The organism is Salinispora sp. CH2A1_6 (genome assembly GCF_056820975.1).
Genome location: NZ_JBXEDG010000012.1, coordinates 456,786 through 513,058 on the forward strand (window position 1 = coordinate 456,786; position 56,273 = coordinate 513,058).

The following is a 56,273-nucleotide window of genomic DNA, read 5'->3' on the forward strand; positions in this document are numbered from 1 at the left end:
TTCAGCTCGTGCCAGATGGCGCGGACACGGCGTCCGGCACGCTGCGCCTGACCGTCAGCAACCAGGGTCCGCAGCGGGCTACCGACCCCTTTCTGACGGTGGATCTGCCGAGCGAGGTCACGATCACCTCGCCACCCGCGAAGTGCGAGACGTCGAAGACCCCGAGCGGTACGCGCTATCGATGCTGGCTGCCGGCACTGGCGGTGAACGCCGACTCCGTTGTCGACCTCTCGCTGTCCGCGCCTAGATCCATGTTCGATGGTGCGCAGCCCGCTTCGTGGAACGCCACAGTCGTCTGGGGCTTCACCGGAACAGAGACCGGAGACGGCGAAGGCTGGCCCTACCCCGAGCCCGACGGCGCCGAGGACGACAACTCAGCGAACGGGAACCTCCTGCTAGCCCCCTGACCAACACCCGAAAGCCGCCCAGCGACCGCCACATCAGTCGCTGGGCGGCTTCGCCGTTTCCGGTCGCCGCCATGCCGGAAGTAGCCGGGTGGCCGCGCTGCCGGTCAGCGTTGGCGAGTAGCGGCGATGAACGTGCGCCAGGACTCGGGACCGAACGTCAACGCGGGGCCGAGCCGGTCCTTGCTGTCCCGCACCAACACCACCCCGGCAAGATTGTCCGCCACCTCGACGCAGTTGCCGCCGGTGTCCCCAGAGCGGGTTGACGTGCGCCAGTGCGGTTGCACAGCAGTCATGACGTCACCTTCAGCTTTCGAATCATGTCCAGCGAGGCGCTCGTGGACAACGCCTCGCCCAGCACGCTATCCCACTTGCGACTGATGAAACGGACCGTCTCAGGTTCATTGACCACGTGCCCCCGGGCAGCATTTTCCAGATAGAGCGCTTGCTCGCCGTCGGCCAGCTCGACCAACACAAATCCCCCGGATAGGCCGACGTGCTCGCCAACGCTGATTGGCACAACATGCAGCCGGAGTTGTGGCAGCTCGGCCACCTCCAGCAGCCGGTCAAGCTGTACGTCACGCACAGCCCGGCCACCGACCGGTCGGTGAATCGCCATCTCGTCCATCAGGAATACCACCTGCGCCAACGGGGGATCCCGGTACAGCAGTCGCTGGCGCTCCATGCGGATAGCGACCAGCTCGTCTACTGCGGCAGCTTGCTGTAACCCACCAGCGGAGATCACCGCGCGGGCGTACTCCTCTGTCTGGAGCAAGCCCGGCACCAGACACGGTTCAAAGGCGCGCAACCGGGTCGACTGCTGCTCGTAGCCCCGCCACGCCACGAACCAGGAAGGGCCCCGCTCCTGGTCGGCCTCCTTGAGTAGCTCGGCGAGTAGACCACCGGTGTCCAGCACATCATCTGCGGCAACCGCCAACTCCATGGTTGGCCGACGTCGACCAGTCTCGATGGCGGCAATCAAGGACGGGCTCCACCGGATCATCGCCGCCAGCCCTTCTTGAGAAACGTTGGCAGCGGCACGGGCGGCCTTCAGCGCTCGGATCCACATCTCGAACTTCATCGCTCACCTACCAGGTAAGTACGTGACCGCGTTCTGTAGTAAGCACTGGCATCCTCCCCTGCCCCGGCCACCGAGTCCAGGGTGGAAGCTGCGCGGCCCGGCTGGTGGAGGCGATGACCCGGTGGCCGGTCCTGCGTCGGGTCGCCCCGGTCACTCCGGTCGGGGCGGCCCGCTAGCTGGAGGAGGCAGCGATGCTCAGACTGTTCCGACGAAACAGCGCGTTGCGGTGGTACCGCCGCAGGGGCCGGCCGGCGGCATCCAGCCCACGGGGCACGACGGCGTTGGGGCGGGTGCCGGCCCCGCCGCAACAGCCACCAGCGTGGGCCAGCTGGCCCACGCTGGAGTCACCCCGACCGGGCCGAGCTGGCTGGCTGACCCCGGCGCAGACCTGGCGGGCCAACGGTGGCCGCTGGTGAGCAAAGCGCGACCACCAGCGGGCCGCCCAACGACGAGCCGAGCGGCGCCGCACCTGCCGATGCGCCCGCTCTGGCGGTGTCGGGCGTGTGGCGCCCCCTGGCCCTGCCAGCCAACGCGGCTCGCGTTGTTGGTGGAGTACCGGCACGATCGACCGGCGCTCCTCATCTACCTGGGAACGTTGCTGGCGGAGGCAGCATCGCAGCTGGCGCCGCTGCACCGCAATGAGCTGTCGGACGGACTGCGGGAACGCTTCGTCGACTGGGCGCGGGTCGGGGACGGCAGAATGTTCCACGTGAATCATGAGCCGGGCGCCGACATCCACCACACCGACCCGTTCGCCGTTCCCACCGGCCAGCGGTCCCCGGTACGCCGGTTGCGCGGTCGGCTGGCGACGCCGGTGACGCTCTGGACGGCGCCCGGACCGGCCGGGTTGACGGTGTCCTCGACGCTGGTGGCGGAGGGTGAGCCGGACCGGCTACTCGGGTTGGTTGACCCGGAGTCGGAGCTGTGGGCGGCGGCCGAGGTGGCTGGTCGCTTCGCGGTGGCGCCACTCGGCCCGGCACACCGGCAGCTCGCCGACCGGTTCGCCGGGCTCTTCCCGTCGCCGGGCGGCCTCTTCGCCACCGGCGCCTGGACCGACACCGAGTACGGCCCGGTGCCGTCGGACGCCGGTGGCTGGACCGGGTGTCGCCTCGATACCGCTCGGGAGTACGGGTGGGCGCTGCTGGTGGAGGCCACGATCGTCGCCGTCGAGTTGGTCGAGGAGGCGGAGCCGCTGCTGCACTACCGGGGCCGGTACCGCGAGATCACCGGAGGTGGTCGCCGGTCATCGGAGTGAGCCAGGTCGCTCGGCGCAGCCACGGTGCCGTTCGGCGCAGCTGACGACCGGCGCCGATCGCCGCCTTCCGGGTCGGTAGCGAATCCCCTACCGTGCGCGAAACCCCCCGGATATCTGAAGGTGGTGAAGCACGGATGTCCACGGACACACCCGCGTCCGCCCCGGCCGAGTCGGCGGCGGAACGCTATCTGGCCGTACAACGGTCGGCCGAGTTCGCCGGGTTGCGGCGTGCGTTGCGCGGCTTCGTCTTCCCGATGACCGTCGCGTTCTTCCTCTGGTACGCGCTCTACGTGATCCTCTCCGCGTACGCGCGGGACCTCATGGGCACGAAGATCATCGGCAACATCAACGTTGCGCTGGTCTTCGGCCTGCTCCAGTTCGCCTCCACCTTCCTGATCGCCTGGCTCTACTCCCGGTACGCCGCCCGCCGGATCGATCCGGTGGCGGACCGGATCCGCGCGGAGATCGGGGAGGTGACCCATGACCACGGTCCTCGCGGCTGAGGCGGGTGACAGCACCGCCCGAAACCTGACCCTCACGCTCTTTCTCGTCTTCGTGGCGGTGACGCTGGCGATCACGGTGTGGGCCAGCCGGCAGACCAAGACCGCCACCGACTTCTACGCGGGTGGCCGCTCCTTCTCCGGCTTCCAGAACGGCATGGCGATCGGCGGCGACTACATGTCGGCGGCGTCGTTCCTCGGCATCGCCGGCCTGATCGCCCTCTACGGCTACGACGGCTTCCTCTACTCGATCGGCTTCTTGGTCGCCTGGCTGGTGGCGCTGCTGCTCGTCGCCGAGTTGTTGCGCAACTCCGGCCGCTACACGATGGCCGACGTGCTCGCCTTCCGGATGCGGCAGCGTCCGGTGCGGACGGCCGCCGCGGCCTCCACCATCACAGTCTCGATCTTCTATCTGCTTGCCCAGATGGTCGGCGCGGGAGCGCTGGTCGCACTGCTGCTCGGCATCAAGCCGGGTACGACCTTCCTCGGCCTGGACGCGGAGGCCGCCAAGATCGCCACGATCATCATGGTCGGTGCACTGATGGTCACCTACGTGACGGTGGGAGGCATGAAGGGCACCACCTATGTGCAGATCGTCAAGGCGTTCCTCCTGATGGGCGGCGCCGTCGTGATGACGCTGCTGGTGTTGGCGAAGTACAAGTTCAACCTCTCCGACCTGCTCGGGGACGCGGCGGACGCCTCCGGCAAGGGCGCCGCGTTCCTCGAACCGGGGCTGCGGTACGGCGTCGAGACCCCCGGCGACGCCCTGAAAACGTTCTACAGCAAGCTGGATCTACTCTCCCTCGGCGTCGCGCTGGTGCTCGGCACGGCCGGCCTGCCGCACATCCTCATCCGCTTCTACACCGTGCCGACGGCGAAGGCCGCCCGGAAGAGCGTGCTCTGGGCGATCGGCATCATCGGCACCTTCTACCTGCTCACGCTCGCCCTCGGCTTCGGCGCCGCGGCGCTGGTGGGAAGCGAGGCGATCACCGCGCAGGACCGGGCCGGGAACACCGCCGCACCGCAGCTCGCCGAGGCGTTGGGGGTCGACTTCCTCGGCGGAGAACTGGGCGGGGCGACCCTGCTGGCGGTCATCGCGGCGGTCGCCTTCGCGACGATCCTGGCGGTCGTCGCCGGTTTGACCCTGGCCTCCTCGTCCAGCCTGGCGCACGACTTCTACGCCAACGTGGTCAAGAACGGCACCGCATCCGAGCGGCAGGAGGTGGCCGTCGCGCGGATCTCCGCCCTGGTGATCGGCGCGATCTCGATCGTCCTCTCCATCTTCGCGCAGAACCTGAACGTCGCCTTCCTGGTCGCCCTCGCCTTCGCGGTGGCCGCGTCGGGCAACCTGCCGGCGATCCTTTACAGCCTCTTCTGGCGACGGTTCAACACCAACGGCGCGGTCTGGGCCATCTATGGTGGCCTCTTCGCCGCGGTCTTCCTGGTCTTCTTCTCCCCGGTCGTCTCCGGTTCACCGACCGCGATGTTCCCCGACCAGGACTGGCAGTGGTTCCCCCTGTCAAACCCGGGCCTGCTCTCGATCCCGTTCGGCTTCCTCTGCGGCTGGTTCGCAACGGTGATCTCCAAGGAGCGCGACGACCAGCGCTACGCCGAGTTGGAGGTTCGCTCCCTCACCGGTGCGGGGGCACACTGACCGCTCCCGGGTGCGCCGAGCCGGCGATATCTCGGGCGGGCCGGGGGCGGGGCGGCTACGCCCCCGGCCCGCCCCTTCCGCACCGGGCCCGAACCGGACCGCTCGGTAGGGTGGCCGCCATGAAGGTTGTGCAACGCTTCGGCCCCGGTCATCGCATCCTCGTCACCGGTGGGGCGGGTTTCGTCCCCTCTCACCTGGTTGACGCCCTCCTCGCCCGTGGCTGCACGGTCGTGGCGGTGGACAACTTCGTGACCGGCTCCAAAGAGAACGTCGCCCACCTGGCGGAGACGTCGACCTTCACGCTCATCGATGCGGATATCTCTGACGGGCTTCCCGAGCACCACCCCGCCCTCGCCGAACGGTTCGATGCCATCCTGCACATGGCGTCGCCGGCCAGCCCCACCGACTTCGAGAAGCTGCCGGTGGAGATCCTCCGGGTCGGCTCGGTCGCCACCCTGCACCTGCTGGACCGGGCGGTCGCCGACGGCGCCCGTTTCCTGCTGGCCTCCACCTCCGAGGCGTACGGGGACCCGTTGGAGCACCCCCAGCGGGAGACGTACTGGGGCAACGTCAACCCGATCGGGATTCGGAGTGTCTACGACGAGTCGAAGCGGTTCGGCGAGGCGGCGACGATGGCGTACCACCGGAGCCGGGGGGCGGACGTCGCCATTGTGCGAATCTTCAACACCTACGGCCCACGGATGCGGCCAGACGACGGCCGGGCGATCCCGACGTTCATCGCCCAGTCTCTGCGCGGCGAGCCAATCACCGTGCACGGCACCGGGGATCAGACGCGCTCCATCTGCTACGTCGATGATCTGGTGCGGGGCATCCTGTTGCTGCTGGATTCGACCGAAACCGGGCCGGTCAACTGCGGGACCGAGCACGAGCTGAGCATGCGTCGACTGGCAGAGTCGATCGTGTCGCTCTGCGAGAGCAGCTCCGAGGTGACCTACGTCACCCGGGCTGCGGATGATCCGAAGATGCGCCGACCGGATCTCACCCGCGCCCGGGAACTCCTCGATTTCGAGCCCGAGGTTACACCCGAGGAGGGCCTGCGCCGCACTATTGCGTACTTCCGCGACCGGCTCGGGTAGCCGCCCACGGCGGCCCGTCGCCGAAATCGGGTGCCGCCGGCTTACAGCATCCCGACGTACCCTGACTCGCATGTCAGCGACCACCGCCGCCGCTTACCCGCTCCCGCACCTGAGTCGCAGCACCGGGCGGGCACGGGTGGGCGGCCCCACCACCGGACATGCCCGCCCCACGCCGACAGGCTGGAACCCCGCGCCGGTCGGACCGACCGGCGGTGGGCCAGGCGGACCCGGTGGGCCAGGCGGTCCGGGTGGGCCAGGCGGTCCGGGTGGGCCGGGTGGCCGCTCCGGCCCGGGCCGACCAGGGCGGCGTGGCCCACGCCCTCGCTGGGGCCGGATCGCGCTGGTGGCCGGAGTCGCCGTACTGGTGTTCGCGCTACTCGCCGCCACCGGGGCCTGGGTCTACGCCCGCGGCCTCGACAATGACCTCGCCCGGACCAATCCGTTCCCGGCGGGGGAAGCCCAGGACCGACCGGTCAAGACGGTTGATGGCGCACTGAACATCCTCCTCGTCGGCACGGACTCCCGGGATCCGGACGCGCCGATGGATCAACGCGGCGAGTGGCGCGCCGACACGATCATGGTGATGCACATTCCCAGCAACCACCAGGAGGCATACCTGGTGTCGATCCCCCGTGACCTGTACGTGCCGATCCCGGAGAGCGCGAACGCCGACTGCGACTCGGGGCAGCGCCGAAAGATCAACTCTGCTTTCGCCTTCGGGGGCCTCCCCTTGGCGGTCCGCACCGTGGAGTGCTTCACCGATGTCCGCCTCGACCATGTCATGGCGATCGACTTCGGCGGGTTCGAAGAGGTCACGGATGCCCTTGACGGCGTTGATCTCACGGTGGAGAAGACGATCACCTCGATCCACAAGCCCTACCGGACCTTCACCGAGGGCGTCAACCACATGGACGGCGCCGAGGCGCTGGACTGGGTCCGGCAGCGCAAGCAGTTCGCCCGGGGCGACTTCGACCGGATGCGGCACCAGCAGGAGTTCCTCCGCGCGCTGATGAACAAGGCGGCCAGCACCGGGACCCTCACCAACCCGATCAAGATGAACGACTTCCTCAAAGCCGTGACCGCCGCGGTCACCGTTGACGAGGGCTTCTCCCTCATCGACATGACCCTTCAGTTCCGCAACCTGCGCGGGGAGAACCTGACCTTCGTGACCAGCCCGCACAACGGCAGCCAGACCATCAACGGCGAATCGGTCGTGGTCTCCGACCGGGAGCAGGCGCTCGCGATGTACCAGGCGATCTCCGCGGACAGGATGGCCGACTGGGTCGCGGCGAACGACAGCGACGGCGGCAGCTGATCCCCCGCCGGACGACGCCGCCGGCGTCGAACTGTCGGGTCCCGTGGGCCCGCCAGTTCGACGCCGACCAGGTTGGGAACCGGCGAACGGACCCGCCGGTGGCCTGACGGACCGTAGCCTGACGTGAGAATTATTCACAGACGGTGGCGGGGAGGAAACACGTCCAGGTCGAAGGGCGGACAGGAGCGGGCCGACGCGGGCGTCCGGCGCGGACGGCCACGTTGGGCCCGCCTCCTACTCGGCATCGGCCTCGCGCTGGTACTCCTGGCCGGTCTTGCCGCGGTCGGCCTCTACCGGCTCGCCCAGCGGTACGACCAGGCTGTGGCCCGGGAAGAACTGCTCGACCCGGACGCCCGGCGGAGCCGGACAGATCTGGACGGTCCACTGAACTTCCTGCTCATCGGCACCGACCGCTGGCGCAGCAGCACCACCGCCGACCGAAGATCGGACACCATCCTCATCGTGCACGTGCCGGCGGGCGGGCGTGAGGCGTTCCTGATGTCCGTACCCCGAGACCTTCTGGTCACCATCCCCGCCACCCCTGGCTTCGGTGGCGGGGAAGACAAGATCAACGCCGCGTACCAACACGGTGGTGGCGGAAAGTCCGGCACCCAACTGCTCTCCGCCACCCTCGCTCAGCTCACCGGCATCCGCTTCGACGGCGCAGCAAAGATCGACTTCTCCGGCTTCCGCGATGTCATCGACCACCTCGGCGGCGTACGCCTGTGCGTTGACACCGAATTCCGCTCGATCCACACCGACCGGGTCTTCACCCCCGGCTGCCAGGAGATGGACGGCGGCACCGCGCTGGACTTCGCCCGCCAGCGTTACGACCTGCCCAACGGCGACTACGACCGGCAGACCCACCAACAGCAGCTACTCCGGGCGATACTGCAGCGCGCCTCCGAGACCTCGATCCGCACCAACCCGGTCCGCCTGGACCAGGTGATCCGAGCGGTCGGCAACTCGCTGACCGTGGACACCAACGGCGTACCCCTGGCGGAGCTGGTTCTCGCGCTGCGGGACCTGCCGGCGGACGCCCTCCGCGGGATCCGGCTGCCGTCCTACCCGCAGACCATCGACCAGGTCTCCTACATCGTCCTCCAGGAAGACAGCGGCGACCTCTTCACCGCCGTCCAGAACCAACGGGTGCCGCAGTGGGCCCAGGCCAATCCCCGGTGGGTCACCCAGCTCTGACCAAGCGGCAACACCCACCCGGAGAGCGCGGCCCCTAAGCTGGAAGCCGTGTTCGGACCCCGCGTACCCACCGTGACCGTAACCGAGATCAACGACGACGTGTACCTACTCGATGTCCGGGAGGACGACGAGTGGCTCGCTGGTCACGCACCCGGCGCCCACCACCTGCCGATGACCCAGCTGCCCACCCGGCTGGTCGACGTGCCCGACAACCGGGAGGTGGCCGTCATCTGCCGATCTGGCGGGCGCTCCGCGCAGGTCGTCACCTATCTCCTGCGCAACGGCTGGGAGCAGGTACGCAACGTCGAAGGCGGGATGGGCGAATGGGCCGCCACCGGACGGCCGGTGGTCGACGGCGACGGACAGCCAGGCCGGGTCCTGTAGCCGCACGCCATGGGCCGCCCCCTGGTCTTCGCCCACCGCGGCTCGTCGTACGACCTTCCGGAACACACGCTGGCCGCGTACCTGCGCGCCCTCGACGAGGGCGCCGACGGGGTGGAGTGCGATGTGCGGTTGACGCGCGACGGGCACCTCGTCTGCGTGCACGACCGTCGCCTGGACCGCACCAGCAACGGACACGGCCCGGTCAGCACGCGGACACTCGCCGAACTGGAACGGCTCGACTTCGGGTCCTGGCACCCGGGCCCCGCGCTGGCCGACGGCGACGAAGGACTGGACGAGTCGTACCTGCGGCTGCTCACCCTGGACCGGCTCCTGGAAGCGATCCGCACCGCCGGCCGGCCGGTCCGGCTGTTGATCGAGACCAAACACCCGTCCCGGTACGGGCGACACGTCGAGCGCCGGCTGGTCACACTGCTCGACCAGCACGGGCTGACCGTGCCGAGGCCCGACCACCCACTCCAGGTCACCGTCATGTCGTTCTCGCTGCTGGCGGTGCGGCGACTCCGTGCGTTGGCCCCCGCGCTGCCCACCGTGCTGCTGTTGGATCGGTTGCCGCGTGGGTTCCGGCCGAGCCGGTTGCCGTTCGGCATCCAGATCGCCGGACCTGGCCTCGCGCTGGTGCGCTCCCACCCCACCCTGGTCCCCGCACTGCGGGCAGCCGGAAACCGGGTGTATGTCTGGACCGTCAACGACCCGAGTGACCTGGATCTGGTGCTGGCCACCGGGGTGGACGGCATCATCACCGATCGGCCGGCCCCGACGCTCACCCGGCTTCACGGCTAAGCGTGGGACCAACGGGCCTGTCCCCGAATCCCGTCGGCGGGCACACTCGGAGCATGCCGAGACGCACGGACTTCTCTGCTCTGATCAACGGCCACACCGCGGTGATCGAGATGATCAACTCTGGTAAGGCCGGCGTGGCGGCACTCAACCAGCTCCTCCGGGTGGTCCAGCAGGCGCTGGGGGCTGCCGGGATGGCCTTCATCGAGTTCGCCCCCACCGGGGGGCGGGTCATCGCCGCCACCGGCACCGTCGAATGGGGTCTCGGCCATCCCCTACCGACAGACGACCCGGACGCCATCTGTCTGCTCTCCGGACCACGGAGCCGCCAGCTCGACACCGACCACCTCACCGGCCGGCTCGGAGCGAAACTCACCGGCCCGGCTCGGTCCCAGATGCTGGTGTCCCGCGCCGAGATCGGTGGGCACACCGTGGGCAGCCTGCACGCCCTCTACCCCGCCACCGAGGAGCGGCCGTGCCCGGACCACCAGTGCGTCATCGCCTACGTCGCCTCCTGCATCGCCCACCTCTACGGCGACCAGCGCGGCCTACCGGTACACGTCGACGGACCGATCGTGGCGGCGCTCGCCGACGGTCTGGCCGTGGTGGACCGCGAGGCCCGCGTCCGACTCTGGAATCCCGCCGCCACCCAGATCACCGGCCATGCGGTCACTGACGTCATCAGCCAGCCCGTGCCGTTCCCCCTCCCCCCGCCAGGGCAGGCGCTCGACCACCGGCTGCCGGATGGTCGCTGGCTGCGGGTCACCTCGGGAGAGCTCCCGGGGCCGGGAACGCTCCGCGTGGTCACCTTCCGGATCGTCACCGACCAGCAGCAGAGCAGCACCGATCACGACCTCTTCGTCGCGGTGACCAGCCACGAGCTGCGCACACCGGTGACCGTCATCAAGGGGTACGCGGACACTCTCACCGATCACTGGGAGGCGCTGAGCGACGCTGACCGGCAGCTGGCCGCCCAAAAGATCGGGCAACGCGCCAACGAGCTGGCCCGCCTCGTCGACCGGCTCCTCTCCTCCACCGCCGAGGCGGGCTCCGGTGGAACGCCGCCCGCCCCGTACGACCTGGCCGACACCCTGCGGGCGGCGGTGGCCGAACTCCCCACCGAGCTGCGGCGTCGCATCACCCTCACCGCGCCGGTCGGCCTGCCCCGGGTGCTCGGTCACCCGGGCAGCCTGGCGACGGTCCTCACCGAGCTGTGCACGAACGCCGGCAAGTACTCGCCTCCCGCCAGCCCGATCACGGTCACCGCCGGTACCGACGGACAGACCGCCTCCATCCGCGTCACCGACCAGGGCAGCGGCATCCGACCAGAGCACGTGGAGCGTGCGTTCGACCAGTACTGGCAGGGCGATTCCGGCGACCGCCACAGCTCTCCCGGAGCCGGGCTCGGCCTCTTCCTCGTCCGCCGCATCGTGGAGCAACAAAACGGACGGGTATCCCTTCGGCCGAAAGCTGGTGGCGGTACGGTCGCAGAGGTACGGCTACCCCATGGGTGATCAAGGGTGGCGGGGTGTGAAGGGGCGAGGGTGTTGACGGAGACTCCCGAACAGACGTGGTGCGTGGTGGTCCCCCACGACGGGGCGGGAGCCCGCCAGGCGCGGCATTGGCTCGCCGACGAACTGGGGACCGCCGTGCCGCCAGCGCTGCTCGCGGATGTCGTGGCGGTCCTCGCGGAGCTGGTCGGCAACGCCGTCCGGCACGCCGACCCACTGCCCAACGGAGTGATCCGGGTGGGGTGGCGGTTGTGCCCCACCCCGACGGGGCCCCGAATCCGGTTACAGGTAACTGACGGTGGAGCCGCCGTCGGACCGCGGATCCGGGCAATCGAGCCCGACGCACCGGATGGCCGGGGCCTGCACATCGTCGCCGGGTTGTCCAGCCGCTGGGGCGTTGACCGGGATGGCCTCGGGCAGCGCGTCTGGGCTGAGTTCGATCCGGCCGGCCAGCACGCGGAGCCGGTCGGCACCGATGCTGTCGACATACCTGATCTGGTGGTCGCCTGACCGGCGGGGCCGGATGGGTCCGACCCCCGCCAGCCCACGCGGCCCTCTAGGCTGTCCGACCGTGAGCAAGCGTCGAAAGAGTCAACGGGCCGGGCACACCACCGGGAAGCGGGAGAAGATTCGGGATGTCTTCGTGCCCCGCCCCTTCGAGGGCCTGACCGACGAGCCAGAGTGGATCGCCCTCCGCGAGCTCGTGCCGGCCGCCACCGCACCCCTGCGCCTCGCACCCGACCTGGTGACCGAATTCGGCGAGCGGGAGGTCCTGCTGGCCACCGTCCTGCCGGCGGCGGCACCGGCGATGGTGCAGCCAACCGGCCGGGTGTTGCTCGGCCTCCAGCGGCATCAGCAGTCCGGCGATGTCTCCCGGGACCTGGCCGAGGCATTGCTCTGCGCGCTGCGCACCGAGCCGGGCCGCCAGGTCAACGTGCCGCCGCTGCCCGGCCCGGGGCCCCGACTGCCGGACGTGCTGGTTGATGCTCCACTGGAGATCACCCTGCACGACAGCTTCCAGTTCTGGCTCGACCCGGACTCGGCTGACAATCCGACCGTGCAGGCGTCGCTGGAGCGGGCCAACGCCGCGATATACCCGACCGTGCGGCTCACCGCCGCCCATGCCGCCTACTGGTGCCAGGTCCCGGAGAAGGCGCACGTCCGGTGGGTGCTCCCCGATGACGAGGACGCCGCCCTGGACGCGCTGGCCCACCTCAGCGTGGCCGGCACACTGACCCTGGGCGAAGAGACAAAGTTCGCTGGCATGTTCCGCGCGCACGGCCGCCTCGCACCGGTCTGGGATCTTCCTGAGGAGACGCCGGCCAGCCACTGGGAGCAGCCGGTGGCGGAGTTCGCCGAACGCTACGCCGCGGCCCTGGCAGCTGCCGTCCCCGTGGACGCGACGGCCCGACGCGCGCGGCACGGGCTCCTCGGCCGCCAGCTCACCCTCCGTTGAGTCCGCGCGGCCGGCGGAGGGGAGAGGCCAGATCAGTCTCCCGGCCGAGAGGGGCGCGGAGCAGTGGGCAGGACATGCACCGGGGGCCGCCCCGGCCGGACCCCAGCTCTGAACCGGCGATCGGGACAACCTCGATGCCGGCTCGCTCAAGCTGCGCGTTGGTCTCCGTGTTCCGTTCGTAGCTGACGCAGAGCCGGGGTGCCAGGGCAAGGGTGTTGTTGCCGTCGTCCCACTGTTCCCGCTCGGCGGTCACCGGATCCAGGCCGGTGTCGATCACCCGCAGCTGGTCCAGGTTCATCGCGTCCGCGGCGGCCCGCAGGAACGGCGCCGGCCCGTCCAACCGCAGATCATCGCCGTCCGTCCCGGCGATCACCGTGTACGCGACGAGCGTGCTGGCGATGTTCGGGTACATCAGCACAGCGTCGGCGTCCACCATCGTGCAGACGGTGTCGAGATGCATGGTGGCCCGCTCCTGGGCGATCGGCACGACCAGAATGGTGTGGGCCAGGTCCGCGGCGAAGACCTGGCGGGCGAGACGCTCGGCACCCGCCGGCGTGGTCCGCTCGCCGACCCCGACCGCCAGCACTCCGGGGGCGAGCAGCAGCACGTCCCCGCCCTCCAGATGCTCCATCCCCGGGCGGTATGCCAACTCCGTGCCGGCGAAACGTGGGTGGTGGCGGTAGATGGCGTCGGTCAGCGTGCTCTCCCGACGACGGGCGGGCATGGCCAGGCTGGTGACGGCCACCTGATCGCCGATCCAGACCGAGGAGTCGCGGGTGAAGAGCAGGTTCGGCAGCGGGTCGATGACGAAGTCGTGCCGGTCCATCAGCTGGTAGACCAAGCCGCCGGGACGCTCCCGGCCGACCCGCAGTTCCTCGTGGGCCAGGCCGGCGATGAGGACACCGGCCAACATGGCCGGGTCAAGGTAGGCGAGGTGGTCAGCGACCCGGGCGCGGAGCTGGTCGCCGAGCCGGGGCGAGCGCAGCACCTGCTCGGTCAGCTCCGCCCGAGCGTCGTCGCCGGCGAGGGTCTCGGTGAGCAGCTCTGCCAGGTGGAGCACCTCCACGCCGCGCTCGCGCAGCGCCGCCGCGAAGGCGTCGTGCTCCTCCTGGGCGCGGCTGACCCAGGGGATGGCGTCGAAGAGCAGCGAGCCACTGTTCCGGGGGGTTAGCCGGGCCAACTCGGGCCCGGGGCGGTGCAGCATGACCGTACCGAGGCGACCAACCTCACTGTCCACGTAGTGGCCCACCCTTCGCAGCCTAGAGCCTGAGGTCACGGCGTCCGACAGAAACAGCGATGGATGAACGCGGCATTCATCCGCAGTCACTCCGGCGCTCCAACTTGCCCACTCGGGGGAGTAGCGACGTAGAGTAGCGGGGACATAACTTCGAGGGACCTTTTGCCGGAGGTCGCGATGACTGTCTACCCTGCTCGCCGAGCCGCACCCTCCGCCCAGGCGTTACCGCCGATGGCGGTGCCGCGCCCCCGGGTGGATAAGCCGGGCACACTCACACCACCCCACTCCTCACCGCTCGAATGGGCGCGCCGCCGACGGGCCGAGCGAGGAGCACGGCGGCTGGAGGCAGCCGGGGCACGGGCCCTGGGTCGTCTCGACCAACTCGGTCCGGCCTGGCACGTGATCGAGTGGCCGCGCACTGACTCGATCGACCTCCTCCGCGACGACGCCGACAGCGAACGCGCCGGCTTCCTCGCGATCGGCCCGAGTGGGCTCTACGCGGTAACCATCGTTGACCACGGTCGGGCCCGGGTGCTGGTGGCCGGTGAGGTCGTGCAGATCAACGGCAAGCGTCCGGCCCACGTGGCGGAGGCACGTAAGGACGCGAGGCGGGCGAGCAAGGCCCTCAGCAGTGCGGTCGGGCTACCAATCCCGGTGACGCCGGTGCTGACCTTCGTCGGCTCCGGCGTCATCAGTGTGTACGGCCTCCCGGAGGACTGTCTGATGGCCACTCACCGGGAACTGGACCGGCTCCTCGTCGCCGCCGGAAACCGAATCAGCCCGGAAACCGCGGCCAAGCTGTCCCGGGTCGCGCAGCATCCGGGCACCTGGCGCACCGGCAGTCATCGCCCGGCGGCCGACTACCGGTGGTATGGCGACGGCAGCTGACAAGCCGGTGCGCCGACGGTACCGTCGGTGGGAACATAGCGCGGCCCGGGTGCGATCGACGCCCGTCAGTCGCGCCGCCGCCGGCCCGACCTCCGCCGCCTTCCCCCCCAGGTAGGTACGGCTCAGCTCGCCGCGGTCGGCGGAGATGCGTAGGGTCACGCTAGCGTGGACAGACCCGACCGGGGTTTACAGAGGAGGTGCGGTGGCCCACGTCGAGCTCTCGCTCTCAGAAGTCCGCGTGCCGGCGGTAGGGGCACCGGCAGAGCAGGAGTACGACAACGTCACCTCCTGGTCGGCGACCGTCTCCCGGGCCGCCGAGCCCTGCGTGCTCATCGCTGCCGACACTCGCGTGGTCGCCGTCTCCGCCTCCGGGTCCCAGCTGCTCTTTCTCGGCGGCTGCCAGGACATGATCGGGCAACCGCTACTCGACGGTGGCCTGCGGTTACTCGACTTCACCGCCAACCGGGGCGAGCTGACCGAGCCGGAGCTCGACAAGATCCCACCGCTCCTCGCCATCACCTCCGGCGGCCTGGCCCGCGGGCTGCTCCGGATCAAAGGAGTGTCGGCGGGCGCACCGGACGCCACCGTTGACGCCATCTCCACCCCGGTTCACCGCGCCGGCGTGGTTGTCGGCTCACTCACATTCTTCTCCGAGGTCTGACCAGCACACGGCATGTGGCGCGCGCCGCACGCGGTGTGCTGGGGTAGGAACCTTCCGAGGCCGTAAGGTGCCCTCATGCTGGATATCGCTCTGCTGCCGGGTGATTACGCTGTCTGCCGCCTGGCAGCCGGCTCTGCCCTGCCGCCCGGTCTGTCGGGCGGGCTGAGCGACAATGACGTGGTCACGGTGAGCTGGACCACCGACGGCGTGTCCGTGATCTGTCCCGCAGCACGCGCACCGGCACAGACCGAGACCACCTGGCGTTGCCTACGCGTGGTCGGCCCCTCTGACCTTGCGCTCTCCACCGGCCTGACCGCTCTCATCGACCCGCTGGCCGGCGCCCGCGTCTCCGTGGTTGCCTTCTCCACCCACGACACCGACTACCTGCTGGTCCCGGCGGTCCGCCTCGATCAGGCCGTCACCGCGCTCGACCAAGCCGGGCACCGGGTCCGCACCTAGCCAGAGCCGGTGTCGCGGCTCGCCCGCAGCGCGGCGGACCGGTGGTCGTTGGCCTCGGTCGTGGTCGAAGCCAGAGACCCGCGGGTTGCTGTCGAGACGAGACCCCGCCGAGGCTTCACCAGACCAGCGGACCCTCCTACGATGGGGCTTCCCACCCGTCTGCGCTCACTCACGTCGATTCGAGGATCGTCCGTGCCGTCCGGCTCACCCCGCCCCAGCGCTCCCGCTCCGCCCACCGACCGGTCCCGGCCTGGGTCGCCGTACCGGCGTGGCTGGTCGAAGACCCCGGCCACGACCGTGGTCGGGCTCGTGGCGCTCCTGGCGGTGCCACTCACGTCGGGCTGCGGCACCCCGCCCGAGCTGCGGGATGCCCAGCCGAGCCAGTCAGCTCGGTCCGCATCACCCAACCCGACCGACACCGCACCCACCACTGCCGCGGCGCCGCCGCCAACCGGGGCGCCGGCCCCGACGGCCAGCAGCACCCCGGTCGCCGTCCGGTGCCCCGCCGGCCCGTCCAGCCAACAGGTGACCGCCCTGGTACGCGGGCAGGACCTGCTCCCCGCCGACGCCCAGGTACGGGTGCTGACCGGGCCGCTCTGCGCCGACGACTGGCACTACACCCTCCTCGCCGTCACCGGCTACGAACCGCTCCAGGTCGTCAGCCGTGGTGCCGGCACCGCACCACGCCTGGTCACCGCCGGCACCGACGTCTGCACAGCCGAGGTACGCGTCATCTCCCCGACCGGCATCCGGACCCTGGCCTGCGACGCCGGCTCCGGTCCGTAGGCTGTCGCCATGCCGGGAACACCACCGACCCGCTTTGTCTACCTCGGGCCCGAGGGCACCTTCGCCGAGCAGGCGCTGCGGACCATCCCCGCGGCCGAGCGGGCCAACCGGACGCCCGCCCGCAGTGTCGGCGAGGCGCTGGAGAACGTACGCGTCGGTGCCGCGGACGCGGCGCTGGTGCCGCTGGAGAACTCCATCGGCGGCGCGGTCGGGGTGACGCTGGACGAGTTGGCCGAGGGCGAACCGCTGGTGATCACGCGAGAGGTGATCCTGCCGGTGCAGTTCGTGCTCGCCGCCCGGACCGGTGGACACCTCGGTGCGGTGCGCAGTGTCGCCGCCCATCCCCAGGCGTCAACGCAGTGCCGGGCGTGGCTGCACGCCCACCTGCCCGACGCGGCGGTGGTCGACGTGCTCTCCAACGGGGCGGCGGCGGTCGGGGCGGCAGCCGGCGATTTCGACGCGGCGATCTGCGCTCCGATCGGCGCGGCTCGACACCGGCTCGCGGTACTGGCCGACAAGATCGCCGACCACCCGGACGCGGTGACCCGATTCGCGCTCTTCTCCCGACCGGGGCCGCCCCCGCCGCCCACCGGGGACGACGTGACGTCGCTGGCGGTCTATATCGCCCACGACCGGGTGGGCGCGCTGCTCTCCGTGCTGATGGAGCTGGCCGTGCGTGGCGTCAACCTGACCCGGATCGAGTCCCGGCCAACCGGCGAGGCGCTCGGCCGGTACGTGTTCTTCCTGGACTGCACCGGTCACCTGGCCGATGCCCGGCTCGGCGAGGCGCTACAGGGGCTACGTCGGGTCTGCGCCCAGGTGCGCTTCCTCGGGTCGTACCCCCGGCACCGCTGGACCGACGGCGAAGGCGAACGGTCGACCCCAGCCCCACCGGGGGCCGTTGACACCGACTATGTTGACGCCGCCGCCTGGCTGGCCCGACTGCGTAGCGGGGATCTCCGCTGAGACCGGCCGCCGCGCGGCCCGACGGGCTCAGCCCCAGCCCAGCTCGTGCAGGCGCTCGTCGTCGATACCGAAGTGGTGGGCGATCTCGTGCACGACCGTGATCGCCACCTCCTCCACCACCTCATCCTCGGTGTCGCAGATGCCCAGGATCGGGTTACGGTAGATCAGGATGCGGTCGGGCAGTACACCCGAGTAGTCCCAGCCGCGGTCGGTCAGGGCGTGCCCCTCGTACAGGCCGAGTAGCTCCTCGCCGGGGGGTGGGGTGTCCTCGACCAGGATGACCACGTTGCTCATCAGGCGGAGCAACTCCTCGGGCACCTCGTCGAGTGCGTCGCCGACCAACTCCTCGAACCGCTCCCGGTTCATCTCCATGGCCACTGCCTCATTCTGCCGGTCCCCGCGGTTCCGGAGGGGAGCCCCACCCCGACCAGCCCGCCGGCGGGCGGGCCGCGATTCGGTCCGGCCCACCCCTGGCTGGTTGTGCCATGATGCGGATCAGACTCGCCGATCCGAAAGGTTTCCGATGGATCCGGAGCAGCCCATCCCCCGACAGGAAGACCGGTCCGACAGCATCGCCGGCGGGCAGCGGGGTAGGGCCGATCCTCACCTGTCGGACCGTCGACGCGGCGTCACCCGGCTCCTCCACGACCGGCGCCCGCCACTCGTTCTCGCCGGGCTCGGGGCCGCCGCCGGGCTGGCCTCGCTGGTGGGTGAGTGGGTGGTGCTACACCTGCCGACCGGCGGTCCGGCCGGTGGTCCGATCGAAATACCGGAGACGGTTGACGAGGTGGGCAGTTTCGGTACCGCCTACCTGGTCGGCGTCCTCGGTCTGGCCGTAACGGTCGCCCTCGCCCTGCGCGGCACCGGAGCCACCCGGTCACACGCCCGCGTCGCCGGCCTCGCCCTGGCGGCTGCTCTGCTCGCGGTGCTGGTCGCCGGGGCGACCACGATCGGCGACACGGACGTGCGCGCCATCTACTACCGCGGCCAGGAAGGCTTCGACATCGCATACGGGCGGGGGATGGTCACCGCCTTCCTGACCTGCGCCCTACTCGGGGCTGCTCTGCTGCTCGCCCCGGCCGCCGGCAGGCCCGCCCCGGCCGCTGGCAGGCCCGCCCCGGCGCCGGAGGCCGGTGCGGCGACACCGGGCCGACGACCGCGTTCTCGCCGTGGCACCGCGGTGGACGACCTGCCGCCCCCCGCCGATCTCACCGTCGGCCCGACGGCCCCGTTCGTTCGCCCGGACTGATCGAGCTGAGCCGAGCCACCGGGCACCATCCTCCGGCTTGCCCAACCACCGGCGCTGCCGCCAGCCCAGCCACCCGTTGGCACCAGATTCACCGGTTAGCCATGGTGACGCCTGCCTCTGCGAGGTACGGTTGCTGCCCGCCGTAACGCCGGGTCACACGAGTGACGACTGGCCGCGACGGCGGCGGGCGAAGGAGGAGCCATGGTCCGCCCGGGATTACCGAAGTTGATCGCCACCGATCTGGACGGGACGCTCGTCCGCAGCGACAACACCGTCTCCGCGTACACGCACGAGGTGCTCGACCGGATGCGCGCCGCCGGCATTCCGATGGTCGGCGCGACCGGTCGCGGACCACGGCTGACCGAGCTGACCCGTAACGACATCCGCGCCGCCGACTTCCTGGTAATGGCGAACGGCGGCTGGGTGGTGGACCAGAGCGACCCGGACGGGCCGTTGGTGCTCCGCGACGAGTGGTTCTCCGGTGCGGTGCTGGCGGAGCTGCTGACCGAGTTGGAGGCAGCCCTCGGCCCGCTGACCGTCATGGTGGAGTCGTCCGACGAGTCCAACGCACCGCTCTGGGGGGACTACCACGCGAGTTGGCCGTACCCGGACCTGTTCGAGGCGCGCAGCCGTGCCGAGTGCCTCGCCGGAAATGTGATCAAGGCTTTCGCCCGGACCGCCGACCACCACACCGATGAGCTCCTGGCGATGGCCCGGCGAGTCATCCCACCGCACGCCGCCTCGCTCACCCAGGCGGGCCTGGGCTTCATCGAGATCTGCCCGCCCGGCGTGGACAAGGCGACCGGGCTTCGGGTGGTCGCCGAACGACTCGGCGTGGATCCGGCGGAGGTGCTGGTCTTCGGCGACCAGCCGAACGACCTGCCGATGTTCTCCTGGGCGGGGTGGGCCCGGGTGGCGGTGGCGAACGCGCACCCGGAGGTGCACGCTGCTGCCGACGAAGCTACCCTCCGTAACGACGACGACGGGGTCGCCGTCTACCTTGACCGGCTACTGACCCGCTGACGGCGGCCCGGGCGGCACCGATCAGAGATACTGGCCGGTGCTGTGCCCCTCGCCGCCCGCCGACTGCCCCATCCCGGGCATGCCGGGCGCGATTCCACCCGGCCCACTGGGGAGGGCCTGCCGACCGGAGCGCATCTGCTCCAGCTGCACCCGGGCGGCCATCTGCTGGGCGACCAAGGCGGCCTGGATACCATGGAAGAGCCCCTCCAACCAGCCGACGAGCTGCGCGTGCGCGATCCGCAACTCGCTCTCGCTGGGCGCCTTCTCCTCGGTGAAGGGTAGGGCGAGACGCTCCAGCTCCTCCCGCAGCTCGGGGGCGAGCCCCTCCTTGAGCTCCACGATGGACCGCTCGTGGATCTCCCGCATCCGGTGCCGGCTGGCATCGTCAAGCGGGGCAGCCTTGACCTCCTCCAACAGCTGCTTGATCATGCTGCCGATCCGCATCACCTTGGCGGGCTGCTCGACCAGACGGGCCGGGTCCTCCTGGGCCTCGTCGGTCTGCACCGTGCCGACTGGACGGCCGTCCGGTCCCACCACCACCACGGTGCCGCTCCGAGCAGCATCGTCCTGGCCCTGCTCGTCAGCCTGGTCCTGCACGTCGTTCTGTCCTGCGGACTGCGCTTCGGTCATGCACCCATCTTTCCCCAGCCACCGACGGCGCTGCCCCCCGGGAGCAACGATCAGCGCCGATCGGGGCAACCCGCTACCGTCACCGGCATGTCCAGCGACCCGCGTGCCGTACTCACCCGCCCCGCGCCGGCCCCGGATGCCACCGTCGCCTACGGCGCCCATCCGGACCAGGTCGCGGATCTGCGCCGGCCAACCGGTGCCGGGCCGGCCCAGCGGCTGGTGATCGTCGTGCACGGCGGCTTCTGGCGGGCGGAGTACGACCGCCAGCACACCGGGCCGCTGGCGACCGCGCTGGCCAGGCTCGGTCACCCGGTGGCGCAGGTCGAGTACCGCCGGACCGGGCAGCCCGGCGGTGGCTGGCCGGAAACCATGACCGATGTCCTGACCGGGGTGTCCGAGCTGCCCCGACTGACGGCCGAGGCGTTCCCCGACGCGGTGGCGGCCGGCCCGCCGATCCTTATTGGTCACTCAGCCGGTGGGCAGCTGGCCCTCTACGCCGCCGCCACCCGGCCCACCGGGGTCGGCGGGGTCCTCGCCCTGGCCCCGGTAGCGAACCTGGCCGAGGCCTATCGGCTGGACCTGGACACGGGTGCGGTGGCCGCACTGCTCGGGGGCGGCCCAACCGAGGTGCCGGACCGCTACGCGGCCTGTGACCCGCGTTCATTGCCGCCACCAAAATCACGGACAGTAGTTGTGCATGGCACCCTCGACCAACAGGTTCCGGTAGCGATGAGCCGAGAGTTCGTCTCCGCCGGGCACGCCACGGGCGGCGACATCCGCCTTCTTGAACTACCAAACTGCGAACATTTCGGCCTCATCGACCCGGAATCCGCGGCTTGGCCGACGGTCGTCTCCGCGTTGCATTCCCTAAACAAACCTAAGGGTTAGTTGACGCAGCGTGGCGGAGCAGGGTAGAACGCCGGGTGGACAAGCAGCACCGCCAAGCTTCTGGAAAGAGACCCGGTGACACAGGTAAACCGCAGGAAGGCCCTGCAACTACTGGCCGCGCTCGGCACGGCCGGACTCGTCGCGGGATGTGGCCCCAACAGTGATTCCGGAGCCGCGGCTGCACTGAGCCCGATCAAGATCGGCATGCTCATCCCGCAATCCGGCGATCTCGTCGAGGTCGGGACCGAGGTGGCCAACGGCTTCCAGCTCTTCCTGGATCTCAACGAGGGGCAGCTCGGCGGGCACCCGACCGAGCTGGTCACCGCCGATGAGGGCAGTGACGCGAAGTCCGGCCAGGCCGCGGTTGAGGAGCTGCTTCAGCAGGGAGTGCTGGCCCTCACCGGCGTGGTCGGCTCGGCAGTCATGCTCGGCATCCGGGACACCGTGGAGCAGGCCCAGGTGCCGCTGGTCGGGTCCAACGCCTCCCCCAGCAGCCTGCAGAGCGTCGTCTACATCTGGCGCACGTCATACGTGCTGGACGAGGCCGGTCGGGCCCTCGGCGGCCACCTGAACAAGACGCTCGATCCGTCGGCGCGGCTGGCGATCATCATGCCGGACTCCCCGGCCAGCAAGGACGTACTCCGGGGCTTCCAGGAGGAGTTCGGTAGCTCCGACCCCCGGATCGGGGATCCGGTTACCTGGACGGAGGAGATCTCCGGTACCCCGGGCAAGAACGCCTACCGACGCGATATCGCCACGGCGCTCAAGCGTGACCCGGACGGCGTCTTCTGCTTCTTCGCCGGCACCGCTGCGGTGGAGTTCCTCAAGCAGCTCCGCGCGGAGGGGTACACCGGTCCCATCTACGCCCCGGGCTTCCTGACTGAGGGGAACGTCCTGGCGAGTTTCAAGGACGAGACCGATGTTCTCGGCATCCAGACCACCCTGAACTACTCGCCCGACGTCAGCAACGCGGCCAACCGGCTCTTCGCCTCCGCGTACCGCAAGAAGTACGGCACCTCGCCGACCGCGTACGCGACGGCGTCGTACGATGCGGCGCACGTTCTCAACCAGGCGATCCGGCGGGCTGGCGAGTCACCCACCCCGGCGGAGGTGAACCTCGCGCTCGGCAAGATCGGCCGGATTGACAGCCCCCGCGGCGTGTGGCAGTTCAACCAGTCGCGCACCCCGCAGCAGCGGTGGTACCTCCGGGAGGTACAGCTCGACGGCCAACTCCTCTCCAACGTGCTCTTGACCGAGCTGGCCACGCTCGGCTGAGCGGGGCGGCTCGGGTCCGCCCGCTGGCCACCTGCCGGCACTGCGCCGCTCGGCAGCGAGCGCTGGTGGCGCAGTTCGGCTACGAACGCTGGTGACGCAGTTCGGCGATGCAGCACTTCACGCTTCCGCCGCCCTTGCGCAGCTCGGCCAGCGCCACCGGCACCGGCTGGTAGCCGGCGGCCGCCAGCTTGTCGGCGAGGCCGGTCGCGTCGCTGTTCAGGACGATGTTGCGTCCGTCGCTGACCAGGTTCAGACCGAACGCGAGGGCGTCGGCGTCATCGGCGATGACGGCCGCCGGAAAGAGCTGCGCCAGAACCTTCTGGCTGGCGGTGGAGAAGGCGCCCGGGTAGTAGGCGATGTTACTGTCGTCGATCGATGCCAGCGCCACGTCCAGGTGGTAGAAGCGGGGGTCGACCAACCGCAGCGAGACCACCGGTCGACCCAGCGCCTCCTGCGCCTCGGCGTGGGCGGCGGGCTCGGTCCGAAAGCCGTAGCCAGCCAGGACGAGACCACCGTGCGCCGCCGGCAGGTACGCGAAGTCACCCTCGCCCTCGTTGGTAACGGTCGGGGCGATGAAGTGCCAACCGTGTGACTGGTAGAAGGCGCGGTGGGCTGCGGCCTCGGCGCTCCGCTGCGCATGCTTGAACCGCGCGCCGTAGACGGTGCCGTCGACGACGAAGGCACCGTTGGCCGCGTACACCATGTCGGGCAGCCCCAGCTCGGGAGTGAGCAGGCGGACGTTGTGGCCAAGCCCGACCAGCGTCTCCCGCAGCCGATCCCACTGTTTGACCGCCAACTCCACGTCAACCGCGGCGGTGACATCCATCCACGGGTTGATTGCGTACTCGACCGCGAAGTGTTTGGGCGGGCACATGAGATATGTCCGCTTTCGCGGCACTCGCTGCTGGTTCACGATTACCAAGGTAGGTATCGTTTAACAACGGTAACAGCCGCAAATGTTGCTTCCAGGAGGCAGAACATTGCAGATCGACGCAGTAGATCAGCGAATCATTGCGCTGCTTGTCGCCGACGCCCGTGCGTCGTACGCCGACATCGGACAGCGGGTTTCCCTGTCCGCTCCGGCCGTGAAGCGGCGGGTTGATCGGCTGCGCGCGACCGGAGTCATCCGCGGATTCACTGCCGTCGTTGACCCGGCCGCGGTGGGCTGGACCACCGAGGCGTTCGTCGAGCTCTTCTGCGCCGGTCGCACCACGCCACCGCAGATCGGTGTCGCCGCCCGCCGACACCCCGAAGTCGTCGGGGCCTACACGGTCTCGGGCGAGGCGGACGCCCTCGTCCATCTGCGTGCCGCCGACATCGCCCACCTCGAGGCCGCGTTGGAACGACTGCGGGCGGAGTCCTTTGTGACCTCCACCCGCAGCACCATCGTGCTCTCCCGGCTCGTCGAGTCCCCCGGCGTCGGCCCATCCCCCGACTGATCACTATCGCTGCTGCTGCCCCGCGGCCACGCCGTGTCGTTGGAGGTGCGCCCCGCCGCCGCACCGCACGGCACCACTCGGCACGGCACGGCACGGCACGGCACGGCAGCGAGCCGCACGGAACCACGGGCCGGCCGGCGGCGTCGGAGGGGGCATGACATCGCGCCGTCCCACTCTTGTCGCGGGTACGCTGCTCGCACTCCTCCTGCTCGCGGGGAGCGCCGCCGCGACCCGGTCACCGGCACCGAAGACGCCACCGGCCGGGCCCGAGTCACCACTACAGCTGGTCTCCTTCGACTCCTGCGCCGATGCGCTGGCCGAACTGCGCGCCGCGACCACAGCCGAGGTCGGCCCGTGGGGGCTCACCAACGGTGCGCCCCAGCAACGGGGCAGACTGGAAGCGCAGGACGCCACCAGCAACACCGCCGCGTCGGAGCCGGCCGGGGAACACTCGCTCACCAACGGGTACGAGCCCGGCGTTGACGAGCCAGACCTGGTCAAGACCGACGGGAAGCGGATCGTCACCATCAGCCAGGGCGTCCTCCGAGTCGCCGACCCCACCACCCACCGCTTCACCGGGCGGCTGGACCTCAACGACGGCCCCGACCAGCGCCACTGGGCCCGGCACGACCTGCTCCTGGCCGGCGATCACGCGATGGTCCTCACCGACGCGGCACCGATGGTCCTCCCCGCGGCCGGCCTCGGCCGCGAGGACATCGCCGCGCCGCAACCCGGATCGAACCTGCCCGCCGCGACCCGGCTCCACCTGGTCGACCTGAGTGGCCCGCCCCGGCTGCTCAGCACATACGACATCAGCGGTCGTACCCTTGACGCCCGACAGACCAGGAACACGGTCCGGGTGGTGGTCCAGTCCTATCCCCAGGTGACCTTCCCAGAGCTGCCCGCCGCCGACGAGGCGGCCCGCGAGGAGGCGAACCGGGCCGCGGTCAGCGCCGCGGGCATCGAGGCATGGCTACCGGCCTACGAGTGGACGGCCGGAGCGGACAATGGGAGCGGTCGGGTTGGCTGTGACCGACTCAGCCGCCCACAGACCGGCACCGGCTCCGCCGTGCTGACCGTGCTCAGCTTCGACCTCACGGCTGACCGGCTCACCGACGGAGCCCCGGTCAGCGTGGCCGCCGACGCGGACACCGTCTACAGCACCGGCGACAGCCTCTATCTGGCCGGCCAGCGACAGCTGGCGGCATCGCCCACTCCGGGCCGGTGGCCCGACCCGGTCGGCGCGTCGGTCACCGACATCTACCAGTTCGACACCACCGCCGCCGGTCGCCCCCGGTACGTCGCCGCCGGCTCGGTGCCCGGCCGGCTGATCAACCAGTACGCCCTGTCCCAGTGGCAGGGCCACCTACGCGTCGCCACCACCACCACCACCACGGGCCAGCTCACGGCCACCACAGGCCAGGACGCCACCACCACGAGCCGGGCGGCCACCACCATCACGAGCCAGGACGAGCGCAGCTCGGAGTCCGGCATCCACGTGCTGCGTCGACAGGGCGAGGTGCTGACCCGGACTGGTGCGGTAACCGGCCTGGGCCCGGGGGAGCGGATCTACTCGGTGCGCTACCTCGGTGACACCGCGTACGTGGTGACGTTCCGGCGGACCGACCCGCTCTACGCGCTCGACCTGAGCGACCACGCCGCCCCCCGGGTCACCGGGGAACTGAAGATCACCGGCTACTCGGCCTACCTACACCCGGTCGCGGACGGTCGGCTGCTCGGCATCGGGCAGGAGGCTGACCTCGACGGACGCACACAGGGGGTCCAGGTCTCGCTCTTCGATGTGCGGGACCCGACCCAACCGCTCCGGCTGGACCGCTGGCACCGCCCGGACGCCTGGTCCGTCGCCGAGCACGACCCGCATGCCTTCCGGTACGACCCGAGCACCGGGCTACTCGCTGTCCCGGTCAACGCCGGCCTGCGGCTGTTGCGGGTCTCCGGGGACACCCTCACCGACCAGGGCGAGGTGACCCACCCGGCGGGTGGGCGCATCACCCGTTCGCTACTCGTCGGCGACACCCTCTGGACGGTGTCGGACGCGGGCCTGCGGGCCACCGACCCGACGACCGGGCAGAGTCTGGCCTGGCTGCCGAACAGCTGATCAGCTCTGGCCCGGCGGGTGGGCCTGGTTGTTCGGCGTTCCGGGCTCACCCGCCGTACCCAGCTCGATCGGCCAGTCGGCGGCCAACTGATTGATCCGGGCCAGGGCGGCGGTCGGCTCCGCGCCCCCGCCGACCGCGACCCCCACCAGGTAGGCGGCGACCGGCGCGCCGGGACGCAGTACCTGATGCGCCACCTCCCGCGTCAGGTCGAGCACCGCTGGCACCGGCACCCGAGTCGGGTCGAGGCCGAGCTCGGTGCAGACCGCCGTCACCCAGTCGTCCATCGATGTCATCGCACCCACTCCTCTGCCCGGCGTAAATCCTCGTCAGTGTCACAGTCGAACCATGGTGGGGGGCCATCTCCACGCCACGGCACCTCGCGTACGGCCAACCCGTGCAGCAGAGCCCGCAGTGACGCCCCGGCCAGGGGACGCTGGGTGGCCAGCCGGGTGAACGCGGCTCGCAGCGGGGCGACCCGCCACACTCCGCAGAGCGGCTGCCGCCGCCCGGTGTCGTCCACGAAACACACCCCGTCAATCCCGCCGGGACCCGCCGGTTGGCTCCCGCCCCGCTCGCCGTCGAGCTGGCCCAGTAGTTCCCGGACCGCGTCCCGCGTGAACAGCGGCAGGTCGGCGGCGAGGAGGGCGAGGAGCTCCACCTCGGCGGGCAGCAGGGCCAGCCCGGCCGCGGCAGCGGCCACCGGCCCCCCGCCCGGCGGTGACTCTCGGGTGATCAGCACGTCGGCCGGCGCACCGGCCGCCGGGCCCACCAGGATTCGCGGTGCGGCGTCGCCGACCGCGGCCAGCACCCGGTCCCGCATCGGACGGCCACCGACCGGCCGGGCTGGCTTGTCCACGCCGTCCATCCGTCGGGCCGCACCCCCGGCCAGCACCACCGCCGCGTACCTGCGCACCCGGCTACGGTACCGACCGAGCCCGCCGGCCCCACGCCCACCTGCGCGAACAGCGGCCCATCGAGGGCTGATCCCGCCGCCCGCACCGACCGCCCACCACCACGACCACGCGGTACTCCGCCCTGACCGCCGTCCACCCCTGTGGACGACACGCGGTCCATTCACAGCTACGGTGGGTAATTGCGCTGGTGGCGGCGACTTCTCAGCCTCCGCTGCCCTCGACCCGCCCCCAACCACTACCGTCCGACCCATGGATCTGGCGTATCTGCGGGCCCACCCGGAGCACCTGCCGACCTTCCGGACCCACCAACGGATCCGGGAGACACCGGTCGCCGGCGGCAGTAGCTGCACCGCCACCCGGCTCACCCTCGACGACGGGCATTCGGTCTTCGCGAAGGCCTGGCCCGAGTCGGCCCCCGAAGACCAGCCGGGGCACTTCTTCGCCAGCGAGGCGGCGGGGCTGCGCTGGCTACAGGAGGCGGACGCGGTCGCCGTACCGGAGGTGATCGTGGCACTGCCCAACCTGCTGGCGCTGGAGTGGGTCGAGCCCGACGAGCCCGAACCGGGGGCCGCCGAGCGGTTCGGCCGGGAACTGGCTGCCCTGCACCGGGCCGGCGCCCCGGCCTTCGGCGCCGAGTGGCCGGGCTTCATCGGGACGCTACCGGCGGACAACACCCCGGACGAGGGCCCGTGGTCGCGGTGGTTCGTCGAGCGCCGGCTCCTGCCGTACCTGCGCATGTCGGTCGAGAACGGCGCACTCGGCCCGACGGAGCGGAAGCTGGTCGAGCAGGTCGCCGATCGGGCCGCCACCCTCGACGGCGACGAACCGCCGGCCCGGCTGCACGGTGACCTCTGGCCGGGCAACCTGCTCTGGAGCAGCGACGACCGGGTTTGGCTGGTTGATCCGGCAGCGCACGGTGGCCACCGGGAGACCGACCTCGCACAGCTCGCGCTCTTCGGCGGCGCACCGCACCTGGACCGGATCCGCGCCGCCTACGACGAGACGTGGCCGCTGGCCGACGGCTGGCGGGAGCGGATCCCGCTACACCAACTCCACCTGCTGCTGGTACACACCGCGATCTTCGGTGCGTCCTACCGCGAAGCGGTAGGTCACACCGCCCGGAACGCCCTGCGCGCCTCGAACGCGCTACCGTCAACAGGTGAGCGCCGCCCGACCGACCGCTGGCGTCCTCGTTGACCGGCACGGCCGCGTCGCCCGAAGCCTGCGTGTCTCCCTGACCGACAAGTGCAACCTGCGTTGCACCTACTGCATGCCGGCGGAGGGGCTGCCCTGGCTCGCCGGGCCGCAGCTACTCGACGACGACGAGGTGGTCCGGTTGATCCGGATCGCGGTGCAGCGCCTCGGTGTGACCGAGGTGCGGTTCACCGGTGGTGAGCCGCTGATCCGGCCCGGCCTGGTCGGCATCGTCGCGGCGGTCGCGGCGCTGGCCCCCCGGCCGCGCATCTCGCTGACCACCAACGGCATCGGTCTGGACCGGCTGGCACCGGCCCTGCGTACCGCTGGCCTGGACCGGGTGAACGTCTCGCTGGACACCCTCGACCGGGAGCGGTTTGTCCGGCTGACCCGACGGGACCGACTGGATGCGGTGCTCGCCGGGTTGACCGGCGCGGCCAGGGCCGGGCTGACCCCAGTCAAGATCAATACAGTCCTGATTCACGGTATCAACGAGGACGAGGCGCCCGCGCTGCTGCGCTTCGCCTTCGACAACCACTACGAGCTGCGCTTCATCGAGCAGATGCCGCTGGATGCCCAACGCGGCTGGGACCGGTCAACCATGGTGACCGCCGACGAGATCCTCACCCTGCTCCGGGCCGAACACACCCTGGTGCCGGACCCCGCCCACCGGGGCGCGGCACCGGCCGAGACCTGGCTGGTCGACGGCGGCCCGGCCCGGGTCGGGGTGATCGCCAGCGTCACTCGCCCCTTCTGCGGAGAGTGCGACCGTACCCGGCTCACCACCGACGGTCAGGTCCGCGACTGCCTCTTCGCCAGCACCGAGTCCGACCTGCGCGGAGCGCTCCGCGCCGGGGCCGGCGACGACGAGCTCGCCCGCCGCTGGCAGGCCGCGATGTGGGGTAAACGGGCTGGCCACGGCATCGACGACCCGGGGTTCTTGCAACCCGACCGCTCGATGTCCGCGATCGGAGGCTGACATGTCCGACCTGCGGGGGCCAGCGACCGACGCCCAGCCCGACCGGATGACCACGACGCTCACGATCCGCTACTTCGCCGGGGCCCGGGCGGCGGCCGGATGCGCTGAGGAGCACCTGCCCGCCGGCCATTCGCTGGACACGGTCCTGACCGACATCGCCGACCGACACGGCGAGCGGCTCCACGCGGTACTGAGCGTTGCCAGTTTCCTGGTTGACGGGGTGAACTGGCACGATCGGCGGGCACCGCTGCCCGCGGGCGCCACGATCGATGTTCTGCCCCCCTTCGCGGGTGGCTGAGGGAGGCACAACCTTGTTCGTGGTACTGGGGTTCGTCGCCGCCATGGCCCTGCTCACCGGCCTGGTCCACCTCTACCTCTGGAAGCGGCTGGTACGCGACACCACCCGGCCGGGGCTCCCACGACGCGTCGGGGGTGTCACCATGCTGGTGCTCGCGGTGCTCGCCCCAGCCACGATGGTCGGCACCCAAGCCGGGGTGCACTGGCTCGCCTGGCCGGGCTACCTCTGGCTCGCGGTCCTGTTCTACCTGCTGGTCCTGCTGGTGGCCCTGGAGCTACCGATGGTGGTCGCCCGGCTGGTGCTACGCCGCCGGATGGCCGCCGCCACGCCCACCGCCCCGGCCCCAGAACCCGCCCTGGTGACGGCCGGCGGGTCGGCCGAGCCGCCGGCCACCGCCCCGCCCGCCGGCGGGCAGCCGGACCACGATCCGTCCCGCCGGTTACTCCTCGCGCGCGGGGCGGCGATCTTCGCCGGACTCACCGCCACCGGCCTGACCGGCTACGGCGTGCGCACCGCCCTCGGCCCACCCCAGCTGGACCGGGTGCAGGTCCCCCTGGCCCGGCTGCCCCGGAGCATGGACGGCCTCCGCATCGCCACCGTCTCCGACATCCACATCGGCCCGCTGCTCGGGCGCGCGCACACCGAACGGATCGTGGCCACCATCAACCGGCTGGACGCCGACCTCGTCGCGGTCGTCGGCGATCTGGTGGACGGCTCCGTCGCCGAGCTGGGCGAGGCGGCGGCACCGCTACGCGACCTGCGATCCCGACACGGCAGCTACTTCGTCACCGGCAACCACGAGTACTACTCCGGCGTGGAGGAGTGGGTGCAGGAGGTGGACCGCCTGGGCCTGCGGGTCCTGCAGAACCACCGGGTGGAGATCAAGGCCCGGGGCGGGGCGCTCGACCTGGCCGGGGTCAACGACGCCGATGCGGCCGGCACCGGGGTGGCCGGCCCGCCGGACTACGCCGCCGCCCTCGGTGACCGGGACCCGACCCGACCGGTGGTACTCCTCGCCCACCAGCCGGTCGCGGCGTTCGAGGCTGCCAAACACGGTGTTGACCTGCAGCTCTCCGGGCACACCCACGGTGGGCAGATGGTGCCCTTCAACTATCTGGTGCAGCTCGAGCAGCCGGTGGTCTCCGGCCTCGGTGAGGTCAACGGCACCACGGTGTACGTGACCAACGGCGCCGGCTTCTGGGGGCCCCCGGTCCGGGTTGGCGCCGAGCCACAGGTCACCCTCGTCGAGCTGCGTTCGACATAGTGCAGCTCACGTGAGCGCGTGGCGGCGAGCGTAGGACGCGGGCTTCATGGCAAGATGCCTCGTGCCTCCGATCAACGCCGCACCCCCCGGTGGCCTCCCATCCTTCGTCGCGGACCTGCACATCCACTCGAAGTACTCGCGGGCGTGCAGCCGTGATCTCACTCTGCCGAACCTCGCCTGGTGGGCTCGGCGTAAGGGCGTCGCCGTCCTCGGCACCGGCGATTTCACCCACCCCGCCTGGTATGACCACCTCCGGGAGACCCTGCAGCCGGCGGAGCCGGGCCTGTACCGGCTCGCTCCGGAGGCCGAGCGGGAGATCGCGCGCCAGCTACCGCCACGCCTCGCCGACCAGGCGGAGAACACCCCGGTACGGTTCATGCTCAGCGTCGAGATCTCCACGATCTACAAACGCGACGACCGGACGCGCAAGGTACACCACCTGGTCTACCTACCGGACCTGGCGGCGGTTGCCCGGTTCAACACGGCGCTCGGGCGGATCGGCAACCTCGGCTCGGACGGACGGCCGATCCTCGGTCTGGACTCCCGCGACCTGCTGGAGATCACTCTTACGGCGAGCCCGGACGGCTACCTCGTACCGGCGCATATCTGGACCCCGTGGTTCTCCGCCCTCGGCTCCAAGTCTGGCTTCGACGCGATCGCCGACTGCTACGCCGACCTGGCCGAGCACATCTTCGCGGTGGAGACCGGCCTCTCCTCCGACCCGGAGATGAACTGGCGGGTCGGCAGCCTCGACCGCTACCAGCTGGTGTCGAACTCCGACGCCCACTCCCCGCCCGCGCTGGCCCGAGAGGCGACCGTCTTCACCTCCGCCCGCGACTACTTCGCCATCCGGGAGGCGCTGCGGACCGGCGACGGCCTGGCCGGGACGATCGAGTTCTTCCCGGAAGAAGGGAAGTACCACGCGGACGGCCACCGACTCTGTGGCGTCAACTGGGCACCAGAACAGACCCGGGCGGCCGGCGGCCGCTGCCCGGAGTGCGGCAAGCCGCTGACCGTCGGGGTCCTCAGCCGGGTGGAGGAATTGGCCGACCGCCCCTCGGGGCACCGGCCGGCGCACGCCCGGGACGTCACCCACCTGGTGCCACTGGCCGAACTCCTCGGTGAGATCAACTCGGTGGGAGCGCGATCCAAGAAGGTCGCGGGCAAACTCAACGACCTGATCGCCGCGCTCGGTCCGGAGCTGGAGATCCTCACCCGGACACCGCTTGCGGAGATCGACCGGGTCGGCGGCGAACTCCTCGCCGAGGGCATCCGCCGGCTGCGCCAGGGCGAGGTCCGCCGGGTGCCGGGGTTCGATGGCGAGTACGGCGTCATCACCCTCTTCGACCCGACCGAACTCCGCCCCGGCGGGGGCGCGGCGGCGCAGGAGACGCTCTTCGACGTACCCGCCGTGCCGGCGCCGCGCCGGCCCGCGGAGCCGACGCCGAAGCCGAAGGCCCGCCGCCCGGCGTCGAAGCCGGAGCCGAGGCGGGCCGGCCCACCCTCGCCGCCGATCGCGCCACCCCCCTCGCCGCACGAGCCCTTCGAGCCGATGCTGTCCGGGATGGAGGAGGTCGGCACCGGCCTACTCGACCGGCTCGACGCGATGCAGCGAGTGGCGGCGTCCGCGCCCGGCGGGCCGCTGCTGATCGTGGCCGGTCCGGGCACCGGCAAGACCCGTACGCTGACGCACCGGATCGCGTACCTCTGCGCGGAGCTGAACGTCTTCCCGGAGCGCTGCCTGGCGATCACCTTCACCCGGCGCGCGGCGGAGGAGCTGCGGCACCGACTCGACGGGCTACTCGGGCCGGTCGCCGAGGACGTCACCGTCGGCACGTTCCACTCGGTCGGCCTACAGCTCCTGCGGGAGAACCATGCGGCCGCCGGCCTGCCCGCGGACTTCCGGATCGCCGACGACGCGGACCGTGCCGCCGCCCGCGCCGAGGCCGGCGACGACGACGACACCTACCTGGCGCTGCTCCGCAAGCAGGACCTGGTCGACCTTGACGAGCTGCTCACCCTGCCGCTGACCCTGCTGCGAGCCGACCGGCGGTTGGCCGACTCCTGTCGCGAACGGTGGCAGTGGATCTTCGTTGACGAGTACCAGGACGTTGATGAGGTGCAGTACGAGCTCCTCCGGTTGCTCTGCCCCGCCGACGGGAACCTCTGCGCGATCGGTGACCCGGACCAGGCGATCTACTCCTTCCGGGGGGCAGATGTCCACTACTTCCTGCGCTTCTCGCAGGACTTCACCGATGCCCGGCTGGTCCGGCTGAACCGCAACTACCGTTCGTCGGCACCGATTCTGGCCGCCGCGGTACAGGCGATCGCCCCCTCGTCGCTGGTCCGGGGCCGCCGGCTGGACCCGGCCCGACTCGACCCGGAGGCCCCACTGCTCGGCCGGTACGCGGCCACCTCCGTCGCCGACGAGGCCGCCTTCGTCGCCCGTACGGTGGACGAGTTGGTCGGTGGACTGTCGCACCGCTCGCTGGATTCGGGGCGGATCGACGGCGCCACGACCACGCTCTCGTTCTCCGACATCGCGGTGCTTTATCGCACCGACGCGCAGGCCGCACCGATCGTGGACGCGCTGTCCCGGGCGAACATCCCGGTGCAGAAACGCTCTCACGACCGGCTCCGCGACCGCCCCGGCGTCGCCGACATCGCCCGGGAGCTGCGGCACACCGCCGGCGTTGACGGCGGTCTGCCGGCTCGGGTGCGGCTCGCCGGACAGGTGGTCGCACAACGGTTCGCCACCCCCACCCTCGACGGCTCGGCCAGCGCCGGGCCAGCCGACGTACGGGTGGCGGTCGACCTGCTCACCCCACTGGCCCAACGCTGCGGCGACGACCTGGACCTGTTCCTGTCCCAGCTGACGACGGGGGCGGAGGTGGACGCGCTCGATCCACGCGCGCAGGCGATCACCCTGCTCACTCTGCATGCCGCCAAGGGGCTGGAGTTCCCGGTGGTCTTCCTGGTCGGCGCCGAGGACGGGCTGTTGCCGCTGCGCTGGCCCGGCAGCGAGCCGGACGACGACGCGGTCGCCGAGGAGCGACGGCTCTTCTTCGTGGGGGTGACCCGCGCGCAGGATCGGCTCTACCTCAGCCACGCCGCCCGGCGATTCCGGCACGGCACCGAGTACGACTGTCGGCCCTCTCCATTCTTGTCCGCGATAGATCCGGGTCTCTTCGAACGCCTCGGGGAACCGGAGTCCCGCCGCCCCAAGGACCGCCAACTCCGCCTGATCTGAGATCACAGCCGCCACACCACGATGGCAACGGCGGCGGGATCTCGAGTGTCCGGCCGCTCACACCCCGCAGGAGGATACGCATGCCGGACTACCACCCGTCGGCCGGCCACGGCGACGGACCGTCCCCCCCTCGGCGCCGCGGACCGCTGGTCGCGGTACTCGCCATCGTCGCGGTCCTGGCCCTCGGGGCCGGGGCGGGGGTTCTCTGGTTCCGCACCGGCGGTGACGAGGCACCGGCGATATCGGGGTCCGGCCCAGACCCGGACGTCACCGCCTCGGTCTCCTCGGCCAGGCCAGCTACGTCGGCGAGCCCAACGCCCGGCGCCGCGGCCCCAGATTCTTCCACCAACCCCCGCTTCGTCGAGGTCGGCCAGTGTGTCCGCAACGACGGGCCCGCCGACGGCAAGCCGGAGCTGTTGATCACCGAGTGTGGCCCACAGACGTACGAGGTACTGCTCCGCGTTGACGGACCAACCACCGGGGAGGAGGACGCCGCGGCGAAGTGCTCCGCCGTCGGTGGCTACACCAACTGGTTCTTCTTCGACAGCGACCTGGACACCCTCGACTTCGTGCTCTGCCTGAAACAACGCTGAGCACCGCAGCTCGGGGACGACAACCAACGAGACACCGGCCGAAGAGGTTGATTTCCACACCTAGGGCTGTCTAGCGCGGGAGCTAGATATACCTAGATTTGACTCGAGGCCCGCCGCCGGGCACCGCGCCCTCCACGAGGGCGGCTTGGCGGCGGCGATCCGGAGTGCGCGACACGCCGGTAGCCCCATCTACCGAGATCTAGCCCTGTTACTAGACAGCCCGATACTCTCCGATGCGTGGATCCGATCCGCAATCCCTACGCTCCGGGCGCCGGGCAACGCCCGCCCGAGTTGGCCGGGCGGGGGCGCGAGCTGGACGTCTTCGACATCGTGCTGGAGCGGATCGCACGCGGCCGACCCGAGCGCAGCCTGATGCTCACCGGGCTGCGCGGCGTGGGCAAGACGGTGCTGCTCAACACGCTGCGGTCGCAGGCCATCAACCGACTCTGGGGCAGCGGCAAGATCGAAATCCGGCCAGACCAGTCGCTGCGCCGCCCGATCTCCGCCGCCCTCCACATGGCCGTGCGTGAGCTGACCCCCCGGCACCGCGCTCCGGACCGCATCGACGCTTTCCTCGGTGTCCTGAAGGCCTTCGCGCAACGGTCCGCCCCGAACGGTCGGGGCGGGGCCTCCCCCCGACTACGAGACCGGTGGCAACCCGGCATTGATGTCCCCGCCGCGAGTGGGCGGGCCGACTCCGGCGACATCGAGATCGACCTGGTGGAGCTGCTGACCGACGCCGCCGCAGTGGCCGCCGACGTCGGCACCGGCATTGCCGTCTTCATCGACGAGATGCAGGACCTCGCCCCGGAGGAGGTCTCCGCGCTCTGCGCCGCCTGCCATGAGCTGTCCCAACTCGGCGCGCCGCTGATCGTGGTCGGTGCCGGCCTGCCGCACCTACCGGCCGTACTCAGCGCGGCCAAGTCCTACTCCGAACGACTCTTCCGCTACCAGCGCATCGATCGACTCGATCGGATCGCCGCCGACCACGCGCTCTGCGCGCCCGCCGCGCGCGAGGAGATCGAGTACGAGCAGAAGGCGCTGGACCTGCTCTACGAGAAGTCCGGCGGCTATCCCTACTTCGTCCAGGCGTACGGGAAGACAACCTGGGACCACGCACCCCGCTCACCGATCACCGCCGCCGATGTCCGGGTGGCGGCGCCGGACGCCGAGGCCGAGCTGGCGGTGGGTTTCTTCGGTTCCCGGTTCGAACGAGCCACTCCGGCCGAGCGTGAATACATGCGGGCGATGGCGACCCGCTCCCTGGTTGACGGTGCGGACGACGGGGCCCGGGACGACATGGACGCCGCCGTGCCGACCGCCGAGATCGCCCACGCGCTGGGGCGCAAACCCGCGAGTCTCTCCCCGGCTCGGGACGCGCTGATCAAAAAGGGTCTGATCTACTCCGGCGAACGCGGCACGGTGGCGTTCACGGTGCCCCACTTCGGCCGCTACCTCCGCACCCAGCCGACGTAGGCCGGGGTCGCACCAGCCGACGGCGCCCCGCCGAGCCAGCCGCATTCCCCGGTCGACTCACACCTTCGACCACGGCGGCGGAAAGATCACCTCGCCGGGAGCGGGCGGCCCCGTGCCACCACCGACCGAGGGCAACACCCGGGCCTGCCAGGGCTCGCCGAGCCCGGACCAGGGGCTGGTGAGGCCGAGCCGATCGGCCCGACCGAACCCGAACCGCCGGTAGAAGGCCGGATCCCCCAACACCACCACGAGGCGCTCACCCTGTTCGGCGGCCGCGTCCAGGGCCGCCTGCACCACCGCGCTGCCCAGCCCGATGCGCTGCCGGTGCGGGGCGACCGCCACCGGCCCGAGAACGAGCGCGGCCACGTCATCGTGGTCGGAGCGAACCCGCACCCGGGTGAGCAGCGCGTAGCCGACGACCTCACCCCCGTACTCGGCCACCATGGCCAGCGCCGGCAGCCACTCCGTGCTGCCACGTAGCTCGTCTACCAGGCCGACCTCGGGCGGGGTGGTGACATCGGGACGGGCGAACGCGCCGGCGAGGACCCGACGAACCGCACCGGCATCTGCCGGTTCCTCGGGCCGTAGCCGGATGATGGTCACGCCGGGGACGTTACCCCTCCGGCGCTGGCCCGTCCGGGACAGTCCCGCGATTCGGCGTGGCAGGCGGGCCGCGGCGACCGATCCGGATCGGTCGGTTGCCAGGGTGACGACGGTTCCGACGGGGTATGACTGACCCATGACACCCGTACGCTCCCTCGCCCGAGTCATGCTCAGTGGCATCCTCGTGGTCGAGGGGGCCCGTAGCCTCACCGCACCGGGCCGGCTCGCCCCCGCGGCCAAACCGATGACCGACCGGGTCGAACCCCTGCTGCGACGAGCTGTTCCCGGCGTCCCCACCGATACCGAGACCCTGATCCGCGCCAATGGAGCCATACAGTTCGGTGCCGGCCTACTACTCGCCACCGGCCGACTCACCCGACCGGCAGCGATGCTTCTGGCCGGCACCCTGCTGCCGGGTACCATCGCCGGGCATCCCTTCTGGACTAACACGGATCCGGCGGTGCGGGTCAACAACCAGCTCCATTTCCTGAAGAACCTCGGCCTCTTCGGTGGGCTCCTACTGGCCGCCGCGGACACCGAAGGAAAGCCGGGGCTACGCTGGCGGGCCGGTCAGCGGCTCGGGCACTCCCAGCGTCGGGCAACCCGGGCTGTCCGTACCGCCCGCCGCCAGGCCCGAATCGCCGTACGATCGGCAGCGACGGCTCGACGCTTCCCTGGCTGACCTGCGTCGATTCCCCTCCCGTCGCACTTCGTCGGAGAAACAGCGAATCCGACGTACCGCCACCCGGCGTTAAACCGGTGGAAATGTCGAAACCAGTGTGGGATCGGACACGGTCCCACAGCGCGGGAGGCGAAACGTGAGGGACCGTTCTAGGCTCCGTAACGGACCAGGACGGCTAGGACGAGTGTGGTACGGGGGTGGTCACTCAATGCCGACGACTCTCCGTCGGCGGGTGCGTCGCCTCACCCCGGTTCCCCGCGTCCCACGGGGGCTCGATCGCAGGACCATCCTCCGGATCGGAGTCGTGGCCGTCGTCGCATACGCCGCCTGGCTCGCCGTCGACGCGTTCGGGCGACCGTACAACTTCTTCGACCTGAAGATCTATCACGGCGCGGCGGTGTGGTGGGCGAATGGCCACGAGCTATACGAGTTCATCGCGCCCGACACGACCCTTGGGTTCACCTACCCACCCTTCGCCGGGCTCGCCATGCTCCCGATGGCGCATCTTCCGGTCGGGCTGGCCGGGTTGGTAAACGCGGTGGCGAGCGTCGCCGCGCTGGCCGTGGTCCTCGCCGCGCTGCTCCGCCCGATCGCCGACCGGCTCAACTATCCCCTGTGGTATGCGGTGGCGCTCGCGACGGTGCTCGCCGCCGCCCTCGAGCCGTCTCGGGAAACCCTCGGCTACGGGCAGGTCAATCTGCTGCTGTTCGCACTGGTCATGGCTGACCTGGTCGGTCTGCGCTGGCGATCCCGCCGAGGCACCCACGTCGCCCCCACCGACGGGCCGCTGCTGCGCTTCGTCTACAGCGGCGCCTGGGCGGGCGTCGGGATCGGCCTCGCCACCGCGGTGAAGCTGACTCCCGCCCTCTTCGTCGCCTACCTCATGATCACCCGTCAGTGGCGGGCGGCGACCACCGCCGTCGGCACCGGCCTGGCCGTGACGATCGGGTCATTCGCCGTTGTCGGCCCCGAGTCCCGGGCCTACTTCGGCGGGGTGCTCTGGCAGACCGAGCGGGTCGGTGCCGCCGACATGACTCCCAACCAGTCGCTCGCCGGCCTGCTCGCCCGCCTCCACGACTCGATCGAGACCCCGGGACTACTCTGGTTCACGTTCGCGATCCTGGTTCTCGCGCTCGGTCTGTCCCGGGCCGCCAACGCCCGCGCAGACGGCGACGAGCTGACGGCATTCACCCTCGTCGGGCTCACCACCAGTGTGATCAGCCCGATCTCCTGGACACACCATCTCGTCTGGGTGATCCCCGCGATCATCGTGCTCGCCGACGCCGCCGTCCGACGCCGGGACGCCAGCCGGGCGCTCGCCGCCCGGGCCGGTTTGGAGGACCTACCCGGAGTGAACGGTCTGCGCCCCCCGATCTGGTATCCGAGGCTGACCGGGCTCCGACACGGGGCGGCCGCCGTGGCCCTCTATCTCCTCTTCCTCGTCTCGCCGATCTGGCCGTACGAGCACCAGCTGCCCGAGGTGTCGCACTATCAGGACGGTCTCTTCGGCGCCCTGATGGAGAATTCGCTGGCCCTGGCGCTGATCGTGCTGGTCGCCGCGCTGCCCTGGCGCCCCGGGGCCGAGCCGGCCTTCTACGGCGAGCGTCCCGGCCGACCGGTCGTGCCGCTGACCAGCCGCCGCTGACCAGCGATCGCTGGCCAAAGACGGGCGACCGACCGACGACCGGGGTCCTCGCCCCCGGACGGCGTCAGGGACAGTTCACCCACTCCTCGGTGCCGTCCGCGAACACCTGCCGCTTCCAGATCGGCAGCCGCGCCTTCACCTCGTCCACCAATCGGGCACAGGCGGCGAACGCGGCGGCTCGGTGGGCGGTGCTGACCGCCGCCACCAGCGCCGCTTCGCCGATCTCCAGCGGACCGACCCGGTGCGAGACCGCCACCGCGTACACCTCGGGGTCGGCGGCGATCTCGGCAGCGACCTCGCGCAGCACCCGCTCGGCACTCGGGTGCCCCTCATAGGTCAGCGCGACCACCGCCCGGCCGTGGTCGTGATCCCGGACGACACCCTGGAAGGACACCACCGCGCCAGCGGCCCGGTCCGCCACCGCGCCCTCGTGTGCGGCCAGATCCAGCGGTCGCTCAGTCACCTCGCCGAACGCCACAGTCGGGGCGGTCACGACCCACGCTCCCCGGGCAGCAGCGGCAGCGGCACGACCGGCACCCGGTCGCCCGGCTCGCCGGTCGTGCCGGGGTGGATCACCGCGAACCCGTCGGCTCCGGCCAGGCCACGCAGCATCGCCGAGCCGACGTGCCGGAGCGGATGGGCGGTTCCGGTGGCGCGATCCAGCCGGACCAACGCAAGGTGGGTGAAGGCGCCCCGCCCGGGGATCGGCTCGGCGAGCACCGCCTGCGGGAGCTCCGGCATCGGGCGGCCGGCGAGGCCGGCCAGCAGCGGTGCGACCAGCGACGCCAGGGCGAGAATCGCGGACTGTGGGTTACCGGGCAGCCCGGCGACGAAACGTACCCGGCCGTCGGTGCCGACCACCCGGGCCAGCAGCATCGGGAAGCCGGGCCGAACGGCGACGGTGTTGACCACGTATTCCGCCCCCAACGCCTCGAGCGCGGGGTGCAGGTGGTCCACCGGGCCGTGCATGGTGCCGCCGGTCGTACAGACCAGGTCGGCGTGGGAGAGCGCGTCGCGCAGCGCCGCCACGTGCGCCGCGAGGGTGTCCGCGACCGGCCCGACCACGTCGGTGGGGCGCACCGCACCCCCGTACCGGCGCAGCCACGACGGTACGGCGGGACCGAGTGCGTCCCGGACCCGCCCCGCCCCGGGCGGCCCGGCCGTCAACAGTTCGTCCCCGAAGACCAGCAGCGCCGCGCGCGGCTGCCGCCGTACGCGCAGGGTGTCGTGTCCGCAGGAGGCAGCCAACCCGATCACCGCCGGGTCCACGGGCGTCCCGACCGGAAACAGCTCCTCTCCGGCGGCGGCCTCCTCCCCCGGCAGCCGCCACTCGGGCGACGGACGCGGGGTGCCGGCCACCAACCCATCCGGAGTACGGCTCGACTCCTCCACCCGCAGCACCGCGGTGGCGCCGTCGGGAACCATCGCACCGGTGGCGATCTCGACGGTGGTGCCGTCCTCGGTCAGCGGCGCCGGAACCCCGCCGGCCAGGACCCGACCCACGATCCGCCACGGGCCCGCGCCGCGCACCGCCCAGCCGTCCACACTGGTCGTGCGGAACGCCGGTAGGGGGGTCCGGGTGGCCAACGGCTCGGCCAGGGTGTGCCCGTCCAGGTCAACGAGCGGCCGACTCACCACCGGCAGCGCGGCAGCTCGACCCACCGCGTACGCCCGGGAACGCGCCTCCTCCCAGCCCGCGGGTGGCGGCGGAGCGACGGGGTCGGCGGTTGCGGCTTCCATGCTCACCCGACGAGAGTATCGGGGCATCCGGTTGCCCGTTGGTTCGCGAACCGATCAGTGGTCCCCGCCACGGAGCTGGTCAACAGCATGGGCGAGGATCGGTCCGAGCACGGCCAGCCCGTCGCGGGCGCCCCCGGTCGAGCCGGGAAGGTTCACCACCAGCGTCCGCCCCAGCACACCGGCGACTCCCCGGGACAGCACCGCGGTGGGCACGCGGTCCCGGCTGTACGCCCGGATGGCCTCGGCGATGCCCGGGATCTCGTGGTCGAGCAGCGCCCGGGTCACCTCCGGGGTGCGGTCCGTCGGGTTGATGCCGGTGCCGCCACTGGTCAGCACGACATCCACCCCCTCGGCGGCGGCGGCACTCAGCGCCGCGCCGACCGGATCACCGTCCGGCACCACGATGACCGGCTCGTCCACCGCGCAGCCCAGCTCCCGCAGGCCGGCGGCGAGCAGCGGGCCGCTGGTGTCCCGGTAGACACCGGCGAAGGCCCGGTTGGAGGCGACGACCACCCGCGCCCGGATCACGGCCGGTCCTCGGGGCGGACCCACTCACCGGTCGCTCCGCCCTCCTTACGCAGGACTCGGACGCCGTCCACCGTGGCCGCCGGATCGACCGCCTTGACCATGTCGACGAGGGCCAGGCCGGCGACCGCGACGGCGGTGAGCGCCTCCATCTCGACGCCGGTACGGTCGGCCGTCCGGGCGGTCGCGGTGATCTCGACGGTGTCGTCGGTGAGGGTCAGGTCAACGGCGACCCCGTGCAGGGCGATCGGGTGGCAGAGCGGAATCAGGTCCGGGGTCCGTTTCGCGCCCATGATCCCGGCGAGCCGGCCGACGGCGAGCGCATCCCCCTTGGGTAGCCCATCGCGGCGCAGGAGATCGACGACCGCACGGGTGGTGCGGAGCCGGCCGGCGGCGACGGCCAGCCGCCCGGTCACCGCCTTGGCGGAGACGTCAACCATGCGGGCGGCGCCTGCCGCGTCAACGTGGGTGAGCTGCGCGGAATCCGTCACGACGGCGAGTCTAGCCACTGCGGTGCCGGGCCCGAGCCGCCGGTTGGAGCAGCTGCCAGCACGGAGCCGTCCGGTGGGTTTCGGTACGGTCGTCCGCCTTCCCGCCAGCCGTCGGCCGGCTACCGCCGCGGCGTTCCCAGCCCGCCTGACCCGCCGCCGTTGATCTGAAAAACTGACCGCGTGACCAGCGCCGTTCCGGGGGTACGCCGTGGGTGGCCCGCCCTGGACAACGCCGCCGGTGGCCTCGCCGTCGACCTGACCCTCTACGCCGCCTCGGCCGGGTTCGCCGCAGTCACCACCCTGACCTCCACCATCGCCCCGCACCGCGCGTGGGGCAGCGTCGCCACCGCCGGTTACCTCGTCGCGGCCGTCGCCGTCACCGCCCAGCTGCTGATCTGGCGGCGCCGCCCTGGCTCCCCGCTGACCGGGCTCGCCACCCGCTGGGTGGTCGCCGGGCTCGCCGCCGCCACCACCGTGCTGCTGCCGGTGCTCTGGCAGAGCGTCGAACGAGCCGTTGGACGCACCGACCGGGCGCAGGAGGAGGTGATCGTCATTGAGGATTCCGGGCGGCGGCTGATCGAGACCGGTACCCCCTATCTCAGCCGCGAGGCGATCGCCGCGCTCCCCACCAGCGAGCAGCTCTTCGGCTACACCCCGTACCAACCGGGCATGGCCCTGTTCGGTCTGCCCCGCGCCATCGTCGACACCGCGTTGACCGACGCCCGGGTGTGGTTCGCGCTCGCCACCGTCGTCGTCCTCGCGCTGGCCGGACGCACGCTCTGGCGAGCCGGGGCCCGCGACCCACACCGGCCCGGCGACGGCATCCTGCGCGGTGTACAGGCCGTCACGATCCTGCCGGTCAGCGCGCTCACCCTCGCCACCGGCGGCGATGACCTGCCCGTTCTCGCGCTCTGCCTGCTCGCGCTCACCCTCGCCGCCGCCGGTCAACCGGGCCGGGCCGGAGCGGCCGTGGGGTTGGCCGCCGCGCTGAAACTCTTCGCCTGGCCGGTCGCGGTGGTCTTGGCCGTCTGGGGTGCCACCCGATCGTCCGGCCGGCGGGTCCTCGCCGGCGCCCTCGGGCTACCGGTCCTCGCCCTGCTGCCCGTCCTGCTGATCGACCCCGACGCGTTGGTCGAGAACGTGCTCCGCTTCCCGCTCGGCCAAGGCCTGGTCACCAGCCCGGCCCAGTCCCCGCTCCCGGGCCACCTGATCTCCACCGGGCTGCCCGCCGGGCGGCTACTCGCCGGCGGACTGCTACTCGCCGTCGGGCTGGTCTTCGCCCTGCGGCTCACCCGCCGCCCGCCGCGTACGGCCGCCGCCGCGTCGCTCATCTGCGGCTACGGGCTCCTCGTCGCGCTCCTGCTCATGCCCGCCAGCCGGTTCGGCTATCTGCTCTACCCCCTGGCCTTCCTGATCTGGGCCCCCGCACTCGCCCGCCGGAATCCAGCAACCCGCCACGGAGCCGGCGCGCACGGCGTACACCTGAGAGATGACCACCTTTCGTGACCGCGGCGACGCGGGTCGGGCGCTCGCCGATCGGCTCACCGCGCTCGTCGGTGAACCCGATGTCATCGTGCTTGGTCTGGTCCGCGGCGGAGTGCCCGTGGCCGAGGTGATCGCCCGCCGGCTCGAGGCCCCGCTCGACGTGATCACCGTCCGCAAGCTCGGCCTTCCCGGTGCGCCCGAGGTCGCGTTCGGCGCGATCGGTCCGGGCGGGGCCCAGGTGCTCAACAAGCGGATCGCCAGCCGGCTCAGCCCGGCGGAAATCGCCGACGTGGACCGCCAGGAGCGGGCCGAGCTGGACCGCCGGGAGCGGCTCTACCGAGCCGACCGCCCGCCGCTGGATCTCACCGACCGGACCGCCCTGATCGTTGACGACGGCCTCGCCACCGGCGCCACCGCCCGCACCGCGGTCCAGGTCGCCCGCCACCTCGGCGCCCGGCGGGTGGTGGCGGCTGCCCCGGTCGGCTCGCAGGAGGCGTACGAGCTGCTCTCCGCCGAGGCCGACCAGGTTGTCTGCCCGCAGCACCCGACCGAGTTCACCGCGGTCAGCGCCTACTACGACGACTTCCACGAGGTCTCCGACGACGACGTGACCGCCACGTTGACCGCGACCGCTTAGGTCAACCAGGTACGGTCAGATGATGAGCCTCACCTGTCCCAAGTGTCACGGCGAGATGCGCCAGTACGAGCGCAGTGGCGTCGTCATCGATCAGTGCAGCGAGTGCCGGGGGATCTTCCTCGACCGCGGCGAGTTGGAGAAGCTGTTCGAGGCGGAGGCTAACTGGAACCGGCAGCAGGCCGCTCCGGCGCCCGCCCAGCCCAACCAGCCCGGTGGGTACCCGCCGCCCCCGCCGCAGCAGCCCGGCTACGGCACCGTGCCGCCCCCACCGCCGCCCGCGCACGGCTACCCCCCGGCTCCGGCCCCGGCCTACGGCGGCCACGGTCAGCACTACGGTTACCACGGGCACTACCGGCGGAAGCGGCACAAGGGCTTCCTGGGCGACCTGCTCGGCTGACCATCGGTACGGCGCGTCCGGAAGGACCCCGCCGCTGCAGCGCGGGCCGGGATCTTTCCGGACGCTGAGTGGTCATTCCGGACGCTCAGCGGTTATTCCGGACGCTGAGTGGTCAGCCGACTGGGCGCATCCGATCGCCCGGTCCACTCACACGATCGCCATGTCCACGAAGCGCGACAGGTGGAGCTGCGCTGCCACCGTCACGGTGTCGGTCGGCCCGTTCCGGTGCTTGGCCACGACGAAGTCCGCCTCCCCGGCCCGCGGTGACTCCTTGTCGTAGTAGTCGTCGCGGTGCAGCAGGATGACGACATCGGCGTCCTGCTCGATGGAGCCAGACTCCCGCAGGTCGGAGAGCTGGGGCCGTTTGTCGGTCCGCTGTTCGGGGCCACGGTTCAGCTGGCTGACCGCGATGACCGGGCACTCGACCTCCTTCGCGAGGAGTTTGAGGCCACGGGACAGGTCCGCGACCTCCTGCTGCCGGCTCTCCGTACGCTTCGGCGAGGTCATCAGCTGGAGATAGTCGACGACGATGAGCTTCAGATCGTGTCGCTGTTTGAGACGTCGCGCCTTGGCCCGGATCTCCATCAGGTTCATGCTCGGCGTGTCGTCCACGAAGAGCGGCGCCTCACTGATCTCACCCATGCAGCGGGCGAGCTTCGTCCAGTCGTCATCGGAGAGCTGACCGCTGCGCAGCACGTGCAGGGGCACCCGGGCCTCGGCCGAGAGAAGTCGCATGACGATCTCGACCTTGCTCATCTCCAGCGAAAAGATCGCCGAGGCCTGGTTGGCCCGAATCGCGGCATTCCGCGCGAAGTCCATGCTCGCCGTGGATTTCCCCAGGCCGGGCCGCCCGGCGACGATGATGAGCTGGCCGGCCTGCAGACCGTTGAGGAGGCGGTCGAGGTCGGTGAAGCCGGTGGGAACGCCGGTCATCATGCCGTGCTGGGCGCCAACCGCCTCGATCTCGTCGAGTGTGGGCTGGAGCATGTCGGCGAGGATGGCGAAGTCCTCGCTGACCCGCCGCTCGGTGACGTCGTAGACGGCCTGCTGGGCAAGGTCGACGACGTCATCCACGTCCCGGCTGCCGCTGGCGCCGGTGCCGAACCCGAGCTGCACGATCCGGGTGCCGGCCTCGACCAGCCGCCGGAGCACGGCCCGCTCGCTGACGATCCGGGCGTAGTAGGCGGCGTTGGCCGCCGTGGGCACGCTGGCGATCAGGGTGTGCAGGTACGGTGCGCCCCCGATCCGGACCAGGTCACCGGAGTCGGCCAGGGCCGCCGCGACCGTGATCGAGTCAGCGGGCTCGCCCCGGCCGTAGATCTCGAGGATCGTGTCGAAGACGGTGGCGTGGACGGGTCGGTAGAAGTCGTTGCTCTTGAGAATCTCCACCACGTCGGCGATCGCGTCCTTGGAGAGGAGCATCCCGCCCAGTACGCACTGCTCGGCGGCGATGTCCTGCGGTGGGGTCTTCTCGAACTGGCCGTCCCGCTGCACCGGCACCGATGTCGGCCCGCCAGCACGCGGTTCGGCTGGCATCTCGTCGGCGACCGACACGGCTCCCCCCTTCACACCGTCAACTCATCGTCCTGGCTTCACCGCGGAGTCACGGCCTTCTCGACCCGCAGGGCGATCGGGGGCCATCGTGCGGCGGGTCGGGTGGCAACCATACGGAAGACCAGGAGGGTGCCTCAACAGCAGCGGTGGACGAGTCTCGGGACAACCTGTGGACAGCAGCGGGCAGGCATGTGCGCAGCTTGTGCACAGCCTGTGGATAACTGTGGAGGACTTTCCGCCAACAGCGGCCTGAGCTCGAAAAATGGCGTCCACACCCTGTGGATAAAAGAAACTGGGACACAGCTCGAGCAAGACTCGGGCCGGGATACAGATCGGGCCCGCGCCGAGTACGGCGCGGGCCCGACCGGTGGTGCGGGGTGGGTGTCAGCCCTGAACGACACTCAGGTCGAACGCGGCGGTCACCTCGGGGTGCAGCTTGATCCGCACCGGGTAGGAGCCGAGCGACTTGATCTGCCCGGGCAGCTCAAGCCGACGGCGGTCCAGCGTCGGGCCACCAGCGGCCTTGACGGCCGCGACGATCTCGGTGGCGGTAACCGAACCGAAGAGCCGACCGCCCTCGCCAGCGCGGGCCTTCAGGGCCACCTTCAGCCCTTCGAGCTGGCCCTTGACCTCGTTGGCGTGGCCGAGGTCGCGAATCTCGCGGGCCGACTGGGCCCGCTTGATCGACGTGACCTGCTTCTCCGCGCCCTTGGTCCAGGCGATCGCGAAGCCCTGCGGCAGCAGGTAGTTACGGCCGTAGCCGTTCTTGACCTCCACGATGTCCCCTGGGGCACCGAGGCCGGATACCTCCTGGGTCAGGATGATCTTCATGTCGGCGCCTCCTCTCAGCGAGCCGTCGCCGTGTACGGCAAGAGCGCCATCTCGCGGGCGTTCTTGACCGCGCGGGCGATCTGCCGCTGCTGCTGCGAGGTCACGCCAGTCACTCGCCGGGCACGGATCTTGCCACGGTCGGAGATGAACTTGCGCAGCAGCGCAGTGTCCTTGTAATCGATATAGGTGATCCCGTCCTTATCAAGCGGGTTCACCTTCTTCTTCGGCTTGCGAAGTGCCGCAGCCTTGGCCATTGACCTTGCTCCTGGTTTGCGATTGCGGGCGCTCGGCGCCATCAGAACGGAGGCTCCTCGTCGAAGTTGCCACCGCCGGACCCGCCACGCGAGGGAGCAGGAGCGGGAGCGGCCGAGGCCCACGGGTCGTCGAAGTTGCCTCCGCCGCCCTGGCCACCACCGCCGCCAAAACCACCACCGCCCGAGCGGGACATCTTCTGCACCTTCGCCGTGGCGTAGCGCAGCGACGGGCCGATCTCGTCGACCTCCAGCTCGATAACCGTGCGCTTCTCACCCTCGCGGGTCTCGTACGACCGCTGCCGCAGCCGACCGGACACGATCACGCGGGTGCCGCGCTGCAGCGACTCCGCGACGTGCTCGGCGGCCTGCCGCCACACGGTGCACGAGAGGAACAACGGCTCGCCGTCCTTCCACTCGCTGGACGACTTGTCGAAGAACCGGGGCGTCGAGGCGACCCGGAACTTGGCGACCGCCGCACCGGAGGGGGTGAATCGCAACTCGGGGTCATCGGTCAGATTACCGATGACCGTGATGATGGTTTCTCCTGCCATGACCATCTCCTCGCGCACTCATCGTCTCGCCGAACAGGCTGACAGAGCCGTCCGACAATGCCGACGAGGCTGATCCGGGGGTGTCGGGGTCGGGTGGTCGGGGTGCGCCTCAGCGCACTTCCGGCCGAATAACCTTGGTACGCAGCACCGACTCGTTGAGCCGCAGCTGACGGTCCAGCTCGGCCACCGCCGCAGGCGTCGCCTGCAGGTCGATGACGGCGTAGATACCCTCGGTCTTCTTGTCAATCTCGTACGCGAGGCGCCGGCGGCCCCACACATCGGTCTTCTCGACCGAGCCACCCGCGGTCCGAATCACGTTCAGGTACGTGTCGAGCGACGGGGCGACGGTGCGCTCCTCAAGGCTGGAGTCGAGGATCACCATGATCTCGTAATGACGCAAGACGTGCTCACCTCCTATGGGCTAGGCGGCCACGGTACTTCCGTGGCAGGAGGTCGTGCGTCGTGGCCCACTCCGGAACGGGGGGACCCGACCGGACGTGGACAACCGGACCAGGATACCCGGTCCGAAGGATCATGCCCGGGGCGGTGGAACAACCGCCGGACATGGTTCACGGGGGCCCCGCCAGGACGTCGATGTCGTGGCGGAGCCCCCGTGACCAGAGACCGCGGGGTGTCGCGTCCGCATTCCTTGGGTGGGACCTGGGGAGGAACGACCACACCGATGAGGTTGGACCGGCGACACCCCGCGGGGCTTCTTCATGTTGTTTCCCGACCATATCCCTGATGTGCAGGACTTGTCGGAGAATTCAGTAAATCCTAGACAATCTACTAATCCAAGCCCACAGAACCGTCCATCCCACCCCGTTCAACGACCGCTGATCGCTGCGGTGACGCACCTTTGACCGCTCCGGTTACGCGCGTCGCCGTACTGCGGTCACCGTCGCTCGGTGAACTCGACGTAGGCTCCCCGCATGCGTATCGGAGCCCACGTCGATTCGTCCGACCCACTGGCGGAGGCGACCGCACGAGCCGCCGACACCGTGCAGTTCTTCCTCTCCGACCCGCAGGGCTGGAAGGCACCGAAGCCGCGGGCGGACGCCGACCGGCTACGCAGCGCCGAGGTGGATCTCTACGTGCACGCGCCATACGTGATCAACCTGGCCACGTTGAACAACCGGATCCGGATCCCCAGCCGCAAGCTCCTGCTCGCGCACGCCCGCGCCGCCGCCGCTGTCGGAGCCCGCGGCCTGATCGTGCACGGGGGCCACGTCAACGCCGGCGACGACCTCGCCACCGGCTTCGACAACTGGCGCAAGGCCTTCGCATACGCGGCGGAAGCCGGCGGCTTCGGCGTACCGGTGCTGATCGAGAACACCGCCGGCGGGACGAACGCCTGCGCCCGCCGGCTGGACGCGCTCGCCCGGCTCTGGGAGACGATCGGCGACCACGAGGTGGGCTTCTGCCTGGACACCTGCCACGCCTACGCGGGCGGTGAGGAATTGCTCGGGCTGGTTGACCGGATCAAGGCGATCACCGGGCGGATCGACCTGATCCACGCCAACAACTCCAAGGGCGCCTTCAACTCGGGCCAGGACCGACACGACAACCTGACCGGCGGCACGATCGACCCGGAACAGGTGGTGGCGGTGATCCGCGCGGCGGGCGCGCCGGTGGTGGTCGAGACCCCCGGCGGGGCGGACGGCCAAGCGGCCGACATCACCTTCCTCCGGGAGCAGCTCGGCGTGCCAGCCCCGACCGCATGACCACCGGACGCTCCGCCGGCACACCGCCACCGAATCCCGAGGCGGCCAGCACCGCCGGCAACCGAAAGCCCACGACCGACATGGACAAGCTCGACACCGACCCGGGTGACGCCAGGTCACCCGAGGATGGCGCCACGACCGCCGGCGCGGAGACCGCTACCCAGACCGCCAAGGCGCAGACCGCTGCTGGCGGCAGCGCCGCCGAGAAGGACCAGAAGGCCGGGAAGAACCAGAAGGCCGGGAAGGAGCAGAAGGCCGGGAAGGAGCAGAAGGCCGGGAAGGCCGAGGAGGAGAAGCGGGACCCGTTCGCCTCCTTCGGCCCCGCTCCGACGCCGGTGCCCACCCGTGTCGGTCGGGCAACCCGCGCCGTCGGCCGGTTTCTGGCGCACGAGTGGACCCTCGCGGCGCTCGGTTCGCTGGCCCTGGCCGTCGCGATGACCTGGCCGACGCTGCGCTACCCGCGCTACACCCTGCCCCAGGACTACTGGGATCCGAGCCTGCAGGCGTGGCAGATGGCCTGGTCCGGGCACGCGCTGTTGACGGACCCGGGCCGGCTGCTGCACTCCAACGCGTTCTTTCCGGAACGGTGGAGCTTCGCCTTCTCCGACACCCTGCTGGGGTACGCCCCGGCGGGGATGATCGGCACCGGCCCCGAAGCGGCCCTGCTTCGATACAACATCATGTTTGTGCTGGCCCACGCCCTCGCCACGTTCGGGGCGTACGTGCTGGCCCGGCAGTTAGGTTCGGGCCGGATCGGCGCCGCCGTCGCCGGAGTGTCCTACACCTACGCACCCTGGCTGCTCGCCCAGGCCGGGCACCTGCACGTCGTCTCCAACGGTGGTATCCCACTGGCGCTGGCGATGCTCGCCCGGGGGCACGGCTGGTCGCTGCGGCACGGCTACCGACCGGAGAAGCGACGGGTCGGTTGGGTCTACGCCGGGTGGCTGGTCGCCGCCTGGCAGCTGAGCCTCGGCTTCGGCATCGGGCTGCCGTTCGCGTACGTCCTCGCCGGGATCGGGCTGGTCGCCACGGTGACCTGGTTCCTGCGGCGCTGGGTCGTCCGCCCGGTGCGACGCCCCTTCGGTCGACGGCTGTTCACCGCCGACGTGGTCGGCGGGCTGATCTTCGCCGCGGTCGGCGTGCTCCTCGCGCTTCCCTACTTCACCGTCGCCGAGCTACATCCGCAGGCGGAGCGCACCGCCGGCGACCTCTCCTTGTTCTCCCCACCCGCGCGGGGCTTCCTCACCGCGCCGGCCGAGTCGCGGGTCTGGGGTGACCTACACGAGGGGGCTCGGGCGACGCTGCCCTGGCAGCCGGAGATGACGTTGCTGCCCGGGTACGTGCTCTACGCGCTCGCCCTGGGCGGCCTCTTCTTCTCGGTGTGGCGGGTCCGGCACCGGCTCCTGCTGCTGGCGGGGGTCGTGGTCAGCATGGTGCTGGCGATGGGCACCGCACTCTTCGACGGGCAGTACACCTTCGTGCCGCTCTTCGAGCACCTACCCGGCTGGAACGGCCTGCGTACGCCGGGCCGGCTGATGCTCTGGGCGACGCTGCTGCTCGGGCTGCTCGCGGCCGGTGCGGTGAGCGCCTTCGCCGGGCGGGTCCGGAAGATCTCCGCCGCCCGGATCCCTTCCTGGCCGAGCCCGTGGCTGCGGTTGGCCACGCTGCTGCCACTGCTGCTGGTGACCGTCGAGGGGCTGAACCGCACGCCGCACCCGGTCGTTCCGGTGCAGCCCGCGGCGATGCGCACGGTGGACGGCCCGCTGCTCGTGCTGCCAAGCGACCAGGGCCATGACCAGTCGGTCATGCTCTGGTCAACCACCCACTTCCAGGACATCGTCAACGGTGGGAGCGGCTTCACCCCGGCCCTGCTCGAGGAGGTGCGTCGGGTAACGGTCACGTTCCCCGACCAGGCCAGCGTCGACTACCTGCGCACCCTAGGCGTTCGCAACGTACTGATCCCCCGGGATCAGGTGGTCGGCACGCCCTGGGAGTTCAGCATCGACGCGCCGGTTGACCTGCTCGGCATCACCCGGGAGGAGATCGGCGACGTGGTCGTCTACCGCCTGTGACGGCGGCTAACGCCTCGAAAAACGGGCCGGTGCAGCCACGACGGTGGGAGCGGTGTAGATCTCCCGTGATCTTCTGCCAGTCCTTGCGGTTCGTGTAACGCAGGCTGGCCCGTCGGCGGGTCACGCTCCGTGGGTGGTTGCGGAGGGGCGGGTGGGGTCATGCCAGTTCAGCGAGCGCACAGGCTTGTCAAACTGCGACTGGAATTCAGTATGCTCGTGCCATGACTTCCGCACCGCCCTAGTGACGGTATGCCCCGCACACCGTCACTAGTCGTCGTTGCTCACCGGGAGTCTTTTTTCATGTCCGCCGAACGCGCGGGCACGTCTTACCGTGCCATCCTGTCCTTGCCCCATGCACTGCGGCTGTTCCTGCCCGCCACCACCGCCCGCCTCGCCTACGGCATCCTCCCGCTGGGGATGTTCTTCTCCATAGCCGACGCAAGCGGATCGCTCGGCGCCGCGGGAATCACCGCCGCAGCCCTCAACCTCACCGTCGTGCTCTTCGGCCCTTCGCGGGGCAGGCTCGTCGACCGGCTCGGACGCCGGATCCTTCCCGTCATGGCCGTCGGATACGCGCTGAGCACGGCCCTGCTCCTGGTGGCCGCTCACGCCGGGGCACCACTGCCGGTGTTGCTGGTGCTGGGGGCGTTGACCGGTGCCTGCCCGCCGCCGCTGGGGCCGACAATGCGCACCGCCTGGGCCGACCTCACGCCGGAGGGCCCGCTTCGGATACGCGCATTCAGTCTCGACGCCGTCGTCGAGGAACTGCTGTTCACCGCGGGCCCGTTACTGACCGGGTTGGCGATCGCCGTCGCCACTCCACAGGTGGCGGTGGTATTCGGGCTTTCCTTGATGATCGGCGGCGCGACGGTGTTCGGCTTCGGCCCGGCGACCCGCCCCGCCACAGTGCCCGTGACTGGCGGTGCAGCCGACGCGGCCGATGCACGTGGGGGGGTGCTGCGAACGCCTGGCTTCGCCCCGATGCTGATCACCCTGGCCGGTATCTTCTGCGCCCTCGGGCTCATCCACATCGCCATTCCGGTGACCGCCGCGCACGGTGGCAACCCCGCAGCCGCGGGCTGGCTGGTGGCCGGGCTATCAGCCGGCAGCGCCGCTGGCGGGCTGCTGTTCGGCCGCCGGACCTGGGCAACTCCGTTCGGCCTCCTCCTGCCGCGGCTCACGCTGCTGCTGGCCTGCCTGGTCGCCGCGTTGACCGTGGCCGGATCCGTCGAGGTGCTGGCGCTCGGGCTCGTGATGACCGGAGTGCTCATCTCTCCCAGCTTGATCATGGCTTACGCCCTGGCGGATGCGCTGGCCCCTCGATCATCCCCGACGCTGGCCTCGACTTGGGTGAGCGCTGCGGGCGGCGCTGGTGTCACCGCGGGCACAGCGTTGGCCGGGGTGCTCGCCGACCGGGTGCCCAGCTGGCAGCTCTACCTGCTAGCTGTGGTGGCGCTGCTGGCGACCGCAGCAGGCCCCGGTCGGCTGCTCGCCCGCCATCAGCGCGTCGCCGAACAGCCATCCCAGCGAACCCCGTGTGAGGCCACGCAATAGGTCGGTGGGTGCGGGGCGGGGCGGGCACAGGACTCGGTGATCATGGAGGTTCCTACCCCCAGTGGCCATCGGAACGGCTGTGCCCGCTGCCCCTCGACGGCTGAGCGACCCCTGTGGGACCAGTTCGCCGCGCTGCTACCCGCGCGGCTGGTTCTGCCCATAAGGAGACCTGTGACCGGTCACATCACTGCCGCTTTCGCGCGCTGTCTGGCCACCCAGGGGGCGTCCGGTGCGCCGTCGATGACCCCGCCGTCCGGGTCGTCGGGGTAGCTGGCCCGTACCGCGTCCTGCTCCGGCCGGAGGATCTCCTGGATGACCAGCACGCAGAGCACGACGACGGTGGTCAGCCGGAACGCGGCGGCCAGCACGAAGACGCCCTCGGGAAAGACCGGCGTGCCGGTGGAGGTGCCCAGCAGCTCGCCGTAGAAGGCCAGGAAGTAGCCGACCTCGGCGAGCTGCCAGGCCAGGAAGGCACCCCACCTGGGGCGGGCGAGTACGGCGAGAGGCAGCAGCCAGAGCACGAACTGCTGCGACCAGACCTTGCTGAAGATCAGGAAGGCGGCGACCACGAGGAAGGCGAGCTGGGCGAGGCGCGGGCGGCGCGGGGCCCGCAGGGCCAGCACGGCGATGCCGATGCAGGCCAGGAAGAACAGCGCGTACGCCAGGTTGTTCAGCACCGGAATGTTGTTGCTCAGCCACTCGAACGGGCCGGCGCCGGGCTCGCCGATCTTGCCGTCGAGGTATCGACCGATATACCAGAGGGTGCCCCAGTCGATCGGCCGCTCCGTGTTGAGCTCCAGGAACCGTCCCCAGTTGGTGGGGTAGCGCAGCGCGGTGCCGATATTCACCAGGACCAGCGCCACCGCACCCGTACCGATCGCGGTGAGTGCGGCCCGCAGCCGGCTACTTCGAACGGCCAGCAGCAGGATCGGCCAGAAGAGGAAGAGCGGCCAGAGTTTCGCGGCCCCGCCCAGGCCGAGTAGGAGGCCGGCCAGCGCGGGCTTGCGGCGCGCCCAGGCGAACAGGCCGAAGGCGGCCAGTCCGATGGCGAGAAAATCCCAGTTGACGGTGGCGGTGAGCAGCAACGCGGGGGCGAGCGCGAAGAGTGCCGCGTCCCAGGGTCGTCGACGCCGTAGCGCCAGGATCACCGCGACGGTGGCCACCGCCAGCGCCCCGAGCACCAGCGCGTTCAGGTTGTAGAACCACTGGGCCTGGTTCAGCCCGGGGTCCGCGCTGCCGAGCGCGTGCACCGGCAGGCCGAGGGCACCCATGAAGTAGCCGGTGAGTACCGGATACTCCACCGGGTGGTCCCGGTAGGGGACCTTGCCCTCGTTGAGCCCTTCGGCGTAGTAGAGGGCGAGCACGTCGGTGTAGCAGAAACGGGTGTACTGGACGTTGTTCGTCCAGGCGCCGTCCTGGCAGGGCGACTTCTGCACCCAGTGCAGGGCCATCGTCAGGCAGACCAGGGCCAGGACGATCCGGACGGCGGTCCAGAACCGACGCTCCCCGCCGACCGGCCGGTCCAGCGCGGTGGCGTGGTCGCCCAACGGGCCGCCGATCAGGCCGGAGACACCACGAACGAAGCCGTCGGAGCGGGACGGGTGATCCGGCGTGGCGGCGTTGTCCATACCACCCGTCGTCTGCGTCTTCATGACGTGCATCCTGCACTAGATCCGCGTTGCCGTCGTGCACCTGGATGGCGTTGAGACAGTTGGCCCGTACCGCACGGCCGGTCTGGACGTCGCCGACACCGCGCCGCCGCGCCCCACCTAGCGAGGTGGAAGGCGCGGCGGCGCGGTACGGCGTTCGCCGGCCCGGCTAGTCCCGCCCGGGTCGGTCGGTGCCTCCGTTCGGCGGTGGCGGGAACCCGATATCCCCACCGTTGCCGCCGCCGTTGTTGTTGTCACCGCCGTTGTTGTCGTTGTCGTCATTGTCGTTGTCACTGCAGAACAGGCCGAACGGGCCACAGTCCGGCTCCGGTGGCTTCGGCAGCTCGCCGTTGCCGGCCTTGTCGTCCCCGACACCGGTGATGCTCGGCAGGTCAGACTTGGGCGCGCCTTTCAGCGCCTCGTTCATGAACTTTTTCCACACATCAGCCGGCATGGTACTGCCGCCGATGTCTCTGCCGCTCTCGTACTTGATCGCACGGCTGTCGGACTTGTTGCTGCCGATCCAGATCGCGGTCGCCAGGTTGTCGTCGTAGCCGACCATCCAGGCGTTCGAGTTATGTTCGGTCCCGTCCAACTCCCAGGTGCCGGTCTTCCCGGCCGCCTCCCGCCCCCCGGAGAGGGCGTCCCCGTTTTCCTTCGGGATCTGCTTCAGGACCGCGGTCACCTCATCGGTGACCTCCTTGCGGATCCGTTGCTGCCCGTCTAGCTTCTCGCCGGTCCCGCGGACGACCTTCCACTCGCCGGTCGTCTCGTCCTTCTGCTCGACCTTGAGCACGAAGTGTGCCTGGTGAAAGACGCCGTCGTTCGCCAGCGTCGCGAGACCGTTGGCGTGGTCGAGAACGGTGATCGGGTACTGGCCATAGCCCACCACCCGGTCGAAATACTCCGGCGCCAGGTCCTCCGGCTTCTCCGCCAACAGGTTGTGGACCGTCTCCTTACTCTCGTTCCACATGGTGGTGATGCCCGCCTGCCGGGCCATGCCGACCACCTTGTCCTCGCCGATCTGCTCCGCCACGTGGAAGAACGGAACGTTGTATGACTTGACCGTCGACTCGTCCAGCGTGCAGGACTTGCCGCAAGTCTTACTGACGTCTCGGCCCGCGTTATAGATGCGGTTGTCGTAACCCTCCGGCGTGAAGGGCGTAGCGTCCCACCGCGAGTTGACGGAGATGCCGGCCTCGATGGCCGCCGCCAGGGTGTAGACCTTGAAGGACGAGGCGGGCGGATGACCGCCATAGAGCGTGCCGTTCTCGTCGGTGTTCTTGCCGGCATAGTCGGTATCGGCGCCGCTCTCCCCGCCGTAGTAGGCGAGCACCCGGCCGGTCTTGGGGTCCACGGCGACTCCGGCGGCCTGCAGGTTATCCGGCTCGCCGTTGAGGGGCGAGCCCTTCGCCTCCCTCCGGGCCGCATTCTCCATCGCGGTCTGCATCTTGTGGTCGATCGTCGTGGTGATCCGGTAGCCACCCGTGCGCAGCTCGTCAAAGCAGGACGGCCTACCCTCGGCCCCCGTGTTGGTGCAGAGCCCCCACTGCTCCATCTCCGCCCGCACGTAGTTGATGACGTTGCCGCGGGGGGTCGCCACACCGAAGCCGTTGCCCCCCTCGGCCAGCGGCTTCA

59 protein-coding genes (2 of these 59 cut by a window edge) are annotated in these 56,273 nt (G+C 70.6%); 39 read left to right on the top strand and 20 right to left on the bottom strand.

The window, feature by feature from the left end; all coding sequences use genetic code 11:
• On the top strand, positions 1-407 hold the final stretch of the coding sequence (locus AC1UKG_RS17690) for a hypothetical protein (protein WP_018745540.1). 832 nt of this gene lie to the left of the window's left edge; only the last 407 of its 1,239 coding nucleotides appear in the window; its start codon lies beyond the left edge, outside the window; the stop codon is at positions 405-407.
• 104 nt (positions 408-511) lie between these two features.
• Here the strand turns inward: AC1UKG_RS17690 and AC1UKG_RS17695 are convergent, their stop codons facing one another.
• Positions 512-700: a DUF397 domain-containing protein gene (locus AC1UKG_RS17695; protein WP_018814610.1), complete on the bottom strand. Its 189-nt coding sequence runs from the start codon at positions 698-700 to the stop codon at positions 512-514.
• Positions 697-1,485, bottom strand: a complete 789-nt coding sequence (locus AC1UKG_RS17700) for a Scr1 family TA system antitoxin-like transcriptional regulator (RefSeq protein WP_018814609.1) — start codon at positions 1,483-1,485, stop codon at positions 697-699. Before AC1UKG_RS17700 ends, AC1UKG_RS17695 begins: the two co-directional genes overlap by 4 nt.
• 191 nt (positions 1,486-1,676) lie before the next feature.
• Between AC1UKG_RS17700 and AC1UKG_RS17705 the strand changes: the two genes are divergently transcribed.
• The 12 genes from AC1UKG_RS17705 to AC1UKG_RS17760 all read left to right on the top strand — a co-directional run bounded on the left by AC1UKG_RS17705 (position 1,677) and on the right by AC1UKG_RS17760 (position 12,652).
• Positions 1,677-1,901, top strand: a complete 225-nt coding sequence (locus AC1UKG_RS17705; protein WP_080644708.1) for a hypothetical protein — start codon at positions 1,677-1,679, stop codon at positions 1,899-1,901.
• Between the two features lie 131 nt (positions 1,902-2,032).
• Positions 2,033-2,740 (top strand): flavin reductase family protein, encoded by a 708-nt coding sequence (locus tag AC1UKG_RS17710; RefSeq protein ID WP_018814608.1) that lies wholly within the window; start codon positions 2,033-2,035, stop codon positions 2,738-2,740.
• A gap of 134 nt (positions 2,741-2,874) precedes the next feature.
• Positions 2,875-3,243: a DUF485 domain-containing protein gene (locus AC1UKG_RS17715; RefSeq protein ID WP_018745544.1), complete on the top strand. Its 369-nt coding sequence runs from the start codon at positions 2,875-2,877 to the stop codon at positions 3,241-3,243.
• Complete coding sequence (locus AC1UKG_RS17720) at positions 3,221-4,894, top strand: sodium/solute symporter (RefSeq protein ID WP_018745545.1); 1,674 nt, start codon at positions 3,221-3,223, stop codon at positions 4,892-4,894. The genes AC1UKG_RS17715 and AC1UKG_RS17720 overlap by 23 nt, the downstream gene beginning before the upstream one ends.
• A gap of 119 nt (positions 4,895-5,013) precedes the next feature.
• Positions 5,014-5,991, top strand: coding sequence for an NAD-dependent epimerase/dehydratase family protein (locus AC1UKG_RS17725; protein ID WP_482642830.1), 978 nt, complete (start codon positions 5,014-5,016; stop codon positions 5,989-5,991).
• A gap of 70 nt (positions 5,992-6,061) precedes the next feature.
• Positions 6,062-7,306, top strand: a complete 1,245-nt coding sequence (locus AC1UKG_RS17730; protein WP_482642829.1) for an LCP family protein — start codon at positions 6,062-6,064, stop codon at positions 7,304-7,306.
• 123 nt (positions 7,307-7,429) lie between these two features.
• On the top strand, positions 7,430-8,503 hold the full coding sequence (locus AC1UKG_RS17735; protein ID WP_018745548.1) for an LCP family protein: 1,074 nt from the start codon (positions 7,430-7,432) through the stop codon (positions 8,501-8,503).
• A gap of 48 nt (positions 8,504-8,551) precedes the next feature.
• Complete coding sequence (locus AC1UKG_RS17740; protein ID WP_018745549.1) at positions 8,552-8,887, top strand: rhodanese-like domain-containing protein; 336 nt, start codon at positions 8,552-8,554, stop codon at positions 8,885-8,887.
• A 9-nt stretch (positions 8,888-8,896) separates the two neighbouring features.
• Positions 8,897-9,688: a glycerophosphodiester phosphodiesterase family protein gene (locus AC1UKG_RS17745; protein ID WP_018745550.1), complete on the top strand. Its 792-nt coding sequence runs from the start codon at positions 8,897-8,899 to the stop codon at positions 9,686-9,688.
• 53 nt (positions 9,689-9,741) lie between these two features.
• Positions 9,742-11,199 (top strand): PAS domain-containing sensor histidine kinase, encoded by a 1,458-nt coding sequence (locus tag AC1UKG_RS17750; protein ID WP_018745551.1) that lies wholly within the window; start codon positions 9,742-9,744, stop codon positions 11,197-11,199.
• A gap of 63 nt (positions 11,200-11,262) precedes the next feature.
• Entirely contained in the window at positions 11,263-11,706 is a 444-nt protein-coding gene (locus AC1UKG_RS17755; RefSeq protein WP_018745552.1) for an ATP-binding protein, read from the top strand.
• Positions 11,707-11,719: 13 nt separating this feature from the next.
• Positions 11,720-12,652: a DUF5926 family protein gene (locus AC1UKG_RS17760; protein WP_050564289.1), complete on the top strand. Its 933-nt coding sequence runs from the start codon at positions 11,720-11,722 to the stop codon at positions 12,650-12,652.
• Here AC1UKG_RS17760 and AC1UKG_RS17765 read toward each other — a convergent pair.
• Positions 12,639-13,901, bottom strand: a complete 1,263-nt coding sequence (locus tag AC1UKG_RS17765) for an arginine deiminase (protein ID WP_018745554.1) — start codon at positions 13,899-13,901, stop codon at positions 12,639-12,641. The genes AC1UKG_RS17760 and AC1UKG_RS17765 overlap by 14 nt on opposite strands.
• A 165-nt stretch (positions 13,902-14,066) precedes the next feature.
• Here AC1UKG_RS17765 and AC1UKG_RS17770 point away from each other — a divergent pair, with 165 nt between their 5' ends.
• From AC1UKG_RS17770 to pheA, 5 genes are all read left to right on the top strand, one after another.
• Positions 14,067-14,777 carry a hypothetical protein gene (locus AC1UKG_RS17770; protein WP_026271528.1) on the top strand — a complete coding sequence of 237 codons (711 nt, stop codon included), beginning with the start codon at positions 14,067-14,069 and terminating at the stop codon, positions 14,775-14,777.
• A 202-nt stretch (positions 14,778-14,979) separates the two neighbouring features.
• The gene (locus AC1UKG_RS17775) at positions 14,980-15,438 is read left to right on the top strand and encodes a hypothetical protein (RefSeq protein WP_029124213.1); all 459 of its coding nucleotides are present in this window, start codon (positions 14,980-14,982) and stop codon (positions 15,436-15,438) included.
• 75 nt (positions 15,439-15,513) lie between these two features.
• Entirely contained in the window at positions 15,514-15,897 is a 384-nt protein-coding gene (locus AC1UKG_RS17780; RefSeq protein WP_018745557.1) for an ACT domain-containing protein, read from the top strand.
• A 192-nt stretch (positions 15,898-16,089) separates the two neighbouring features.
• Positions 16,090-16,683, top strand: coding sequence for a hypothetical protein (locus tag AC1UKG_RS17785; protein WP_482643210.1), 594 nt, complete (start codon positions 16,090-16,092; stop codon positions 16,681-16,683).
• Between the two features lie 9 nt (positions 16,684-16,692).
• Entirely contained in the window at positions 16,693-17,649 is a 957-nt protein-coding gene (gene pheA / locus AC1UKG_RS17790; RefSeq protein WP_018745560.1) for a prephenate dehydratase, read from the top strand.
• 27 nt (positions 17,650-17,676) lie between these two features.
• Here pheA and AC1UKG_RS17795 read toward each other — a convergent pair whose 3' ends face one another.
• On the bottom strand, positions 17,677-18,021 hold the full coding sequence (locus AC1UKG_RS17795) for a metallopeptidase family protein (protein WP_018745561.1): 345 nt from the start codon (positions 18,019-18,021) through the stop codon (positions 17,677-17,679).
• 151 nt (positions 18,022-18,172) lie between these two features.
• Between AC1UKG_RS17795 and AC1UKG_RS17800 the strand changes: the two genes are divergently transcribed.
• A complete protein-coding gene (locus AC1UKG_RS17800; RefSeq protein WP_018745562.1) occupies positions 18,173-18,898 on the top strand; it encodes a hypothetical protein in 726 nt (241 codons plus the stop codon).
• A gap of 201 nt (positions 18,899-19,099) precedes the next feature.
• The gene (locus AC1UKG_RS17805) at positions 19,100-19,921 is read left to right on the top strand and encodes an HAD family hydrolase (RefSeq protein WP_018745563.1); all 822 of its coding nucleotides are present in this window, start codon (positions 19,100-19,102) and stop codon (positions 19,919-19,921) included.
• A gap of 21 nt (positions 19,922-19,942) precedes the next feature.
• Here the strand turns inward: AC1UKG_RS17805 and AC1UKG_RS17810 are convergent, their stop codons facing one another.
• A complete protein-coding gene (locus AC1UKG_RS17810; protein ID WP_018733047.1) occupies positions 19,943-20,551 on the bottom strand; it encodes a bacterial proteasome activator family protein in 609 nt (202 codons plus the stop codon).
• 87 nt (positions 20,552-20,638) lie between these two features.
• Here AC1UKG_RS17810 and AC1UKG_RS17815 point away from each other — a divergent pair, with 87 nt between their 5' ends.
• Together AC1UKG_RS17815 and AC1UKG_RS17820 are read left to right on the top strand one after the other, a co-directional pair.
• On the top strand, positions 20,639-21,439 hold the full coding sequence (locus AC1UKG_RS17815) for an alpha/beta fold hydrolase (RefSeq protein WP_475890235.1): 801 nt from the start codon (positions 20,639-20,641) through the stop codon (positions 21,437-21,439).
• Positions 21,440-21,514: 75 nt separating this feature from the next.
• Entirely contained in the window at positions 21,515-22,714 is a 1,200-nt protein-coding gene (locus AC1UKG_RS17820) for an ABC transporter substrate-binding protein (protein ID WP_018814604.1), read from the top strand.
• 79 nt (positions 22,715-22,793) lie between these two features.
• Here the strand turns inward: AC1UKG_RS17820 and ddaH are convergent, their stop codons facing one another.
• A complete protein-coding gene (gene ddaH / locus AC1UKG_RS17825; RefSeq protein ID WP_018814603.1) occupies positions 22,794-23,588 on the bottom strand; it encodes a dimethylargininase in 795 nt (264 codons plus the stop codon).
• A 106-nt stretch (positions 23,589-23,694) separates the two neighbouring features.
• Here ddaH and AC1UKG_RS17830 point away from each other — a divergent pair, with 106 nt between their 5' ends.
• Both AC1UKG_RS17830 and AC1UKG_RS17835 read left to right on the top strand, forming a co-directional pair.
• On the top strand, positions 23,695-24,153 hold the full coding sequence (locus AC1UKG_RS17830) for an Lrp/AsnC family transcriptional regulator (RefSeq protein WP_012015722.1): 459 nt from the start codon (positions 23,695-23,697) through the stop codon (positions 24,151-24,153).
• A gap of 154 nt (positions 24,154-24,307) precedes the next feature.
• Entirely contained in the window at positions 24,308-26,272 is a 1,965-nt protein-coding gene (locus AC1UKG_RS17835) for a beta-propeller domain-containing protein (protein ID WP_482642828.1), read from the top strand.
• On the opposite strand, the gene AC1UKG_RS17840 is transcribed toward AC1UKG_RS17835, so the two are convergent.
• Both AC1UKG_RS17840 and mobA read right to left on the bottom strand, forming a co-directional pair.
• Positions 26,273-26,566: a DUF6457 domain-containing protein gene (locus AC1UKG_RS17840; RefSeq protein ID WP_482642827.1), complete on the bottom strand. Its 294-nt coding sequence runs from the start codon at positions 26,564-26,566 to the stop codon at positions 26,273-26,275.
• On the bottom strand, positions 26,563-27,186 hold the full coding sequence (gene mobA, locus AC1UKG_RS17845; protein ID WP_018745569.1) for an NTP transferase domain-containing protein: 624 nt from the start codon (positions 27,184-27,186) through the stop codon (positions 26,563-26,565). Before mobA ends, AC1UKG_RS17840 begins: the two co-directional genes overlap by 4 nt.
• Before the next feature lie 250 nt (positions 27,187-27,436).
• Between mobA and AC1UKG_RS17850 the strand changes: the two genes are divergently transcribed.
• From AC1UKG_RS17850 to AC1UKG_RS17880, 7 genes are all read left to right on the top strand, one after another.
• Positions 27,437-28,384, top strand: coding sequence for a fructosamine kinase family protein (locus AC1UKG_RS17850; RefSeq protein WP_482642826.1), 948 nt, complete (start codon positions 27,437-27,439; stop codon positions 28,382-28,384).
• Complete coding sequence (moaA, locus tag AC1UKG_RS17855) at positions 28,347-29,360, top strand: GTP 3',8-cyclase MoaA (protein ID WP_482643211.1); 1,014 nt, start codon at positions 28,347-28,349, stop codon at positions 29,358-29,360. The genes AC1UKG_RS17850 and moaA overlap by 38 nt, the downstream gene beginning before the upstream one ends.
• A gap of 1 nt (position 29,361) precedes the next feature.
• Complete coding sequence (locus AC1UKG_RS17860; protein ID WP_018745572.1) at positions 29,362-29,658, top strand: MoaD/ThiS family protein; 297 nt, start codon at positions 29,362-29,364, stop codon at positions 29,656-29,658.
• A gap of 13 nt (positions 29,659-29,671) precedes the next feature.
• The gene (locus AC1UKG_RS17865; protein WP_026271525.1) at positions 29,672-30,922 is read left to right on the top strand and encodes a metallophosphoesterase; all 1,251 of its coding nucleotides are present in this window, start codon (positions 29,672-29,674) and stop codon (positions 30,920-30,922) included.
• Positions 30,923-30,983: 61 nt separating this feature from the next.
• Positions 30,984-34,172 (top strand): UvrD-helicase domain-containing protein, encoded by a 3,189-nt coding sequence (locus AC1UKG_RS17870; RefSeq protein WP_482642825.1) that lies wholly within the window; start codon positions 30,984-30,986, stop codon positions 34,170-34,172.
• An 80-nt stretch (positions 34,173-34,252) separates the two neighbouring features.
• Entirely contained in the window at positions 34,253-34,765 is a 513-nt protein-coding gene (locus tag AC1UKG_RS17875) for an LppU/SCO3897 family protein (protein WP_018745575.1), read from the top strand.
• A gap of 237 nt (positions 34,766-35,002) precedes the next feature.
• Positions 35,003-36,241 (top strand): ATP-binding protein, encoded by a 1,239-nt coding sequence (locus AC1UKG_RS17880; protein ID WP_018745576.1) that lies wholly within the window; start codon positions 35,003-35,005, stop codon positions 36,239-36,241.
• Between the two features lie 57 nt (positions 36,242-36,298).
• Here AC1UKG_RS17880 and AC1UKG_RS17885 read toward each other — a convergent pair whose 3' ends face one another.
• Positions 36,299-36,844, bottom strand: coding sequence for a GNAT family N-acetyltransferase (locus tag AC1UKG_RS17885; protein WP_026325487.1), 546 nt, complete (start codon positions 36,842-36,844; stop codon positions 36,299-36,301).
• Between the two features lie 136 nt (positions 36,845-36,980).
• Here AC1UKG_RS17885 and AC1UKG_RS17890 point away from each other — a divergent pair, with 136 nt between their 5' ends.
• Positions 36,981-37,526 (top strand): DoxX family protein, encoded by a 546-nt coding sequence (locus AC1UKG_RS17890; protein ID WP_026271523.1) that lies wholly within the window; start codon positions 36,981-36,983, stop codon positions 37,524-37,526.
• Positions 37,527-37,734: 208 nt separating this feature from the next.
• Positions 37,735-39,171, top strand: a complete 1,437-nt coding sequence (locus tag AC1UKG_RS17895) for a glycosyltransferase 87 family protein (RefSeq protein WP_475890226.1) — start codon at positions 37,735-37,737, stop codon at positions 39,169-39,171.
• Between the two features lie 64 nt (positions 39,172-39,235).
• Here AC1UKG_RS17895 and AC1UKG_RS17900 read toward each other — a convergent pair whose 3' ends face one another.
• From AC1UKG_RS17900 to moaC, 4 genes are read right to left on the bottom strand one after another with little or no spacing between them, the layout of a single operon-like run.
• Positions 39,236-39,664 (bottom strand): molybdenum cofactor biosynthesis protein MoaE, encoded by a 429-nt coding sequence (locus tag AC1UKG_RS17900; RefSeq protein WP_018254968.1) that lies wholly within the window; start codon positions 39,662-39,664, stop codon positions 39,236-39,238.
• Positions 39,661-40,911 (bottom strand): molybdopterin molybdotransferase MoeA, encoded by a 1,251-nt coding sequence (locus AC1UKG_RS17905; protein WP_018814597.1) that lies wholly within the window; start codon positions 40,909-40,911, stop codon positions 39,661-39,663. The genes AC1UKG_RS17900 and AC1UKG_RS17905 overlap by 4 nt, the downstream gene beginning before the upstream one ends.
• A 54-nt stretch (positions 40,912-40,965) precedes the next feature.
• A complete protein-coding gene (locus AC1UKG_RS17910; protein ID WP_026271521.1) occupies positions 40,966-41,439 on the bottom strand; it encodes a molybdenum cofactor synthesis domain-containing protein in 474 nt (157 codons plus the stop codon).
• Positions 41,436-41,927: a cyclic pyranopterin monophosphate synthase MoaC gene (gene moaC / locus AC1UKG_RS17915; RefSeq protein WP_026271520.1), complete on the bottom strand. Its 492-nt coding sequence runs from the start codon at positions 41,925-41,927 to the stop codon at positions 41,436-41,438. Before moaC ends, AC1UKG_RS17910 begins: the two co-directional genes overlap by 4 nt.
• 180 nt (positions 41,928-42,107) lie before the next feature.
• Between moaC and AC1UKG_RS17920 the strand changes: the two genes are divergently transcribed.
• The 3 genes from AC1UKG_RS17920 to AC1UKG_RS17930 are packed head-to-tail and all read left to right on the top strand — an operon-like array spanning position 42,108 to position 44,446.
• Positions 42,108-43,433 (top strand): glycosyltransferase 87 family protein, encoded by a 1,326-nt coding sequence (locus tag AC1UKG_RS17920; RefSeq protein WP_018745584.1) that lies wholly within the window; start codon positions 42,108-42,110, stop codon positions 43,431-43,433.
• Positions 43,417-44,049: a phosphoribosyltransferase family protein gene (locus AC1UKG_RS17925; protein WP_018745585.1), complete on the top strand. Its 633-nt coding sequence runs from the start codon at positions 43,417-43,419 to the stop codon at positions 44,047-44,049. Before AC1UKG_RS17920 ends, AC1UKG_RS17925 begins: the two co-directional genes overlap by 17 nt.
• 19 nt (positions 44,050-44,068) lie before the next feature.
• Positions 44,069-44,446 (top strand): TFIIB-type zinc ribbon-containing protein, encoded by a 378-nt coding sequence (locus tag AC1UKG_RS17930; protein ID WP_018745586.1) that lies wholly within the window; start codon positions 44,069-44,071, stop codon positions 44,444-44,446.
• A gap of 147 nt (positions 44,447-44,593) precedes the next feature.
• Here AC1UKG_RS17930 and dnaB read toward each other — a convergent pair whose 3' ends face one another.
• The 5 genes from dnaB to rpsF form a co-directional block, all read right to left on the bottom strand.
• The gene (gene dnaB / locus AC1UKG_RS17935; RefSeq protein ID WP_018745587.1) at positions 44,594-46,000 is read right to left on the bottom strand and encodes a replicative DNA helicase; all 1,407 of its coding nucleotides are present in this window, start codon (positions 45,998-46,000) and stop codon (positions 44,594-44,596) included.
• Positions 46,001-46,384: 384 nt separating this feature from the next.
• Positions 46,385-46,831: a 50S ribosomal protein L9 gene (rplI, locus tag AC1UKG_RS17940; RefSeq protein WP_018733075.1), complete on the bottom strand. Its 447-nt coding sequence runs from the start codon at positions 46,829-46,831 to the stop codon at positions 46,385-46,387.
• Positions 46,832-46,845: 14 nt separating this feature from the next.
• Positions 46,846-47,085, bottom strand: a complete 240-nt coding sequence (gene rpsR, locus AC1UKG_RS17945) for a 30S ribosomal protein S18 (RefSeq protein ID WP_007073789.1) — start codon at positions 47,083-47,085, stop codon at positions 46,846-46,848.
• 41 nt (positions 47,086-47,126) lie between these two features.
• Entirely contained in the window at positions 47,127-47,654 is a 528-nt protein-coding gene (locus AC1UKG_RS17950; RefSeq protein ID WP_018733076.1) for a single-stranded DNA-binding protein, read from the bottom strand.
• Positions 47,655-47,745: 91 nt separating this feature from the next.
• Positions 47,746-48,036, bottom strand: coding sequence for a 30S ribosomal protein S6 (gene rpsF, locus AC1UKG_RS17955; RefSeq protein ID WP_012015748.1), 291 nt, complete (start codon positions 48,034-48,036; stop codon positions 47,746-47,748).
• A 532-nt stretch (positions 48,037-48,568) separates the two neighbouring features.
• Between rpsF and AC1UKG_RS17960 the strand changes: the two genes are divergently transcribed.
• The 3 genes from AC1UKG_RS17960 to AC1UKG_RS17970 all read left to right on the top strand — a co-directional run bounded on the left by AC1UKG_RS17960 (position 48,569) and on the right by AC1UKG_RS17970 (position 52,986).
• Positions 48,569-49,360, top strand: a complete 792-nt coding sequence (locus AC1UKG_RS17960; protein ID WP_018745588.1) for a deoxyribonuclease IV — start codon at positions 48,569-48,571, stop codon at positions 49,358-49,360.
• On the top strand, positions 49,357-51,432 hold the full coding sequence (locus AC1UKG_RS17965) for a hypothetical protein (RefSeq protein WP_482642824.1): 2,076 nt from the start codon (positions 49,357-49,359) through the stop codon (positions 51,430-51,432). Before AC1UKG_RS17960 ends, AC1UKG_RS17965 begins: the two co-directional genes overlap by 4 nt.
• A gap of 345 nt (positions 51,433-51,777) precedes the next feature.
• Positions 51,778-52,986, top strand: a complete 1,209-nt coding sequence (locus tag AC1UKG_RS17970) for an MFS transporter (RefSeq protein WP_475891271.1) — start codon at positions 51,778-51,780, stop codon at positions 52,984-52,986.
• A gap of 179 nt (positions 52,987-53,165) precedes the next feature.
• Here AC1UKG_RS17970 and AC1UKG_RS17975 read toward each other — a convergent pair whose 3' ends face one another.
• On the bottom strand, positions 53,166-54,647 hold the full coding sequence (locus AC1UKG_RS17975) for a glycosyltransferase family 87 protein (RefSeq protein WP_482642823.1): 1,482 nt from the start codon (positions 54,645-54,647) through the stop codon (positions 53,166-53,168).
• 157 nt (positions 54,648-54,804) lie between these two features.
• Positions 54,805-56,273: the 3' portion of a transglycosylase domain-containing protein gene (locus AC1UKG_RS17980; protein ID WP_475891268.1), read on the bottom strand. 733 nt of this gene lie beyond the right edge of the window; only the last 1,469 of its 2,202 coding nucleotides appear in the window; the start codon falls outside the window, past its right edge; the stop codon is at positions 54,805-54,807.

Coding starts and splice junctions, on each gene's coding strand:
- AC1UKG_RS17930 (WP_018745586.1), top strand. CDS start 44,069: ATGATGAGCCTCACCTGTCCCAAGTGTCACGGCGAGATGCGCCAGTAC.
- rpsR (WP_007073789.1), bottom strand. CDS start 47,085: ATGGCCAAGGCTGCGGCACTTCGCAAGCCGAAGAAGAAGGTGAACCCG.
- AC1UKG_RS17895 (WP_475890226.1), top strand. CDS start 37,735: ATGCCGACGACTCTCCGTCGGCGGGTGCGTCGCCTCACCCCGGTTCCC.
- AC1UKG_RS17810 (WP_018733047.1), bottom strand. CDS start 20,551: ATGACCGAAGCGCAGTCCGCAGGACAGAACGACGTGCAGGACCAGGCT.
- AC1UKG_RS17835 (WP_482642828.1), top strand. CDS start 24,308: ATGACATCGCGCCGTCCCACTCTTGTCGCGGGTACGCTGCTCGCACTC.
- AC1UKG_RS17750 (WP_018745551.1), top strand. CDS start 9,742: ATGCCGAGACGCACGGACTTCTCTGCTCTGATCAACGGCCACACCGCG.
- AC1UKG_RS17805 (WP_018745563.1), top strand. CDS start 19,100: ATGGTCCGCCCGGGATTACCGAAGTTGATCGCCACCGATCTGGACGGG.
- AC1UKG_RS17700 (WP_018814609.1), bottom strand. CDS start 1,485: ATGAAGTTCGAGATGTGGATCCGAGCGCTGAAGGCCGCCCGTGCCGCT.
- AC1UKG_RS17770 (WP_026271528.1), top strand. CDS start 14,067: ATGACTGTCTACCCTGCTCGCCGAGCCGCACCCTCCGCCCAGGCGTTA.
- AC1UKG_RS17960 (WP_018745588.1), top strand. CDS start 48,569: ATGCGTATCGGAGCCCACGTCGATTCGTCCGACCCACTGGCGGAGGCG.
- AC1UKG_RS17730 (WP_482642829.1), top strand. CDS start 6,062: ATGTCAGCGACCACCGCCGCCGCTTACCCGCTCCCGCACCTGAGTCGC.
- AC1UKG_RS17975 (WP_482642823.1), bottom strand. CDS start 54,647: ATGCACGTCATGAAGACGCAGACGACGGGTGGTATGGACAACGCCGCC.
- AC1UKG_RS17800 (WP_018745562.1), top strand. CDS start 18,173: ATGGATCCGGAGCAGCCCATCCCCCGACAGGAAGACCGGTCCGACAGC.
- ddaH (WP_018814603.1), bottom strand. CDS start 23,588: ATGTGCCCGCCCAAACACTTCGCGGTCGAGTACGCAATCAACCCGTGG.
- AC1UKG_RS17780 (WP_018745557.1), top strand. CDS start 15,514: ATGCTGGATATCGCTCTGCTGCCGGGTGATTACGCTGTCTGCCGCCTG.
- pheA (WP_018745560.1), top strand. CDS start 16,693: ATGCCGGGAACACCACCGACCCGCTTTGTCTACCTCGGGCCCGAGGGC.
- AC1UKG_RS17760 (WP_050564289.1), top strand. CDS start 11,720: ATGGGTCCGACCCCCGCCAGCCCACGCGGCCCTCTAGGCTGTCCGACC.
- AC1UKG_RS17925 (WP_018745585.1), top strand. CDS start 43,417: ATGACCACCTTTCGTGACCGCGGCGACGCGGGTCGGGCGCTCGCCGAT.
- AC1UKG_RS17705 (WP_080644708.1), top strand. CDS start 1,677: ATGCTCAGACTGTTCCGACGAAACAGCGCGTTGCGGTGGTACCGCCGC.
- AC1UKG_RS17695 (WP_018814610.1), bottom strand. CDS start 700: ATGACTGCTGTGCAACCGCACTGGCGCACGTCAACCCGCTCTGGGGAC.
- AC1UKG_RS17720 (WP_018745545.1), top strand. CDS start 3,221: ATGACCACGGTCCTCGCGGCTGAGGCGGGTGACAGCACCGCCCGAAAC.
- AC1UKG_RS17850 (WP_482642826.1), top strand. CDS start 27,437: ATGGATCTGGCGTATCTGCGGGCCCACCCGGAGCACCTGCCGACCTTC.
- AC1UKG_RS17745 (WP_018745550.1), top strand. CDS start 8,897: ATGGGCCGCCCCCTGGTCTTCGCCCACCGCGGCTCGTCGTACGACCTT.
- AC1UKG_RS17795 (WP_018745561.1), bottom strand. CDS start 18,021: ATGGAGATGAACCGGGAGCGGTTCGAGGAGTTGGTCGGCGACGCACTC.
- AC1UKG_RS17725 (WP_482642830.1), top strand. CDS start 5,014: ATGAAGGTTGTGCAACGCTTCGGCCCCGGTCATCGCATCCTCGTCACC.
- AC1UKG_RS17875 (WP_018745575.1), top strand. CDS start 34,253: ATGCCGGACTACCACCCGTCGGCCGGCCACGGCGACGGACCGTCCCCC.
- AC1UKG_RS17860 (WP_018745572.1), top strand. CDS start 29,362: ATGTCCGACCTGCGGGGGCCAGCGACCGACGCCCAGCCCGACCGGATG.
- AC1UKG_RS17815 (WP_475890235.1), top strand. CDS start 20,639: ATGTCCAGCGACCCGCGTGCCGTACTCACCCGCCCCGCGCCGGCCCCG.
- AC1UKG_RS17840 (WP_482642827.1), bottom strand. CDS start 26,566: ATGACATCGATGGACGACTGGGTGACGGCGGTCTGCACCGAGCTCGGC.
- AC1UKG_RS17905 (WP_018814597.1), bottom strand. CDS start 40,911: ATGGAAGCCGCAACCGCCGACCCCGTCGCTCCGCCGCCACCCGCGGGC.
- AC1UKG_RS17715 (WP_018745544.1), top strand. CDS start 2,875: ATGTCCACGGACACACCCGCGTCCGCCCCGGCCGAGTCGGCGGCGGAA.
- AC1UKG_RS17965 (WP_482642824.1), top strand. CDS start 49,357: ATGACCACCGGACGCTCCGCCGGCACACCGCCACCGAATCCCGAGGCG.
- AC1UKG_RS17890 (WP_026271523.1), top strand. CDS start 36,981: ATGACACCCGTACGCTCCCTCGCCCGAGTCATGCTCAGTGGCATCCTC.
- rplI (WP_018733075.1), bottom strand. CDS start 46,831: ATGAAGATCATCCTGACCCAGGAGGTATCCGGCCTCGGTGCCCCAGGG.